We start from the raw sequence: 56,949 nt of genomic DNA on the forward strand, positions 1-56,949 counted from the left end.
TGACAACTAGTATGAAATCGGACATCCGAGCTTATTCAACCAAGCCAAAGAGCCTCCCGCGGCTGGGAGGCTCTTCGGCTTCTTTATTGGCTTAAAAGCTTTATTTAGAGGCTCGTTTGGCTTCCCAATCCTCTCCATATAGCTCCTTTAAGTGCTTGACGTGAGAGATTCCCCATTCGTTCAACGCTTCAAGGGCGCCGGACATCCCTTTGCCATAGTCCGAGACCCAGTATTCCACCTTGGGCGGAACCTGAAGATAAATCTTCCGATGGACGATATCATGGTATTCGAGTTCCCTAAGCTGCTGGGTCAGCATCTTTTTGGAGATGTCCGGAATGGCCTTCTGAAGCTCGCTGAACCTCATCGTTCCATTCGACAAGAGTTGCGAAAGAATAATCGGCTTCCACTTGCCGACGAGGATCTCGAGCACCGATTCGAAATTGCAATTCTCGGACATGTGGCGGAGTCGCCTCCTTTGCTATTGTACTTCTAGGTTACTTTTTGGAGACTATGTTTATTTGGAGTTACTACTTCCCAAGTTCATTTCTAGCCCTTATTATACACCTATGCACGAAAAGTAAGCAACTTAAGGAGAGGGTTTGGGCTATGAATATTGCATTGTGGATTGCGCAAGGGTTATTGGCGTTCATGTTTATTATGGCAGGCTTCATGAAGACGTTTAATCCAGCGAAGACGAAAGAGAGCATGCCTTGGGCGAAAGATTCTTCCACGGGATTCGTCGTCTTCGTCGGTTTGGCGGAGCTGCTCGGAGGTATCGGACTCATCCTGCCGGAAGCGATTGATGTTGCAACGGTACTGACTCCTATCGCGGCGGTCGGACTCGGCGTCATCATGATTTTGGCGGCCGGACATCACGCTAAGCGCAAAGAAAACCAAGCGATCGGGATGAACATCCTGCTGCTCGCCATCGCCGTCTTCGTGGCGATCGGCCGGTTCTAAGGGAAGCTTCTTCCTAGTTTGCGATGGGTGATAATTACAATTCGATTACAATTCGGATATTTTGCTGATTGCCTTGTCGTTGTTTGTTATAGTTTAAGGGAGTTATCCCATACAGGGTAACGATCTTGTAGCTTAGTTTCCGGTGAAACCGGAAAGCGGGGGAACCAATCTTCTGGGGCGAATCGGTCTGCAAGGACCGTAGGGGACCATCTAACCCGAGTCCGTCAGCTAACCTCGTCAGCTTTGGATGGGTCAATTATACGCGCAGCGGAGGAGATCCTCGGCTTGTCTTTTGACCCGTGCAGCGGGTCTTTTTTGCGTTCTGGCGCCTTCCGGCTCCTACCTGCAAGATCCGACGCGAGAAAGCCCGACAAGTTCAAAAAACAGCTAAAGGAGCGTGTCTATGCCTCAGCCGAAGTATTTGATGAACATTGACAGGATCGAACGGATTCCCGAGTCGGAGAGAGAGCAGCTCAAGCGAATTACCGAGAAATTCGTGTTCCGCGTAAACGATTACTACTTGGACTTGATCGACTGGAACGATCCTCACGATCCGATCCGCAAGCTCGTTATTCCGAATGCGGAGGAATTAGGGGAATACGGGCGCTGGGACGCATCCGACGAGGATACGAACTACGTCGTTCCCGGGTGCCAGCACAAGTACGGAACGACGGCGCTCTTGATCGTCTCCGAGGTATGCGGGGCGTATTGCCGCTACTGCTTCCGCAAGCGATTGTTCCGGAATGATGTGAAGGAAGCGGTCTCGGACATCGAGCCCGGGCTGCGATATATCGCTCAGCGCAAGGAGATCAACAACGTTCTCCTTACGGGCGGGGACAGCTTAATACTCGGAACGCCTAGGATTAGGATGATCCTAGAGCGCCTCAGGGAGATCGATCACGTGAAGATCATCCGGATGGGTTCCAAGATCCCGGTGTTCAATCCGATGAGGATCTATGAGGACGAGGAGCTTCTCGATGCGATTCGCACCTATTCGTCCCCCGAGAAGCGAATCTATGTCATGGCGCATATCAACCATCCCCGCGAGATCACGAAGGAAGCGGTCAAGGGGTTCGAAGCCCTGCATAACGCCGGCGCTATCGTCGTCAACCAAACCCCGGTTCTGCGCGGCATCAACGATGACCCGGCCGTGCTGGGAGAATTACTCGACAAGCTCTCGTGGGCGGGAGTGACGCCGTATTATTTCTTCGTGAACCGTCCCGTTGCGGGAAACAAGGCTTTCGTGCTGCCGTTGCGAGAAGTGTATGAGATCGTGGAGAAAGCGAAGGCGCTCACTTCGGGGCTAGGCAAGAGGGTTCGTCTCTCGATGAGCCATACTTCCGGCAAAATCGAGATCTTGGCAATCGACGGCGGTAAAGCCTACTTGAAATATCATCAATCGAGAGACAACCGGTACGGGATGTTCATGACGCTCGACTGCCCGGATGACGCCGCTTGGTTCGACGACCTGCCTGGCAGCGAGAAGTTCTGGACGAAGCCCGAGAAGAAGACGAACGCCGTGGCGTCCGTGAACGCGATGCCGGACATGCCGACCTCCAAGAAATTATCGACGGGCAGGCAAGCCGCTTCTCAGAAGGAATAGGCGAACAAGAGTTTACAAAGGAGTAGGTAACAATAGATAAGCCCCGCCAAGCCGTCATGCGTTCTAAAGGAACCGATTGGATTCCTGATTAGAAGAGGCGACGGCGAGGAGGGGCTTCGTTTTTCTTTATCGACAAGGCATTCGTTAACGAACATAGATCCCGCGAGCGTATTGGACGGGCGGTTCGACCTTGCGCGTTACGGCGCGAATGGCATGCAGCGCCCAATAAGGATCGTCCAGCATGCCGCGTCCGACGGCAACAAGGTCGGCGTCCCCGTTCGCCAGGACGGCTTCGGCGACCAGCGGATCCTCCAGGATGCCGACCGCGATGACGGGAACGTCGAGGGCCTGCTTGAAGGCTCGGGCGAACGGAACCTGGTAGCCGGCATGGCTGCCCGGCTTGCGGACGCCGTGAGGCGCTTCACCGCCGCTGGAGATATGGAACAGATCGACGCCGGCCGCTTGGTAGTTCTTCGCGATCCCGATCGAATGGTTCAGATCGTAGCCGCCGTCCATGTATTCTACCGCGGAGATTCGCAGGATCAGAGGCATGTCATCCGGCATTGCGCTGCGCGCTGCTTGGATGACTTCGACGCCGAAACGGGACAGCTCTCGGCCGTATTCGTCCGCGCGATTGTTGATGCCGGGGGAGTGGAATTGATGAATCAAGTAGCCGTGCGCGCCGTGAAGCTCGATCGCGTCATAGCCCGCTTCGACGGCCCGCCGGACGGCTGCCTTGAATTTGCCGACCATCTCGCGAACCTCTGCGGTCGAGAGTGCGCGGGGCGGGTTCTTGATTCCTTGCACCGGAATATCCGAGGCGCCGACCGGTTGTTCGGCATCCTCCGCTTTGCGGCCGGCATGGGCGATTTGCACCGCGATCTTGGCGCCGTGCCGGTGAACCTCATCGACGATCCTCCTGTGAGCGGGAATTTGGTCGTCCGACCAGAGCCCGAGGTCTCTCGAGGTGATCCGGCCGTCCGGCTCGACGTCCGTCATCTCGACGATGATAAGGCCGGTTCCGCCGACGGCTCTGGATGCGTAATGGACAAAGTGCCAATCGTTCGGAATGCCATCTAAAGCGTCGACGGAATATTGGCACATCGGAGGCATCACGATACGGTTTTTTAACGACAAGCCTTTAATCGTATATGGTTGATCCAAGTAGGACATTATTAGCAGCTCCTTCAATGGCATAGTACTTGCATGTAAGGATAATAGTAAAAGTTCCGGCAACGCGATTCAATAAAACATCTTGTTTTGATAGGAATAGAAGTAGTTACATATCTTGCTTTTTACATGGAAATACGAAACAATGAAAAGGCGGATATTGCAAGCGAGAAGGTGAAGGGATGCAAGCGACGGAAAGGGGAATCGTCCCGCAGTTAGTCTACATAGGCAAGGTTAGCGACAATCCGAATTGGAAGTTCCCGAGCCATCGGCACGAGAACGTCAGCGAGCTGATCTTCGTCGCCAGAGGGAGGGGAGTCATCAAGATCGACCGGCAGCTTCATGCCGTCGAAGCCGGCGATCTGCTTGTCTACAATCAAGGAGTGATCCACGAGGAATGCTCCTCGCCCGCTTGCCCTCTCGGCGTGTATTACTGCGGAGTTAAGGTTCCTTACGACGAGAAGTACGGCACCGACTTGATCTCGAGAGATGTCCTTCCGCAGATCCCGACTCATGAGGATTCGGAGAAACTCCAATCTTTGTTTGCCGCTCTTCATCAAGAATTCGTTCAAAGGAAGGATGGCTTCGAGATCGTCTGTTCCGGCCTTCTAACGGCGATAATCGCGCTGGTTCGCCGAATGTCCGAAGACCGGCCGCCGGCGTGCAAGAAGGATCCCGACACGTTGGCCGCGCGCATGAAGGAATACCTGGATCGGAATTATTTGAAGCATTTAGCGCTGAACGACATCGCGGAAGCCTTTCATATGAACGCCTATTATCTTGCGCATGTGTTCAAGGACAAATACGACGATTCGCCGATCAACTACATGCTTCGCAGGAGAATGGAGGAGGCGACGCGACTGCTCATGCATACCGACATGAAGGTCGTGGAGATCGCCGGCTTCCTGGGGTATGAGAACGCGAATTATTTCACCAATCTATTCCGCAAGACGATGGGGGAATCTCCGACCCAGTTCAAGAAGAAGGGGAAAAGGTAACGGGTAAAAGATGACGAGAAGCGGAGGTTTGCATAAGTGGGCAGCATGATGTGGCTTATCGTGGCCGTCGTCGTCGTCCTTCTGGCCGGTTTGGTCGTGACGGTGATGATCGGGCAATCCCAGAGCAACCGGGAAGAAGATTCCAGCTATTCGAAGAACAACGGAAGAAACTGGGCGAATTTGTCCTGGATCTACTTGATCGGAATGATCGTTGTCCTGGTCATCGTGTTCTGGCTGCTGAAGTAAGCGGGGAAGGATATAATGTCGATCATAGAAAGCTGCCGATAAATTTCATAGGATATAGATAAATTCGAATCGGGAGCTGACACACAATGACGACGCAAGAGAGCCGCCCCGCCCGGCAGCTTCTTCAATTCATGGAGCGAATCTACCGGTACGGAATGACCACGACGTCCGGCGGGAACTTATCCATTCGCGAGGAGAATGGGGATATCTGGATTACGCCGTCCGGCGTGGACAAAGGCGCCCTGACCGTCCAAGACATGGTGTGCGTGAGAGCGGACGGAACGGTGGAAGGCTCGCACCGTCCCTCGAGCGAGTTTCCCTTCCACCGGCTAATCTACGAGACGCGTCCCGACTTGAAGGCGATCGTACATGCGCATCCGCCCGCGCTCGTCTCCTTCAGCATCGTAAGGAGAATTCCGGATACGAGACTGCTGCCGAATGAACGCCGCATCTGCGGACGGATCGGAATGGCGCCGTACGCGCTGCCGGGCAGCGAGCAATTAGGGCGCAATATCGCCAAAGTGTTCGGCGAAGGCATCAATTCGGTCATGCTGGAGAACCACGGCGTCGTCGTCGGGGGGCGCGACTTGTTCGAAGCGTTCCAGGCGTTCGAGACGCTTGATTATTGTGCGCGCTTGGAGATCGAAGCGGCAAGGATCGGGAAGCCGACTCTGCTCACCGACGACGATTACGCCATCGTTCGGGAGAAGAGCGCAGCGTCGCTCCCCGTCTATAGAAGCGAAGGCATCGACGAAGAAGAGATGGAAGTTCGAAGGACGATGTGCGGTTACGTCCGAAGAGCTTATGATCAAGGGTTGTTCACGAGCACTCAAGGGACGTTCTCGCAGCGGCTTAACGAAACGGATTTTCTCATTACGCCTTACGGATGCGACCGCAAATACCTGGAGCCGGAAGATCTTGTTTGCATCCGCGGCGGCGCGAGCGAGGAAGGGAAGATTCCCAGCCAATCCGTACGCTTCCACCAAGCGGTCTACGGGCAGCAGAAGCACGTCGATTCGGTTATTCTCGCGCACCCGCCCTGTATCATGGCGTTCGCCGTCACCGATCTGCCGTTCGATTCCCGAACGATTCCGGAGAGCTATATCCTGCTCAGAGGCACGCCGAAGCTAAGCTTTGAATCGCTATACAACGAGCCCGAAGAGACGGCCGCGTTGTTTGTCCCGAGCACGCCGATCGCGATCGTGAAGAACAATTGCGTCGTCGTCGCGGGACAAGGCTTGCTGAATACATTCGATCGGCTGGAGGTCGCCGAATACAGCGCGAAGTCGATCCTGTCCGCCCGCGCGCTCGGCGAAGTGGTCCATATCGAAGACGCGGAGATCCGGGATTTGAAGGCTGCTTTTAAGCTGGCGGATTAGCCAATTATCGAATAATAGAGAAGACCGACCGGAACCCTCGTTCCAGTCGGTCTTTTTCGCGATGCGGACGCTACTCTTCTTAACTCTTTACAGGCTCATATCGACGAGTATCTTGATTTGGGTGCGGTCTTTAAGAAGCACCTCGAAGCCTTGATCGACGATATCGTTCAGGGCGATCTTGCCCGTAATGACTTCATTGCCGTTGATCACGCCGTTCGCCAGCAGCCGGATCACTTCCGGGAACAGGTTCGTGTAAGCATACGAGCCGGTAATGCGGCCTTCCGTCGTGACGATCGCGTTCGGGCTGAACGTTGCGGGCTTCTCCCAGATGCTGACGACCTTGAACTCGCCTCCCGGACGAATGGAGCTGGCGCCGGCCTCGAAGGTCGCTTGCACGCCCGCCGCGTCGAAGGCGACATCCGCTCCGCCGCCCGTAATCTCGCGGATGGCTTGAACCGCGTTCGTCTCGATCGGGTTCAGCGTATGGGTGGCTCCGAGCTCCGCGGCTTTGCGCCGGCGTTCTTCCGACACTTCCACGACGACGATGACGCTGGCTCCGGCTGCCTTGACGGATTGAAGCAGAAGAAGGCCGATCGGACCCGCGCCGAAGATCACGGCCGAATCCCCGAGTCTCAGTTGGCTCTGGCGAACGGCGTGAACGGCTACCGCCGTAGGCTCGACGAGCGCGCCCAGCTCCAGGCTCATTCCCTCGGGAAGCAAGAAGCAATTATTCTCCTTCACGACCGCGTACTCGGCGAAGCCGCCGGAGATCGTATAGCCGTAGCCTTCGCGCGCAACGCACAGGTTGGAGAAGCCTCGGCGGCAATTGACGCATTGCCCGCACGGAATAAGCGGCTCTACCGCGACCCGATCCCCGGCCTTCACTTTGGTTACTCCTTCTCCGACTTCGATGACCGTGCCGGTGAATTCATGACCGAGCACAGGCTGCTTCCGAATCGGATAGGTGCCTCCGACATACTCATGCATATCGCTGCCGCAGATGCCGGCGTAATTGACTTTGACAAGCACTTGGCCTGCCGCAAGAGCCGGTACTTCGGTTTCCTTCACTTGAATGTCTTTCGCTCCATAGATGTGTGCCGCTCTCATGCTGATCTCTCCTTCGCAATGTATTGAACACATGTTTTGAACAGATGTTCAACGCTACGTCCCTAGAATAGCACTTGATTGCTAGATTGTCAAAAAGACAAAGGAGGCAGACTTGCCAGAGAACTTGAAGCTATGGCGAATACAGACATGGATGGCAATAACGTAACGGACGACGGTTCGCTAGGTTTTTTCTATAGATACCCTTTACTAATTGGTCTAGTCAGAGCGACTGCTTCCTGCGCCACAACGGACTGACCAGACAAAGGCCGAAGACGGCCAGGTTCAGGGCGAACCCGATAAGGAAGACTAGCGAGGCGCCTTCCTGCTTCGTTACCCAGCCGGAGAAAGCAATGGCGAAGGGCATGCCCAGCTTGAAAATGGATCCTGTGATGCCGCTGATGCGTCCAATAAGATGATGCGGCGTGGACTCTTGGCGGAACGTCCAGATGCTGAGGGTACTGATCGTCTCGAACCAGCCGAATAGGAACAATCCAATGGCGAGCCAATAAACGGAATCCGCAAAATAAAACAGAAGCAGAACAAGCGAAGTCAGCAAGGTAGATAGCGCGATCAGCTTCCCCACAGAGAAATGGCGGCGCAAACGGCCGATGAGAAGACTGCCGACAAGTCCTCCGATTCCGGCGGCGGACAGGACGACTCCAAGCTCCAGGTTGCTTAATTCCAGTTCGTCCTTGGAGTAGAAGATAATCGTGGTATCCACCATCCCCGACGTCGAGTTCAAGAAGATAACGATGACCGACATCCAGAGCAGGAGTCGATTGCGAAGAAGCTCCGCCCAGCCGGCTCGAAGCTCCGTCCAGAAGCCTCTTTCCTCGAGGCGGGACGTGTTGGTGCCGTTATGGCGAATGAAGAGAAGGGTTGCGAACGCGCCGGCGAACGAGATCGCGGTGACGAGCAGCGCTTCATGGAGCTTCGGAAGCATGAGAATGAATCCGCTGATAGCCGGGCCCAAGATGCCGACAAGCGTCGTCACGAAGTTGTAGGAAGCATTCGCCGACGTCAATTGGCTGTTCGGAAGCGAATGCTTCACCATCGCTACTCTGGCGTTGTTATAGGCATACCCGAAGCCCATTAGCAGAAATCCGGCAACGTAGAACACGATCGGCCGGGGATGGCCGAACTCGATCGCGGCATAAAGGGCGGCAAGAATCATTCCTTGAAGGAGAATGGCGGCGAGAGACCATTTCTTCTTGTTGACGCGGTCCACAAGCACGCCGATAAACATCGCGAGCAGCAGATTCGGCAGGAATTCGATGCCCCGCATCGTCGACATGATCACGGACGATCTTGTCATGTCGTACAGGATGAGCGGAAGCGCCAGCTCGTAGATTTTGTTGCCGAGGGCCATGACGGCACCCGTCCCCAGCAGGATCAGGAAGGCAGGGCTGCGCCATACGGAAGGGGCGGGCGGCGTCGATCCCTCGTTCTTGGCGGCGGTTGACAGGGTGGATGTAGCCATTGCGATAAGTTCACTCCTCTTTACGGTTCAAGCGAGACCCATTATACTGACGGAAAAGTAGAACAAAAAGCGAAAGATGAACCGAGTGATTTCGCCTTTTACGAGGGAGGAGCAGACATGGAGCTCGAGGACTATTACCTGCAATTAAGAACTCGATTCCCGGATCGTCCCCAAGGCCAAGAGCTGCCGATTACGTTGGACGAGCTCTCCTTCGCTCTGGACTGCACCCGCCGCAATGCGCAGCTGTTGATCCTGAAGATGATCGACAGGAACTTTCTCGAATGGCAGCCGGGCCGAGGAAGGGGCAACCGATCGCGGCTTACATTCCTTCAGGACAAGGACGAGCTTATTCTGCATAGGGCCGAGAAGCTGGCGAAGGAAGGCGATGTGAATGCCGCGCTTCAATTCCTGGAACGGCATGCGGACGAACGGCTGACTTCCGAATTCCAACGCTGGCTGTTCGGCCAATTCGGCTTTCATAAGCGCCCCAATGAGGAGGACGTGCTTCGTTTTCCTTTTTACCGGCCGATCCCCGATCTGGATCCCATGAACGTCATTCGAAGAACGGAAGCCCATATGATACGGCAGATTCTCGATACGCTGGTCGTCTATGACGAAGCGGAGAAGCGGGTGAAGCCCGGGCTTGCGCATCATTGGGAGCATAACAAGGCGAGAACGGAATGGACCTTCTATTTGCGCAAGGGGGTTCGCTTCCATCACGGGAAGCGGATGAACGCCGAAGATGTGAAGTACACGTTCGAGAGAATCCGCGCTGACAAGCCGGGGGATTGGTTCTTGGCTAACATCGAAGGCATCGAACTCCTCGGATCGACGAGCCTGCGGTTTCGGCTTCGGGAGCCGAACACCCTGTTCCTGTCCTTTCTCTCGGCGGAGCGATTCTCGATCGTGCCGGACGATTTGGAGCAGATCGCCGCCAGGCAGGACATCAAGCGGCTGCCGATCGGGACGGGACCGTTCCGAATCACGGACAATACGGACTCGCTCCTCGTCCTTCAGGCGAACGACTTCTATTATGGGGGCCGACCCTATCTGGATCGGGTGGAGACTTGGGTGTGGGAGGATTATAAGAAGTCTTCGGTTATGGCGAGCGATCCGGCGGAGAGGATGCAGGTGTTGTATTTCGATGCGCTGGCCAGGCAGCGGGCCGAGCGCGTCCTCTACCGCGCGGAAGCCGGCAGCACGTATTTGTCCTTCAACCTGATTAAGGAAGGTCCGCTTCAGGATTCGCGCTTACGGGCCGCGGTTCATTGGGCGCTGAATCGGGAAGAGATGATCGGGGAGCTTGGCGGGAGACGGATGAAGATCTCCTCGGGATTCGATCCTCTGAACGACGACGAGGCCTATGGACTTGGCGATCAAGCGAAGGCAAGAGAGCTTCTGAAGGCATCCGAATACCGCGGAGAGGTCCTGCGGCTCTATACGTATGCGCTCTCCTCGAACGAGCAGGACGCCGAATGGATCCGGGAACGCCTAAGCCGAATAGGATTGAACGTCGATCCGGTCGTCCTGCCGATTCGCGAATTGTCGCAAGCCGACGCCATCGCGGAAGCCGATATGATCTTGGCGGGCGAAGTATTGGGAGTCGAGCCTTCCGTTACGCTGATCGATATGTATCGTTCGAGCGAAGGGTACATACGGAATCATCTGGACGAACCGTCCAAGGAAGAGGTGGACGCCGAGTTGTCCGCGGCGCTTCGCGAGACGGATTCAGAGAGGAGAACGGAGCTTCTTCTCAGCATTGAAGAGAGCTTGCGCGGTCGGCATCTCGTCTTGTTCCTGTACCACAGCCACCAGACCGTTGGCTTCGATCCGGCTTTGAACGGAACTTCCTTGAACGCGTGGGGCAAGATCGACTACAAAGAGATCTGGTTGAAAGAGAACCCCTGACCGGAAGCCGATTCGGCATGAAAAAAAGCGGTATCGACGTGTGATTATCGGCAGGCGGATTACGGATTGCTCTAACGGCTCGTGGCTAACGGAAGTTTCAGACCTTAAGCGATCGAATAAGAGCGGTTATTGATTCTTACGGATATAAGCGACGCTTAAATGGGCAGTTAGCCTCGAGGAGAGGGGCAATACCCGTATAAGGGCCTGTCATTTCCGTTAAAATTTATAAGCCCTCCATTTTCCCCTGTAAAGGTCTCAGATTTCCGTTACAATTCTCAGGACACTGCCGCTGCCAATGGAATAAAGAGTCGAAAGCGGTGGAATACTAAAACGACATGCGTACACAAATTTGTCAAATTTACTTCATGTTTTCTTCATGTGCATGAGGGAGATCGATGATATTATTTGTATCAAGCAGTAAATAAGAATGATTATTGACTGCTAACCGTTCTCAATAGAAAAATCATTTAGGAGGAAACCAACAATGTCTCTGATTGGAACTCAAGTACTACCGTTCAAAGCGCAAGCATACCAAAACGGCAACTTCATCGAAGTAACCGAAGAAAACTTCAAGGGCAAGTGGAGCGTTGTCTGCTTCTATCCTGCTGACTTTACGTTTGTCTGCCCGACCGAGCTGGGCGACCTGCAAGATCAATATGAAACGCTGAAGTCCCTGGGCGTAGAAGTCTATTCCGTATCCACGGACACTCACTTCACTCATAAGGCTTGGCACGACAGCTCCGAGACGATCGGCAAGATCAAGTACATCATGATCGGCGACCCTACGCACACGATCTCCCGCAACTTCGACGTTCTGATCGAAGCGGACGGCCTGGCTGACCGCGGAACGTTCATCATCGACCCTGACGGCGTGATCCAGACGATCGAGATCAATGCAGGCGGCATCGGCCGCGACGCGAGCGCACTGGTCAACAAGATCAAGGCTGCCCAATACGTTCGCAACAATCCAGGCGAAGTTTGCCCGGCCAAGTGGCAAGAAGGCGGCGCTACGCTGAAGCCAAGCCTCGATCTTGTCGGCAAGATCTAAGGAGGGCGAACAAGGTGTTGGATTCTGATATCAAGCAACAATTGGACCAATACCTTCAGCTCCTTGAGGGAGACCTGCTGATCAAGGTTAGCGCAGGTTCCGATGCAGGATCGAAGGACATGCTGGCTTTCTTGGACGAGCTGGCCGGCATGTCCTCCCGTATTAAGCTAGAGAACGCTGAGCTTGCCAGAACTCCGAGCTTCAGCGTGAATCGGGCGGGAGACCCGGATTCCGGCATTGTCTTCGCAGGCATTCCTCTTGGGCACGAGTTCACCTCGCTGGTTCTGGCCTTGCTTCAGGTCAGCGGTAGAGCTCCGAAGGTAGAGCAAAGCGTCATCGATCAAATCAAGAACATCAAAGGCACTTATGCATTCGAGATTTATGTCAGCTTGACCTGCCACAATTGTCCGGACGTCGTCCAAGCCCTGAATACGATGAGCGTGCTTAATCCGGGGATCACCAATACGATGATCGACGGAGCCGTATTCAAGGAAGAGGTCGAGAGCAAGGACATCATGGCGGTTCCTTCCGTCTGGCTGAACGGCGAATTTTTCGGCGGCGGACGGATGTCCATCGAGGAGATCGTATCCAAGCTGGCAGACTCTCCCGATCCTTCAGAATTTTCGAACAAAGAGCCGTATGACGTCCTTGTCATCGGCGGCGGACCTTCCGGCGCCAGCTCCGCGATCTACGCGGCGCGCAAGGGCATTCGCACCGGGTTGGTGGCGGAACGCTTCGGCGGGCAAATCATGGATACCGTCGGCATCGAGAACTTCATCAGCGTCAAGTATACCGAGGGCGCGAAGCTCGCGGCGAGCTTGGAAGAGCACGTCAAAGAGTATAATGTCGACGTCATGAAGCTTCAGCGCGCGGTTCGCCTGGAGAAGAAGGACCTGATCGAAGTGGAACTGGAGAACGGCGGCGTCTTGAAGAGCAAAACCGTCATCCTGTCGACCGGCGCCCGTTGGCGCAATGTCGGGGTTCCCGGCGAAGCCGAGTTCAAGAACAAAGGCGTCGCTTATTGTCCTCACTGCGACGGTCCGCTCTTCGCGGGCAAGCGCGTCGCCGTCATTGGCGGAGGCAACTCCGGCATCGAAGCGGCGATCGACCTCGCGGGCATCGTCAGCCATGTGACCGTCATCGAATTCGGCACGGAGCTCAAGGCGGATTCGGTTCTCCAGGATCGTCTGTACAGCCTTCCTAACGTTACGGTCTACAAGAACGCGCAGACGACCGAGATTACCGGTACCGACAAGGTGAACGGCATTACCTTCGTTGACCGCGACTCTAAGGAAGAGACGCATGTCGAGCTCGAGGGCGTCTTCGTGCAGATCGGTCTCGTCCCGAACACGGAATGGCTTGCCGATACGCTGGAGCGCACCCGTATGGGCGAGATCGTCGTCGACCGTCATGGCGCGACGAGCCTTCCCGGCGTCTTCGCGGCGGGCGATTGCACCAACAGCGCGTACAAGCAAATTATTATTTCGATGGGTTCCGGCGCTACCGCGGCACTCGGCGCGTTCGATTACCTTATTCGGAATTGATCATAGCAAGCTAGTCAGACAAGCCACCCGATCGGGTGGCTTTATGCATTTTGCACGACACGGAAGGCTATTCTGTTCCGCGGCGGACGGACATATAACCTGTATATAGGGAGATTGTCCTCAAGCCAGTTGCGGAGGGAATTATGAAGAACCTTCAGCTTCAAATAACGGGCATGACATGCGCGGCGTGTTCGTCCCGAATCGAGAAAGCGCTGCTCCGGGTAGAGGGCGTAAAAGAGGCAACGGTCAGTCTTGCCACCTCGAGCGCCGTCGTCCAATGGGAGAATCCCGACCTGAACGAGAGCCAGATCGTCGATCGCATCCATAAACTCGGCTATGGAGCCGAACCCCTGCGTCCGCGCGACGGCGATCCTCTCCAATTGGAGACGCGCCAATACCGGCGGCGATTCATCGCTTCCGCGATTCTCTCCGTACCTTTGTTGATCGCGATGCTCGGGCATTTCTCCGACGCTATCAGCCGCGTGACGCCGCCAATATTCTCGAATCCGGTCTACCAGATGATCGCGGCGGCCGTTCTGCTGCTTTATTCCGGTTATCCGTTCTATCTGGGAGCTTATCATGCGTTAAAGCAAGGCATGCCGAACATGGACGTCCTGATCGCCATGAGCACCGCCGTTGCCTTCTTCTACAGCCAATATCAAGCGCTGCAGCGGCTGGGTGCGCATTCGGCTCACGGACATCCCGCCCTTTACTTCGATTCGATCGCCATGATTCTCGTTGCCGTTACGCTCGGGAAGTGGATGGAGTCCATCGCCAAGGGGAATGCCGCCCGCAGTTTATCTTCCCTGCGGCAGCTGCGTTCGGAGACGGTCCGGGCCATCCGGCGCAATGCCATCGTCACGATTCCCGTCGGGGAGCTGGCGCCGGGCGAACGGTTCGCCGTCGATGCGCCGGAATGGATTCCGACGGACGGCGTCATCGTTAGCGGCTCCGCGGAGGTCGACGAGTCTCTCTTGACCGGAGAAGGCTTGTTCGTCGCGAGGAAGGCCGGAGAGAAACTTTATGCGGGAACGCGCGTGGCAAGCGGCAGCGTGGTGCTGCGTTCGGATTCGAACGGAGAAGAGACCCGTCTGTCCCGAATGATCGCGGTCGTCGAGAAAGCGCAGCATGCGAAGCCTGCTATCGAGAGAAGGGTGGACCGCGTCGCCGCGTACTTCGTGCCGACGATCCTTGCGTTAGCCGTATTGACATTCATCGGATGGACGCTCCATGCGACGGCGATTCAAGCCATGGATCGCGCGATGGCCGTTCTGCTGGTCGCTTGTCCATGCGCGCTGGGCTTGGCAACCCCGATCTCCATGCTGATCGGCTCCAGCCTTGCTCTTCGAAACGGAATCGTCGTCAAAGAAGCGAGCACGCTCGAGACGTTAAGCCGCGCCAACGTCTTTATGTTCGACAAGACGGGGACGCTGACCCGAGGGCAGCCGGAATTGTCCGACCTGACCTCGGTGGACATCCCGCAGTCCAAGCTTCTCCGGCTGGCGGCCTCTCTGGAACAAGCTTCCGATCATCCTTTTGCCCGCGCCATCGTCAAGGAAGCGATGGCACGCCGCTTGCTTCTGGCCTCGCCAAGAGAATCGAAGGAACTGCCCGGCAGAGGAATCGAGGGTATTGTGGAAGGGCGCCGATTGCTGCTGGGACGAGCGAGCTGGTTGAAGGAGAGAGGAGTCGAGCTCCCGTCATCCGTTCAGGAAGAGAAGGGAGAGGAGCCCGCTTCGGAACAGTGGTTGGCCGTAGACGGCAAGTGGGCGGGGCTGCTGCGGTTCCGGGATCCGATCCGAGACGACGCGCTCGCGACGGTTCGGGACTTGGAGCCATACGGAGAGATTTGGGTCGCGTCCGGCGATCGGGAGAACGCCGCGCGCGCGATCGCGTCCCGCTTGGGCATCCCGAACGTGAAGGCGGAGCTGCTTCCGGAGCAGAAGCTGGAGCTGCTGCAATCCTTGCAGCGCAAAGGACGACGGGTCGTCATGGTCGGCGACGGGGTCAACGATACCGCGGCGCTTGCCGCTGCGGATGTCGGAATCTCGATGGCAGGCGGCAACGAGGCCGCGTTTCAGGCGGGCGACGTCGTGATCGCCGGCGGTCGTTTGTCCCGAGTGAGCGACGGTTATCGTCTCGCCCGGCTGACGATGCGCAATGTGAAGCAGAACCTGCTGCTTGCCATCGTCTACAACGCGGTGATGATCCCGTTAGCCGTCTCGGGAATTCTCGACCCGCGTCTGGCCTGCCTCAGCATGGCGTCCAGCTCGCTGCTCGTCGTCGGCAATTCGCTGCGGCTTCGCCGCATTCGGATGGGTTCCGGCGAAAGCGAGAGGCGCCTATGATAACCAACGAGCTGGCAATCGCCGTGCTGGCCGGGTTAACGGGGGCGCCTCATTGCATCATCATGTGCGGCGGGATCGGAGCCTCCATCGCCATGGAAGCCAAGAGGAGCGCGGTCGTTTCCCTGCTCCTGTACCACAGCGGCCGCATTCTGACGTACGCTTTGACCGGCGCCGTCATGGGAGCGGCGGGCTCGTTCCTCAATCTCGCCGGCAGCTTCGTGGGGCTGCAGGGAGCCGCCAGCATCGCCGGCGGAATCTTCATCCTGCTGTGGGTCTGGAGAAAATACGCGCTTCCGCTGCAAGCGATCCGGCTTCCCGGTCACGAGCGATTGAGACGGCTCGCGGCTTCCTCTACCGGAGCCGCTGAATTTCTAGCGATTTTCCTCACCGGCCTGCTGTTGGGGCTGCTTCCTTGCGGACTTACCTACGCGATGCAGATGAATGCCGCGGCGACAGGGCATTGGGGCGAGGGGTTCCTGATTATGCTGGCTTTCGGGCTTTCCACGTTTCCCGTCCTGTTCGCCTTCGCTCTGTTCGCCAAAGCGATCGGCCGTCGAACGAGGCGCGGTCTCCGTCAAGCCGGACAGATTCTGGCGACGATCATGGGCGTGCTGGCCGTCATGAAGGGTTTAAGCGCCAACGGCTGGATTCCTTCCATTCATCCTTGGCTGTGGTAATCGGAATTCCGGTTTAACGAACGACATATTCGTGCTGGAGCTTATAAGTCTCTTTGCCTACCTGAATGTTCGCTTCCGCTACCCAGCGTCCTCTCATGACGGGAAGCACGACGGCATCGTATTGTCCGTTCTCGCCGCCGGGCGCGATGCCGGCCGTGAAGATTCCGCAGAACATCTTGGGCATCCAGGTCTTGATCTGAAGCTTGTCGGCTTCGACCGGCAGGCCGTTCGAATCGGTGATCCGAACGAGAAAATGGCTCTCCTCCATAGGGGAGGAATGAGCCGTCAGAGTGACGATCTCCAATCGCAAGCTGCCGGTGTCCAGCGCGCTCTCCAGCGGAAGCGCGCTCGTGCGCTGCTGTCCGATCAGCCAGAATACGATTCCGAGAATGGCAGCGATCGACAAAGGCCAAGCAAGACGCCGAATCGGTCGTTTCACGTATGACCGCCTCCTTCGCTATCGGTGATGAATATGCGAAGATAAGCCTTCTTTATGTTAGCCCCTTAGGATCAACGGCTTTCGATTCGATGATTCTCCGCTTGGCGGGAGAACGTCCACTTGAGAACCGGGGGCGTGATCAGCGTCGTAACGATAACCATGATGATCACGGCCGTAAAATACTTCTCTTCGAGCAGGCTCGCCTCCAGTCCGGCGGCGGCGATGATCAGCGCCACCTCTCCCCGGGAGATCATGCCGGATCCGACGGCAAGAGCGGAGCGGGTGTCGAAGCCGGTCAGCTTGGCGCCTAATCCGCCCCCGATCAGCTTGGTTAGGATGGCGATAATCGTAATCGCGACAACGAAGCCGATCTGAGAGCCTAGTCCTTCGAAGGTGACGTTAAGCCCGATGCTTGCAAAAAAGACGGGAACAAAAATGCCGTAGGCGATCGGTTCGAGCTTGTGCTCCACATCGTGAACGAGAGGAGTCTGCGAGATCGCGATTCCGGCGGCGAAGGCGCCAATGATGCCGGCCATGCCCATCGATTCCGCGAAATAAGCGAACCCGAAGCAGATGACGAGGGCGAAGCCGATGGCGGCCTCGGTCACGCGAAGGCTGCCGAGCCTCTTCATCAGGGGAGGTACAAGCAGCCAACCGGCCAGCAGCACGGCGACGAAGAAGATCGCCTTTTTGCCGATGAGAAGGCCCAAGGAAATGTCGCTTCCCGTCCCCAGAACGCTCATCATTACCGCCAGCAGGATGACGACAAGGACATCGTCGACGACGGCGGCCCCCAAGATCGTCGTTCCTTCGCGAGACCCCAGCTTATTCATCTCCTTCAAGACTTGAACCGAGATGCTGACGGAAGTCGCGCAGAAGAGGATGCCGAAGAACAAGGCGTACTTCTGCTCGAAGCCGAATAGGACGGCAGCCGAATAGCCTCCGACGAAGGGAAGAAGGATCCCTCCGATCGCGACGGCGAAGGCAGGCTTCCAATTGCGCTTAAGCTGATCCAGGTCCGTCTCCAGCCCCGCAAGGAACATAAGCAGCAGGACGCCGATCTCCGAGAAATAGTGGAGGAAGGATTCGTCCGCATGAAGAACCCCGAGTACGGCCGGTCCGAGCACGATCCCGGCGATGATCTCTCCTAGTACGGCAGGCTGCCCGATTCGGACCGACAAATGACCGGCGATTTTGGTAGCTGCGATAATGATGCCCAAATAAAGAATGAATTCCATGCGATGACCTCCTTCATGATGACTAGAATGTCCTAATGCCTAAAAAAAACAAAGAGGAGCCCTTGGTGACAGGCTCCTCCGCAAAACAGTTCATTCCGTATTCGATTATGAATTCCATATGAGTATACAGAATACGATTCGCCGGCGCAAGAACAATCGATAAAGAAAAACGCCAGGTCTGGCTCAGAGATGAGCGGACTTGGCGTACTTTTTCTTGAAGACCGCTTCGAGGCCGCCCGCTACCAGGTGGAAGCCGACGATCAGCACGATATAAGAAGCGAGGGGGATAAACAGCATCCATTGGTTCGCATAGAAGCTCGTCCTTGCTTGCCCGATCAAGCCGCTCCATTCGTTCGTTCGGCTGTGGAACTCGGCGGGATCGAAGTACATGGTCGTGCCGCCTACGAAGATATTGAAGATGGCCAGCTGCCCGAACAGCGACAAGACAAGGATGACCTCCTGGACGATAAGGATGAGGAAGCTCTCCTTCAGATGGGGGAACAGGTGCGATCGGATGATTTTCCAATTGCCCGCCCCGAGAGAATGAGAGGCCAGGACGAATTGGCGATCCCGAATGACCCTTGTCTTGTCCTTGGTCACCGCGATGACGGAAGGAATTCCGACCAAGGTCAGGACGACTCCCAACAGGATCGACATCAATAGAGGAGAGAGTCCCGGATTCATCGTGATTCCCGCCATCGCGAACCAAGCGATCAGGAAGATCGGGATGCCGTTCAGGATGCCGAGAGAAGCTCCTTTGCGAATGGGTTTGTTGGGGTTCTTCCCATAATAGCCGGTCAGCATGCCGAGCAGGCCGCCGACGAATACTCGCGCGACCGCGATCGCCAAGGAGACGAAGATCGTATATTTCGCTCCGTAAAGCAGCTTCGTCATGAGATCGTAGCCGTTCTTATCGGTCCCGAACGGATATTCCGCGCCTGGAGCCGCGGGCGGCGAGACGATCGTTCCTTTGCCGTTCTCATCCACGATATATTCCGTCTTCAGCTGGTCCTGCAAGCTATGAGGGGCGAAGTAGCCGCCGAACAATGCCGCGAGAACCATAAAACCCGTTAGGACGAGTCCCGTAATCAATGTTTTATTCATCGAATGAACACCTTCTCCCATCCGCGCAGGAACAGTCTTAGAACGCCATACACGATCGCGTATACCGCGATAAGCGCCAGCAAGCTGTTGACGACCAGATTGAATTGATAGCCGCCATGGGCGAAGGTATCGGAATAGATCAGCTTGGTGACGCCATGCAGGTTGAACAAGTACTCGACGATGAACAGGTTGCCCATCAGGATGCCGAGCAGCTTGTGAAGATCCGCCTTGATGAAGGGAAGAACGTTAGGCAGCGCGTGGAAAAAGACGATGTACGTCTTGCCCAGGCCGCGAGCCTTCGCGAAGCTGATATAATCTTCCGTCAGAGTCATCTTCATCTGCTGCGAGACGGTGCGGATCATATAATTGGCGGGGAGGATGACCATGGAGATCAGAGGAAGCATGATCGCCGATTGGTCGGTCGAGAGACTCGCGACCCGGAAAAGAACGACCCCCGTCTGGGTAGCGATATATACGATGATGAATTGAAGGAGCAGAATCACGACGAAGTCCGGCAGAGCGCCGACCAGCTCGACGATTCGCTTCAGCCACTCGGCGCGCGACATGCCGAGATAGACGCCGGCAAGAATGCCGATCGCGGTTCCGAGCAGCGCGCCTATCGCTACGTAGAAGAGGGACACGTCGAAATAACTCCAGATTTGGTTCCAGAAAGAATGTTCGGTCCTGCCGGATAAGAAGCGGAACGTATCGCCCGTCCCGATCCCGGCGAAATATTCCTTGATGCTCGATAGACCGCCCGAAACGTTCAGATGAAGAGAGTCTCCGTTCTCTCCAAGCTGAATCAGGATCGGGAGTAGGGCGATGACGAAGATGAAGGCCAATGCGCCAGGCACCGCCATCGCCAGTTTTGCGGCTTTTCCCATGCTCCGACACGACTCCCTCTGCGCTTTTTCCGCTTTGAATATATCTATCTAGTATACCTTCGATGGTATTAAATGACTATCGGTTTAAACTATTTTTTAAGTGCGTTAGCAGGGGGAGAGGACCGCAAAGAAAAAAGAAAAGCCCGCGGAATGCGAGCTCGTTGCTCTTTCAACTTCACTATTTCTAGACTCCGTTCTAACGTTTGTTTATCGGCTTGCCTTGCGCTGCATTCGTTACGGACTCCCATGCCTCCCAAGCAGTTAAACGATTGGCATAGGCTTCCCGCGCCAAAGGCAAGACCCCCGCGCCGACCGCAAACCGCAGAGGCGGTTCCTCGGCATCTACAATATGAAGAATCGCATTTGCCGTCGCCTGCGGATCGCCGCGTTCTGCGGTCGATAATCGACCGAACACCTGATTTCGAAGATCGGCGTAGACTTCCATTCCCGGTGATGTCTTCATGGACAAGGGACTTCCAAAATCGGTTGCAAAGGCGCCGGGCTCAATCAGCGTGACCTTGATGCCGAAGCCGTTAACCTCTTGCGCGAGGCTATCGTGCAGGGCTTCGACCGCCCATTTGGAAGCGCAATAGAAGCCGATGAGCGGCGCCGCCACAATGCCCATGGCGCTTGAGACGCCGAGAATGTGCCCGTTGCCCTGCATTCGTAGTAGAGGCAGGGCAGCTTGTATGACCCGAAGCGTACCGAAGTAGTTGGCGTCAAACAGGTCGCGGACGTCGGATTCGTCAGCCTCCTCCGTCGTACCGACGAGCGTGTAACCGGCATTGTTCAGGACGACATCCAGCCTGCCGAAATGAGCATGAGCCTGTCGAACGACCTTCTCGACCTGACGGGGATCCGTTACGTCGAGCGCTAAGGGAAGAACGGCGTCTCCAAATCGTTCCTTAAGCTCGGAGATGCTTTCCGGTGTGCGGGCGGTCGCGGCGACCTTGTCACCACGAGAGAGAGCGGCCTCGGCCCAAATGCGCCCGAATCCGCGAGAGGCTCCAGTAATGAACCAGACTTTGTTTTTGTTTTCCATCGTTTCATTCTCCTCCTATGCCATTCCTGAGTGCGTTTTTTTGCTTCTTTTATTTTTTTCGTTCTTCTGTAATGTTACGACCTATCCGCTTGATACGGAATTTCAAATAGGTTAGCATGGTGTTAACTATTGGTTTATGCAGAAGGATGTGCCTATTCGAATGAATGAACAACTGAAGACGTTTGTTCAAGTTGCGGAGTCCGGAAGCTTCTCTAAGGCAGCCGAAAAGCTATTTATTTCATCAACAGCCGTGATGAAGCAAATGAATATGTTGGAGAAGCAAGCCGGAGTCCCTCTATTAATCCGTACCAACCACGGCGTCAGGCTCACAGAGGCAGGAGCAGCCTTTATCAAAGATGCGGAATTTATGCTGCAGTATTTTCAAGAAGCTCTGATTCGCATGCGTCAGGCCGCACAGGCCGACCGGCATCTTGTTCGTGTAGGCACTTCCATCCTTAACCCTTGTAAGACTTTGCTTGAATTGTGGAATGAAATTAGCGATCGATACCCGCATTTCGGAATAAACATCGTTCATTTCGAAGATGACGCGCATACTCTCCCAACAACGTTCCGTACAATCGGACAATCGTTCGATATCCTTGCAGGGCCATTTCTTACCGATCGCTTCAAGGATTACTACCGTATGCTTGAATTGGGGAGTTACCGTTTATGCTTTGCCGTATCTCGGCATCATAGGCTGGCTTCTAAAAAAACACTATTTATCGAAGATTTGTATGGGGAAAGAGTAGCATTGGTGAACGGAGGGAAAAGCGCGGTCATTCAAGACATACGTGATTTCCTGATAAAGAGTCATCCTCAAATACGAATAAAAGATGTTCCGCGGCTCTTTGATCTTGATGTGTTTAATCGCTGCGAGGAAAGTAATACGGTTATGCTAACCTTGGAGGCGTGGGCGGATGTTCATCCATCCTTGGTGACGATCCCTAGCGAATTGGATTTCTTCGTTCCATACGGTCTGTTATATCCATTGCACCCATCCGAGGAAGTCAAACAATTCATAGAGATCATAAAAGAATGGCAGGGTGATGGTTTACCGAATTTAGTGATTTCGAATCGCAGCTAGAGCTAGAACATCTTACCGATCAATACAGAGGCAGCCGATACATACGTTCGGCTGCCTTTTAATCATGCTAAAGGGAAACGATAGCTCAAGTATTAGTTGATCTGCACCAGAATCTTCGCTTGGCTTTTGTCTTTGACGAGCAGCTCCAAGCCGTCCTCAATAATCTGATCGAGTTGAATCTTCTTCGTGATCACTTTGGCGACTTCCAGCTTGCCGTCCGCGATAAGCGCGATAATCTCGGGGAAAATATGGCGGTAAGCCAGGATGGAAGTCACGTTGGCTTCCTTGCCCATCAGCTCGAGCATGTTGATCTGGGCCGGCTGAGCGAAGGCTGCGATGACCATCACCTCGCCGCCTCTCTTAACGGACGACAAGGCGGAAGAGAAGGTAGGCTGCACGCCTGCCGCCTCATACGCCACGTGAACGCCCCCGCCGGCGAGAATGATCTCCGTCGCGTTCTGCTTCAGGCTGTTGATCGGGATGGCTCCCAGCTTCTCGGCCAGGGCAAGACGCTCGTCCGAGACGTCGACGGCGTAAATCTTGGAAGCGCCCGCGGATTTCGCGCCGAGGATCGTCAGCAGACCGATCGGGCCGACGCCGTAAACGGCGGCGGAGTCGCCGACCTTGAGCTTGCTCTGGCGAACGGCGTGCATGGCTACCGCCGTCGGCTCGACAAGGGCGCCTTCTTCGAAGCTTACGTTATCCGGAAGCTTGTGAACCATGTAAGGCTCGACAAGGACATATTCCGCGAATCCGCCGTTGTCGTTCAGACCGACGAATCCCATTCTCGCGCATTGATTATAACGTCCCGAACGGCAGCTCTCGCATTCGCCGCAATAAATAATCGGTTCGATCGCGACGCGGTCTCCCGCTTGGTAACCGGCGACGCCTTCGCCAACTTCTTCGATCACGCCGGCGAATTCATGGCCCAGCGTGAGAGGGGCTTGCATGCCGGAGATCGGATGCGGCGTTCCCGTCTGGACGCCGATCCCGTGATGATAAGCGTGAAGATCGCTTCCGCAGATCCCCGCGTATTTCACTTTGACTTTGATTTTGCCCGGCTTGATCTCCGGAATCGGAACTTCCTCTAGACGTACGTCTTTGACCGCATGGTAAACGGCTGCTTTCATTCGAGTCATCTCCTAACTGGATGAATGAGTGCGATAGATCGTTTTCCATTCGATTATACCGCTCCAGTGGGATTAGCAGTATTTAAGGTTTATAATGTGGGTATAAGCTGCCGTAATATCCAATGGAGGAGAAACTCATGAATATCGAACAGCTCGAATATATCGTGGAGATCGCCAAGACGGGCTCCCTGTCGGCGGCATCCGCATCTCTGCACGTGACGCAATCCGCCTTGTCCCAGTCCGTCTCCCGCTTGGAGGAAGAGCTCGGAGTCAAGATTTTCCAACGCACGCACGCCGGAGCGCATGCGACGGAAGAAGGGAGGAGGGTGCTGGACAAAGCGTTGGATGCGCTCCACGCCATCGACGAATTGAAAGACAGCGCGCTTAATGACCGCAACCTGATTCAAGGAGAGCTCGATGTGGCCTCCTTCCCGGGCGTCATGTCGCTGTTAGTCAAAGCGGTCTCATCCATCAAGCAGGATTACCCCTTGCTTAAGGTGAATGTAGAAGAGAGCGATTCGCGGTCGATATTGGAGGCGATCCGTTCGAATCGAATCGGTCTCGGTTTGATCGCGATGTACACCAAGGATATCGAGAAGCTGTCGGGGCTAGCGTTCGAACCGATCGTACAGGGGAAGCTCGTGATCTGCGCGAATAAGAACTCTCCGATCGCCCAGCACGCGGCCGTCCATCCCAAAGAGCTGCTGAAGTACGAGTTCGCGCTATATCGGGATAACTTCCTAGAGGACTTCTTGATCGACTACAAATCGACCTATGGCGAATTGTCCATTCTATTCTCCACCAACAACGGGGAAGCGATTCAGACGGCTCTTAACGAGAACCTCGCGGTCACGATCGGCCATGACTTCTCCTTCTACGGCAGCAGCCGCCTGTTAGGGGAGCCATTCGTGCTGGTCGATATTGCCCCCTATGCGCAGCAGCCGATGCAGGTCGGCTGGGTCAAGTCGGAGAAGAAACAGATGCCCTCGCTGTACCAGCTCTGCGTAAACAAGTTTAAGCACGAATTCGATCGCAATCGAATTTAAGGAGGAGTTCCCATGTCTCGAATCATTCGGATTCCGGCGTTCGCCCTTTCTCTTCTGTTCGCGGTCTTCGCCGCCGCTTGCCAAAGCGAGGAAGCATCCACCAAATCGAACTGGAAAGCCGCGCCCGCTTTCGAATTGGAGTCGATCAGCGGGGAAGGCGAAACCTTCTCGTCCAGCTGGATCGGAGATCCGGGCAAGGTTGCCGTCATGAATAACGCTTTTCGCGCCGGCGAGACGCAGAAATACATGTGGCTGTTCTGGGGAGAAGAAGAGGAGCTTGTCGGCCAAACCTTCAAGATCGTCGCCAATAGCGAGCGTGGAGACAGCGAGACGATCTTCGAAGGCAAGCTGGGAGGAGAGAATTTCGGCGCGACGGCGTCCAGTCCCTCCGGGCTGTCGATCGGGTCCAAAGGTCTCTGGAAGCTCGACGCGTATGTAGGAGATCGGTTGCATGGGAGTTTTGTAGTGGAAGTCATATAGCCGATCGATGACGCAAGGAATTCGCCGGAATCTAAACATCGAATCTTGGTCGAGAATAAGGAGAAGGAGCCCGCGGCGACGCGAGGCTCCTTCTTATTGTTCACGCGATTTCGGCTGATCGTCTACGTCGTCTTTCCAGACAACCTTCTCGCCGTAATTTTTGCCCCAATCGTACATGCTGCGCAGCACGGGCATCAGGCTCTCGCCGTATTCGGTCATGGAATATTCCACGCGAGGAGGGACTTCGGGATAGAGCTTGCGGCTGACCAGCTTGTCTTCTTCCAATTCGCGAAGCTGATTGGCGAGCATCTTCTGCGTTATGTTCGGAATCAGCTTGCGAAGCTCGCTGAATCGTTTGGTTCCCTCGAGACCGAGGTGCCACAGGATAATGAGCTTCCACTTGCCGCCGATAACGGCCAGGGTCAGCTCCTTCTCGCAGTTGATCTCCTTCAAGTTGATGCGGTTCTTGACTTCCAACGCCATTCGCCATTCCTCCTCAGAAGCAGTTTCCTAATGATAGTTAGTATACATTAGAAACTAATCCGAAGCAAAATAGCGAGCCGCAGCCGGAAGTCCGATCATGAATCGATGGCGCAAAGATTATTCGAGGTTGGCGTGTTTGCCGAACATGGTATCGCCGCGCAGCTGCTTGAGCTCCATGAGCTTGAGCACGACGGCGTCGTAGAAGAGCAGCAGGCCTTGTTCGAACAGAGAGCCCATCGGTTGAATCGTTGCCGCGGACTCGGAACTCGATTCTTTGACCGCAGCGGGCAAAACCGCAAGGTCATCTGCCAATCGGGCAAGCGCCGATTCCGGATTTACGGTTACGAGAAGGACAGCCGAGCCGATTCGTTTTGCTTTCTCGGCCATCCCGACCAAGCTCCCGGTTCCGCCCGAACCGGAACCGAGGACAAGGGTGTCCGATTCGGCGATTCCGGGCGTAATCGTCTCGCCGACGACATAGGCCGTCATTCCAAGATGCATAAGACGCATCGCGAATGCCTTGCCCATCAGGCCGGATCTTCCCGCGCCTGCGACAAAAACGCTCTTTGCTCCCAGAATCCTCTGAGCGAACGAATCCACCGAATTCGCATGGCCTTCGTTGGCTGCCATTAGCTTGTCCAATTCGCGGACGATGATCGATGTCTTCGGTTCGGGGTTCGTCGACATGAATTAGCCCTTGATCATGCGCTGCATTTGCGAAGCGACGTCGGCCTTGTCTTCGGCACCGGTGATGCCGCCGCCTACGATAACCAGGTCCGGCTTAGCGGCGATCGCTTCCTGAAGCGTATGGAGCTTGATGCCGCCGGCAACCGCCGTCTTGGCTTGGCGAACGACGGATTTGATCGTCTGCAGCTCTTCGAAGGAGTTCTTGCCTGCCGCTTGCAGGTCATATCCCGTATGCACGCAAATATAGTCGACGCCCAGAGCGTCGATCTCTTGCGCGCGAGTTGCGATGTCCTTGACGTTGATCATGTCGACCATGATCTTCTTGTTCTGCTTCTTGGCTTCGGCTACGGCGCCTTTGATCGTGGAATCGTCGGTAGCTCCCAGGACCGTAATGATGTCGGCGCCCGCCTCCGCGGCTTTCATGATCTCATAGCCGCCGGCGTCCATGATCTTCAAGTCGGCGAGAATGCTTAGGGAAGGGAACGCTTCTTTGAGTGCCTTAACCGCATGAAGCCCTTCGTTAATGATGATCGGAGTTCCAATCTCTACGATATCGACATAAGGCTCGACTTCCTTGACGAGCTCGATTGCTTCCGGGATGTTGACAAGATCCAATGCAAGTTGCAGTTCCATGATGATCGCTCCTTATATCTGTTAGTTAAGATGGCAAGGATGATCATACCCGGCTTCCGCGGGAAGCGGAAGTACGCACTTGGCCGTGAGTTGGTTACGCCGGGGTAACTTTTGGCTTGTAAAGGGCGTTAGACCCGAAGAACCCGGTACGCTTCCAATCGTGTCGCGCATATGATACAATTCATCTAATTGATGTAAAGGGAGGTGAGGTAGGTGAATCTCGCCATGGTCAACGATCGTCTTAGCCAGCTTCATTTGGAAATGACTGGCATCGCTCCGAAATCTCTCGCGAACGGGATCCGTCTGTCCATTTTTGCTAATACGATAAAACCATTCGCGAGAAGACGCCTGCCTTGACCGCCACGGATCAACGACATCCTGGAAGGGCTGCGGCTTGTTGCCGCAGCTCTTTTTTTTGCGCGCGGGGCAGGGTCTTCCTTAAACAGGAGGCTCTTGCCATGATGATGATAAATGCACAACAGATTAGAAAATACCACGCGGCGAACTTGATCTTGGACGAGGTAACTTTCCAGCTTCATGAAGGGGAGAAAGCCGCTCTGATCGGGCGGAACGGCAGCGGGAAGTCGACCCTGCTTCGCCTCTTGTCCGGACACGAACCCATTGACGGAGGCGCCTTGTCGATAAAGAAGGATCTGCGCATCGGTTACTTGCCGCAGATCCCGGCGGAGTTCGAGCAGATGACCGTCTATGAAGTACTCGCCCACGGGTTCAAAGAGCTGATCCAGCTCAAGCAGGAGATGACGGAGCTGGAGATTCGGATGGCCAGTCCGGAAGCCGCCGACAATCCGCAGCTGTTAAACCGAATTCTCCAGAAGTATACGGATGTTCAAGGGCGATTCGAAAGCGGCGGCGGATACGAGATGGAGACGGCGATCGATCAAGCGGCGAACGGCCTTCGCATCGACCGCGAGAAGGACGGGCGACGTTTCGGTAGCTTGTCCGGCGGCGAGAAGTCGCGGGTGATCCTCGCTTCCCAGCTGGTAACCCGCCCCGATCTGCTGCTTCTTGACGAACCGACGAACCATCTGGACCTGAAGGGGATCGAATGGCTCGAGAATTTTCTGCAGCGTTACGACGGCTCCTGCCTGATTGTCTCCCACGACCGGTATTTCCTGGATGCCGTGAGCACCCGGACGATCGAGTTGGAGGATGGGGAAGCCCAGCTGTACCAAACGAATTACAGCGGTTACTTGAAGGAGAAGGAAGAGAGGCTTCTTCAGCAATTCGCGCTGTATCAGGAACAGCAGAAGAAAATCAAGCAGATGTGGGAAACGATCCGAAGGCTGGAGGAATGGGGTAGGAACGGAGACAACGAGAAGTTCTTCAAGAAGGCGGCTTCGATCCGCAAGGCGATCGAGCGGATGGAGAAGGTCAAGCGGCCTGTCATGGAGCGGAGAACGGCCGACTTCGGAATCTCTCCCCTGGATCGTTCCGGCAAGCAAGTCATCGAGTTCGAAGGCTTGACCAAACGGTTCGCCGACCGCGTTCTCTTAAGCGGCGTTGACGGCAGCTTGTTCTATGGGGAGAAGGTCGCGCTGCTTGGCGACAACGGCTCCGGCAAGACGACTTTCCTCAAGCTGGTGCTGGGAGAGCTCGAGCCGGATGAAGGGAGGATCAAGCTAGGCTCCCGCCTGGAGCTTGGCTATCTGGCTCAGCAGGAGCCGATCCCGGATCCCGCGCTTACGGTTCTCGAGTACTTCCGTACCGAGGGACGTATCGAAGAAGGGGAAGCCCGGCATGTCCTTGCTCAATATTTGTTCTATGGGGCCGACGTGTTTAAGCCGCTTCGGTCGCTATCCGGAGGGGAGTGGTCGCGACTGAGACTTGCCTTGCTTGTCCGCTGCAAACCGAATCTTCTGCTTCTAGACGAACCCACGAACCATCTGGATATGGCTTCGCGCGAAGCGTTGGAGGAAGCTCTCGAGGAGTATCCGGGGACCATCCTCGCGATCTCCCACGACCGTTACTTCATCAATCGTCTTGCGAAGCGGGTTTGGGAGCTGCAGGAAGGAAGCTTGACTTCCTACATTGGCAATTACGACTACTACAAAGAAAAGCGGCCCAAGCCGGCCCAGCAGGCGAACACAATAGAGACCGCTGGCAGGAAGGAGCCGCAGCCAAGGACCCAAAGACCGAACGAGATTACCCGGTCTATCGATGAACTAAACATTACGAAGCTTGAAGCGGAAATCAGGTCGCTCGAGGAAAAGCTCCGGCAAGCAGACGAAGCTCTAGCCAAGATTAGCGAATCAGGCGATACAGCCGAGTTGGAATCGAGCTGGAAGGGAAAAGAAGAACTTCAAGCCAAGCTGGATGAACGGTTGGACCGGTGGCTGGAGCTCCAAGAATAAGGAATCGCGTTACGTGAAGAATCCGACCGACATGCCGTTCCACCTTCTTGACAGCGGAGGCGGAACGGCATTGCAGCAATGAATCAGCCAATTACTCGCCGCGCTTAATAATCAAAGCTGATATTCTATGGGAGTAAATGAGAGTAAGCTGTTCGCACATGAAATTTGTTGAATACTTAAAGTTCGATTGGATCCAATACTTGATTACGCCAAGGGTAGCGTGAACCACATAGCTAGCGTAGATCTCGTATTCCACCTCCGATGGATCTTGTTCCAACTGGAGTTGAATGTCCTCAAACAAGATTTTTCGTATTTCATATTCCAAACGGTCATAGAGGTCTGGTATTTTCTGAATAAGGTCGAGAGCCTTGAATAGATTCCGGTGATTCTCGATATGCTCGAAGAGCAGTTTCGTCGATGGAACGATGCCATCAAGAATCACTCGATCTACATTCTTATATGGATCCCGAAGCGCCTGGCGGATGCCTTCAAGCGCGTCCGTGAACAAATCTTCGATGATCTCATGCTTGTCCTTGTAATGGATATAGAAAGTTCCCCGGTTTAAATCAGCTCGGTCTGCGATTTCACTAACTGTAATTTCCTGGACATTGTTATTCTCCAGAATGAGGTCGACGAGCGCATTTTTTAGGATCTTTCCCGTTTGCTGCTTGCGGGCCTGTCGTCGAGAACCAATCAACATTAACGCTCCTTTTGTTCAAGGATAAAACCAAATTAAACAGTTCATTCCGAGCTGTTCATTCATCAACACATTCGGTTTCCCTGATTATTGATTCACACTCAGTCCAAATTTATTATAGTTGGGCAAGAGTTCTTAACACAAATTTCGATAATATCAGGGAGGATGTTGAACGATGAGTACGATTCAGGAAAAGAGATTCGATGGACAAGTTGCGGTGGTAACCGGCGCCGGCGGCGGCATGGGAAGAGAGCATGCGAAGCTGCTGGGATCCCGCGGCGCTTCCGTTGTCGTAAACGATCTGTCCCAAGGAGCGGAAGAAACGGTCAAAATGATTGTCGACGCTGGCGGCAAGGCTGTCGTTAATCACGACGATGTCTCTACGGAAGCCGGCGGCGCTGCGATCGTGAATACCGCAATCGAGAAATTCGGCCGGATCGATATCCTCATAAGTAACGCCGGCATTATCAGCAACGTGCCATTCGCCAAGTTGACGGAGGCTCAATTCGATAAGGTCATGAAGGTTAACGCTTATGGCGCGTTCCATGTTACGAAAGCGGCATGGCCTCATTTTATTAAACAAAATTATGGACGTATCGTTCTCGTTACCTCATCTACCGCTTTTGTCGGTCAACCGAATATCAGCCAATATGCGGCTTCCAAGGGCGCGGTGCTCGGCATGGGCAAATCAATCTCCGAAGAAGCGCCAGCGTACGGCATCACGGTGAATATGCTTGCTCCTGGGGCATTCACGGCTATGGCCGGCGCGATGGAGGATGAGGAAGCGCGCAAGAGAATCGAAACGATGATGCCGGCATCTCTGGTCTCTCCGATTGTGGCTTGGCTGGCTCATAAAGATAACACCCTGAACGGCGAAGTCATCGAGGCCGTTTCCGGCCGCGCGGCGCTAAACTTCTTCGGATCTACCAAGGGTTATTGGAATAAAGAGCTGACGATCGAAGACTTGGATGCCAACAAGGATAAGATCATGGACAAGGAAGGATTCGGCACTCTGGTAAATACGCCTGCGATGACTAGCTGGTGGACGGAAAACACCGGCTGGGCGGCAGAATTCAATAAATAATATTTAAATAAATAATACAGCGATGCATATATGATGAAGGAGCCGTCCTCAAGTCTGAATCGACTTGGGGGCGGCTCCTTTGATTGCATTAGCTTTATTCCGAAACTTGCTGAGTTTGGTTATCCTCGAGAACTCGGCGAGCCGTCACGAAGGTTTTGTCCCAGACGCTGCCTTCGAAGTTCGAGACGGTAACGCCGATTCCGACGCGGTAGGTCTGCAAGAGCTGTCCGTTCCCGATATAGATGCTGACGTGATTGATGACGCCGTCCTTGTTCGTATCGGAGAAGACCAGGTCTCCCGGCTGCAGGTCCGACTTGGCTACTTTCGTGCCCACTTGAGCTTGCTGTCTCGAAGAACGGGGGAGATCGATGCCGTTCTGCTTGAAGACGTATTGAGTGTACGAGGAGCAATCGAACGAGTTCGTTTGTCCGCCCTTGGCTCCGAATTGATAATCCACGCCGAGGAATTGCTTGCCTGTCGCGATGACGTTATCCGCGATAGAGGCGCTCGCCGCGGCATCGGAGGGATTCGCGGTATCCGAAGTGGCGTTAGCCGATTCGTCATTAGCGGCGTTCGATGCGGCTGCGTTCGTTGCGGCAGCGGCCGATTGCGGAGTCAGCAGGGCGCTTCCGGACAGCAGAATGGCCAAGCTTAATCCGACTCCCATCGCCGTCTTGCCGAATCTATTCTGCTTTAGGTTATCCAATAGGTTGAGTTTATTATTCATGTTAGGATGTCCTCCCTTGGGATGTTTGTTCGATCGGGCGGTACGAAACCAGCATAACACACCGTTTCGAGCCATCACTTACCAAGGAACGCCGAAATCCCGCAATACCGGCTGCTTCGCCATCGATATGAGAAAACGATTAGAAAATCATCATGAAAGGACGGTTGACAAGAATCTCGCCGATATACGGACAGCCCGAGCCGTATACATATAGAACAAAGGAGGCGGTCGACATCGGGAGTTCAGTAGGCCAAAGCATTCGAAGAAAAGAAACGGCGGAGAAGGTGACGGGAGCGGCTAAATACGCGAACGACAACCCGGCCCCGGGTCTGCTGCACGCGAAGCTGGCCGTCAGCACGCATGCTCACGCTCGCATCCTATCGATCGATGTCTCGGAGGCCATGCGGATCCCGGGCGTATTGGCGGTCGTTACCGGGCAGGATTATCCGGTGTTGACCGGGTCGCCGTTAAGCGATCGGCCGCCACTTGCCTTGGATAAGGTGAGGTATGTGGGCGAACCTATCGCGCTGGTCGTCGCGGAATTGGAATCGATCGCGGAGATGGCGGCCTACCGGATCCAAGCGGAGTACGAGCCTCTGCCGGCGGTTTTCACGACCGAAGAGGCCCTTCGGCCAGGCGCGCCGGTTCTCCATGAGAGGATGAGCGAGTACGAGAAAGACGAGGAGGTCTATCCGGAGCCGGGCAAAAATATCGCGAACCGAACCAAAATCCGCAAAGGGAACATGGAGGAAGGGTGGAGCCAATGCCGGCATATCGTTGAGGTCCATATTCATATGCCTCAATCCGATCACGCATCGATGGAGGTGAGAAGCAGCACTGCCGAGATCAAGCCCGACGGCAAGGTATTCCTTCGAACCGCGAGCCAATCTCCATATGCCGTCAGAGGCGCCGTCAGCCAAGCCTTTCGCCTTCCGCTTCATCATGTCTTCGTTCATACGCCTCTCGTAGGGGGCGGTTACGGCGGGAAGGCCGCCATTCAGCTGGAGTTTCTTGCCTATATGGCATCTCGTTCCGTAGGCGGCAGAAGGGTGAGGATTACCAACTCCCGCGAGAAGGACATGATGTCTTCTCCGGTCCATATCGGGTTGGATTCCACGGTCAAGCTGGGCTGCACGGCGGATGGAAGACTGATGGCCGCCGACATCGAGCATCGATACAACTGCGGCGCTTATGCGGATAGGGGCCCCATTATGAGCCGGGCGGGAGCCGTGGATTGCACGGGGCCTTATCGGATCGATAACATGCGCTGCGATTCCTTATGCGTCTATACGAATCATCCCTACTGCACCTCTTTTCGCGGCTTCGCCCATTCGGAGCTGACTTTCGCGATGGAACGAGCGATGGATTCGCTGGCGAAGGAAGCGGGCTTGGATCCGTTGGAGTTTCGATTCCGCAACGCCATCGGACCCGGGGATACGACCCCTACGCAAACGCTTCTCACTAGGAGCACGGTAGGCGATCTGCCCAAGTGTATCGCTAAGTTAATGTCATTAAAGAACTGGCAGGGTTCCTCGTCTCCCCATAAGGACGGTCCGGTCGTCAAGGCAATCGGATACTCGTGCTTCTGGAAAAACTCGAGCACTCCCCTGAATGCCGGCGGAGGAGCGTCCCTTGTCTTCTACCCGGACGGGACCGTGAATCTTCAATGCGGCGCGGTCGAGATCGGTCAAGGCACGCGCACCTCGCTGACCCAGATCGCGGCCGAACGGCTCCGCATGGATGTCGGCTTGATTCATATCTCGACGGATATCGATACCGAGAAGGATCCTTACTTCTGGAAGACCGTCGCCAGCCGCAGTACCTTTCTGGTCGGCAACGCCGTTCTAAGAGCAGCGGACGACGCGATAGAACAACTCAAGAGGCTGGGGTCGCTCGTTCTGCAAGGCTTGCCGGAAGATCTGGATGTCGGCTATGGGAGAGTCTTCCTGAAGGCGCGCCCCGACATCTCGATTCCAATCGCCCGGCTTGCCGAAGGAGTTGCTCTCCCGAACGGACGAACGGTCGGAGGCGGTGCGATCATCGGCCGCGGAAGCTACACGATGCAGAATCTAACGCCTTTGGATCCGGAGACGGGAAGAGGGGTACCCGGACCGGAATGGACGGTCGGCGTTCAAGCGGTCGAAGTGGAGTATCATCCGATCGACTGTACTTATCGGCTGTTAAGGGCGGCGACGGTCATCGATGCCGGCAAGGTAATCAACCCGGCGCTGGCTCGGGCGCAGGTGACCGGCGGGATGAGCATGGGTCTTGGGCTCGGCAGCCGCGAAACGTTCTATTTCGATTCCAACGGGGTCTTGCTTAGCCCTCAATTCCGCAGCTACAAGCTCATTCGATATGGAGAGCAGCCGCAATACGACGTGGAGTTCGTCGAAACGCCTCATCTTGAAGCGCCTTACGGATTAAGGGGAATCGGCGAGCATGGCATCATCGGGATGCCTGCCGCATTGGCGAATGGATTGAGCAGAGCCGCGGGAGTCGAACTGAATCGGCTTCCTCTGACGCCGGAGCGAATCTGGAGGACGGTCCATGATCCCTTTTGACTTGGAGTACTACGTCCCTGCCGATGTCTCGGAAGCATACGATTGGTTCCGGAAGCTTCAGGAGCAAGGGAAGGACCCGGTCTATTACTCCGGAGGAACGGAGATCTTGACGTTCGCTCGCCTCAATCGCGTTCGTACGGGCGCCGTTATCGACCTTAAGGCGATTCCGGACTGCCGTTCCCTGCAGATGAGCGGCCAACTGCTCGAGATCGGCTCTTGCGTCTCGTTATCGGACTTGTGCGCGGCCAACCCGTTCCCGCTTCTTAGCTTGGCCGCGAGGGGGGTTGCCGATCAAACCTCTCGCAACAAAATCACATTCGGAGGCAACATCTGCGGCCGGATCATCTATCGGGAAGCCGTGCTGCCGCTGCTGCTGACCGACAGCGCGGTCGTCCTCGCAGGGGAGAACGGGATGCGCGCGGTTTCCATCCATGAAGTATTCGAAGGTCGCTTAAAGCTTCGGAAAGGCGAATTTCTCGTCAAGACTTTGACCGATATCCGCTTTTTGCCGTTGCCGTACTACCATGAGAAGCGCCGCAAGATCGGCCATGTCGGTTACCCGATCGTAACCGTCGCCGCGCTTAAGAAAGACGGCAAGCTCCGCATGGCCTTCAGCGGCGTCTGCGCCTTCCCCTTCCGATCGGACCCGATGGAACAAGTCTTGAATGACTCCTCGATCCCGCCCCATAAGAGGATTGAGGAAGCGATCGGCAGGCTGCCGGGCCCCGTTCTCGACGATATCGAAAGCTCCGCGCCGTATCGGAGATTCCTGCTCGCGCGAACGATGGCCGATGCGATCCAATCCTTGGAAAGCAGGTGAACGATGAGAGAGCCGATGCCTGCCGCCGACTCCGTAGAAATGGAAGTCAACGGCGAGAAGCGCAGGGTGAATGTTCGAGCCTCGTCTCTGCTCCTTCATACTCTTCGGAATATGCTCGGCCTTACGGGCTGCAAACCGGGCTGCGAGAACGGGGATTGCGGAGCATGCACGGTATTGGTGGAAGGCTTGCCCATGAAATCCTGTCTCATGCTTACCGCGGAGGCGAACGGCAGGAAGGTCACTACGATCGAAGGGTTGGCGAATTCCCCGGCAACCTATGCATTCGCCAAGAACCAAGCGTTCCAATGCGGCTATTGCACGCCCGGCTTTATCGTGAATTGCGAAGGCTTGAGGAACGCTTACCCTCAAGCGGATCTAGAAACCGTGCGCCTATGGCTCGAATCGAATATCTGCAGATGCACGTCCTACGAGGAGATTCATGCAGCCGTACAAGAGATGCTTGCCGGTTATCGCCGCACGCCTTAGTGAACGGGCTTGTTCAATTGTTGAATCAGTTGCTCGATAGACCAACACAGGACGACCAGATATTGATCGTTCTGCAAGCGTGCGGGGATTCGTTGCCGGAGGCCGACGGGCAAGGAAGACGCGGCAACGGTTACCGGCAGGTTCCCTTCGGTTTGCCACTTCCGCACCAGATCGGCTACTCCCGTCAGCTGACTCGACCATTCGCGCTGCTGATCCGTCGAGAAAGTGCCGCTGCCCGACCAATCGGAGAACGCTTGGATCATATCGCCGAGCTTGACATACGCCGCACGAAGCCGGAGCATCCCATCCTTCATTTGCTCCACGGCCTGACGTTTCTTACCGGCTAAAGCATGGAACTTCAGGCTTTGCTCCGCGTTCTCCAACTCGGCGGTCGTTCGATGCATCTCTTGAAACAAGGTCTTCGATCGATTCTGCAGGATGGCCAGAGCCTGCTGCGGGCAGCCGTTCTGAACCCATTGAGCCGTTTCATGAAAGCTTGCGGTCAATTGGCCCATAAAATAACGAAGCTTCTTGCGCGCTTGATTGACGGTATCGGGAGGGAGTATCAGCGCGTGAATAGCGGTGGCGGCAATCGTACCGATTAAGGTATCGCGGATCCGATCGGACCAATAAGTCGGCATCCGGCTGTGAAAGAACAAAACAAGCAGGATGCTAAGACCGACTTGCGTCATCAGAACTTGATCCCACTTCAGCCAGGAGGCCAAGAGGGTTCCCGCCAGCAGCAGGAGAGCGAGGCTCCAACCGTTTAGCGCCAAATAAGGAGCGATCCATACGGTAAACAGCACGCCGGCGAAGGTACCGACCATTCGATGCCAGGCAAATCGGATGGATTGATCGATGGTCGATTGAATGCACAGAATGGCCGATAGAGGAGCCAAATAAGGGTGCTTCGACCCGGCCCACTCCGCGAGTTCCCATGATAATGCGGAAGTCAGAGGGATTTTCCAAACGATTCCGTTCGCTCTGAGCCATGTCATCCATTTGCTTGCCACGAAGTTCGCTCCATTCGCTTCGACTCGATTCCCCTAGTATGGGCAAGTGAGTCCGAATGACATTCTTCATTCCGATTTTGACAAAGATACGGGTTTGCGGTTATTATGGATACATTAAGTCTGTAATTAGGCGGGACATCATGAAGTATTCGAAAGCGACCAATTATGCCTTGCATACGATCCTCTACCTGATCGCTCACGCGCCGGACCGAGCGATCGGAGTTCAGCAGCTTGCCGGACATCAGAAGGTATCGCCGACATATCTGTCGAAGATCCTGACGAAGCTGGTTAAAGCGGGATTGATCGAGTCCGCATCGGGCGCCAACGGCGGTTATCGGTTGAAGGGCAAGATAGAAGACATCTCCGTGCTGGACATCATCCATGCGGTAGAAGGAACGGCTTCGTTGTTCGATTGCCACAACGACGACGATCGATGCGTCATCCGTCAAGCGATGAGAGCGGCCGAGGACGAGATGGAGGAATTCCTGAAGAACACCAAGATGGCCGATTTGGCGAAGAAAGCCGTAGCGGCCAAATAAGAAGAACGGGAATCCGTTTTTCTTCGCTCTAATTACAGACACTAAATATCTATAATATCTATGAAGAGGTGAATGGAATGATAGTAAACTATGATTGCGCCATCGTCGGCGGCGGGCCGGCAGGATTAAACGCAGCTCTGGTGCTAGGAAGAGCCAGGCAGAACGTCGCTTTATTCGATAACGGGCAGCCGCGCAACGCGGTGACGCAAGAATCGCACGGCTATTTGACCCGAGATGGCGTTACTCCTGCGGAATTCAGGCGGATCGCCTACGAGGAGGTGTTGAAGTATCCTTCGGCGAAGCATTGGCCCGAGGAAGTAACCGACATCCGCAAGTCGGAGCAGGGGTTCGTCTTAACCGTCGGAGCCGGGGAACAAGTACAGGCGCGCAAGCTTATCTTGTCCGCCGGGCTTAAGGAGAAACTTCCGGATATCGAGGGTCTTCGCGACTTCTATGGGAGAAGCGTATTCAATTGCCCTTTCTGCGACGGGTGGGAGCTGCGGGATCAACCGCTCGCGATCATCTCGGATCACCCGGCTGCTCTCCATAAGACCAAGCTTCTGCTTCATTGGACTCGGGATCTCGTTGTGTGCACCAACGGCGGCGACAACCTGACCGCCGAACAGGAGGAGCAGTTGGCGTCGAGAGGAATCGGGCTCGTGAAGACGCCGATCGCCGCTCTCGAAGGCCGGAACGGCAAACTCGAACTTATCCGCTTCACGGATGGGAAGGAGATCCTTCGGAGCGGCGGCTTCATCGATCCGATTCAGCTTCCTTACGTGAATTTCGAGGACTCGTTAGGCTACCGAACGGCCCGACACGGGGGAATCGTCGCCGACGAGATGGGCAGAACCTCGGTCCCCGGCCTCTTCGCCGCCGGAGATGCGGCTTACGTGATGCCTTCCCAACTGATCTATGCCGCTGCCTCCGGCAGCAAAGCCGCCATGTCGGTCATGGCTGAGTTAACGGAAGAGAACTGGAACAACCAATAGGAGAGAGGGGAGAATGCCGCGCTAACGCGGCATTTTTATTTTCCGAAGAATGAACTCCATAGAAATGCGCTTTATTTTCCAAGAATGACGCCTTATCGCTCCTATGGCCGAATGCTACGATATTATCGTCACTTTCTACCACTTGGGAGGATTCCATTCATGAGATGGCGTTGGATCATGATTGCGGTTTGTTTGGCGCTCGTCGGCTCGGGAGTGTTCTACTTCTTGGAAACGAACCGTCAGGAGAAACGAACGGAGGCGCCTCTGCCGACCTCTTCCGGTCTTCAGACTGCTAGGGCGCTGTCGGAAGCGCCCTCGCGACTAAAGAGTCATTTAAGTCCGAGTTATGAAGTTAATGTCATTAAAGATGTCGTTTATGCGAACAAGAAGAACGAGACGGAAGCCATAGAACCGTTGAAGCTCGATTTATATGTTCCTGAGACGCATGATAATGAGCCCAAGCCCGTGTTCGTCTTCATTCATGGCGGAGGGTACAAGGAAGGCAGCAAACGGGATGCGGCGGACTTCTCGACAGCGTTGGCCAAGAGAGGCTACGCCGTCGTCTCGATCGATTACCGGCTTAAGAAGGACCCCGACGCGAACCTGTATTTGACGTTGAACGACGACTATGAGGACATCTCCGATGCGATCGGCTGGGTCCGCGAGCATTCGAAGGAATACGGGTTAGATGTCGGGAAGCTTGCGATCGGCGGAGACTCTGCAGGCGGCCATCTCGCCATGAACTACGTGAATCAAGCGCTGAATAGCGATCCGGACAGCGTTCGATCCGTCTTCGCGATCGTGGATATTTACGGCGGTACGATGGATGAAGCCATCGACGGCAAGCTTCCGCCGGTGCTGATTATCCACGGGACGATCGACACCTTGATTCCGTATTCCCAGAGCGTTCAATTGACCCGCGACTTGGCGAACGCAGGAATTTATTCTAATTTCTTCACGATGGAAGGCGCCGGGCACGACTATAAGAACGATTTATACAAGGATATGGTGATCGATACGGCCGCAACCTTCCTGCAGAACGTTATTGACTTTAAGGGAGCAGATCGAGCGCCCAACGTGTCCAGCCTGTATGCGATCTCCGGCGATGCTTTCAAACTGAAGCTTCCAAGCGCATTTCAGCCTTCGGACGGAGGCAGTCGGGCCGCCGTATTCTTGCCGCCGGGTTGGACGCTCGAAGGGGCGGAAGAAGAGGCGATCACCGTCCGGATTCCCGCCGGTTTGGAGCGAGGCAGCAACAAAGTATTCGTGACCTCCGATCCCAGCAAGAATCCGGTTGACGGCTATGCGGTGAACGTAAATGTGATCGATCCGATCAAGGCAAGCTACGAGACATTCTTCGATCGGGCAGACGGCAAAGTCAAGACAGAACTTACGGTAAGGAATGAGACCTCTCAGCCGTTCAACGGAACCTTGCGCGTGCGCTACGCCGACCGGAACGGCAAGGAGAACGTGTTCGAAACGAAGGTCGAACAGCTGATGCCGAACATAAGCAAGGCATATACGATCAGCGATGCGTTGTCAGGAAAGAGGATTCTTGAAGCGACGACCGATAACGGAGTCTTAACCCAGCAAAGCGCAAGCAAGACGAACGCGCTTCTCGCCCGCCATGCCGGAACGCAAGGGAGTGTAGACGGCAAGCTGGACGAGTGGCAAGGGCAGACCCGATTCGAAGCGGATACCGTGAGAAACGATAATTGGGAAGGAGAGAAGGATCTCTCCGCCTTCGGTTATCTGAGCTGGGATGAAAGCAATCTCTATCTCGCCGTGGCTGTAACGGACGACGCGCAATCCCAGCCCGGAACCGGATTCGACATCTGGGCCGGAGACAGCATCCAATTCGCGATCGGAGCCGCGGACGAGACGGGAGACGCTCCCGGCTCATACAATGAGGCGGGAATCGCGCTGGGGGATGCAGGGCAGGTGCTGCGATGGAGATGGATCGCTACCCTGGGTCTCGCGGCCGACGGCTCCTTCGCTCCGAATGCCACTGTCTCGCGCCAAGAAGGAGAGACGATCTATGAGGCGGCGATTCCGTGGGAGGAGCTGGGCATCGATTCAAGCCGGGCGGCGAACGGTCTAAAGCTCAAGTTCTCGCTGCTCGTGAACGACAACGACGGAGGCGGGCGCAAAGGCTGGGTCGAATACAACGGAGGTATTGGCACCGCTAAGGATATACATGAGTTCGGCGACGTATTCTTAACTTCTTAATTCAGAACCTCTACTCCTGCTACTTGGCTTCAATTTGTGGGGTGAAGATGCGGAAGATGACATCTCCCTCCCAAAATTAATTCTCTAACGAAATGACAGAGGTCGTCGCAAAGTCGGTTGACTTTTGGGACAGCCTCTTTTTTTGCATGGAGCGCAAAATTAATAATTTGATAAGAAACGGTTCATTGCCCATTTATGAACGCGTTGTAAGGTAAAGGAGAGGAATCTCTAAATGGCTAAAGAGCGGAGCGATAGGGATGAAGCCGGAAGCCAAAGATCGCTGCCGATCGTTCACGGGTGCTCGTAATGGCCGGCGCTTACGGCGTTCAATCGGTCGTTTTGTTGCTTCTATTGATGGGGAAATGGTACGATCGGTCTGGCAGCCGACGGTTTCTCATCGGCGGATTCGGTCCTTTCGTCATGCCGATAAGCGTTAATCGGAAACAAGAATTGTCCTTAAGCTGCGAAGAATTGAGGAATCGGCGTGTCCATTCGCATTAAGTTAATCCTGTCTTACTTGGCGATGCTGATCGTCCCTATGATCCTGCTGGTGTTGACGGCTGCGCTGCTGGTTCTCGTCTTCCAAGGCGATCTGCAGAATGTACGCAATATTTACGAGACCAAGATCGAGAGCTTCGAGGAGAGCGACTATCACTGGCTGCTGAAGCACTCCGTCGAACAGAACCCCGCGCTGCTCGCCGACCGCGATTTTCTTAATGAGATCGCTTCGGAGCTTTCTGCCAGGGAGACCTATGTCTATGTGAAGTCGGGAGATCAAGTGCTGTACGAATCGGCGGCTATCCAGACGAAGGCCGAGCTGCTCTCGTCGCTTGTCCCGTTCAAGCGCGAGGGAGAACGCTATTTCTCCAAGACCAAAGCCTACTCCAATAACGAATATTATCATTATGTCCGGTACGATCTTTTGAACGGGAACAAAGAGCCCGTCTCGTTCTACCTCATCAAGAAAGTAGATCCGTTCGTTTATTTCGCGAAGAAATATTCGCCTTATCTTCTTGTGGCATTTGTCGTCATCTTGATCCTAACGAATGCATGGCTGACGTATTACATGTCCAAACACCTCATTCGGCCGCTTCTTGCGCTTCGCCGATCCGCGGTGCAGTTCACGCAAGGCAACCTGAATACGCCGGTCCCGGTGTCGGGGAAGGACGAGATCGGCCAACTGGGTACGGCGTTCGAGGAGATGCGGACGCGGCTCAATCATTCCTTCGAGGTGCAGGCTCAATACGAGACGAACCGCAAGGAGCTGATCGCGAGCATCTCGCATGACCTGAAGACGCCGATTACGTCCATCCGAGGTTACGTGGACGGCTTGCTCGAGGGCATAGCGGATTCCCCGGAGAAGACGGAGAAATACATGAAGACGATCTCCTCCAAGGCAGCCGAGATGGATAAGCTTATCGACGAGCTCTTCCTCTTCTCCAAGCTGGACTTGCATCGATTGCCCTTCGCTTTCGAAACGGTTAACGTTCAGGCGTTCTTAAGCGATTGGGCGGAGGAGCTGGCATTCGAATTGGAAAAGAAGGATGTTGCGCTTACGGAAGATTGGCAGATAGACAAGACAACGAGCGTAAACGTGGACAGGGATTCGTTCCGGCGGGTTCTGTCCAACGTCATCCAGAACAGCTTAAAGTTCATGGATAAGCCGAACAAGGAGATACGGCTTGCGGCTTCGACGGTTGACGGCGAATTGAGACTGTCCGTTGCCGACAACGGCCACGGCATTCCGGAGAGCGCGCTTCCGTTCGTCTTCGATCGATTCTACCGGGCGGAACAATCCCGGAACATGGACACCGGAGGAAGCGGCCTCGGTCTAGCGATCGCCAAGCGCATCGTCTCCGAGCACGGCGGAACGATAAGCGCCCACAGCAAAGAAGGTATCGGCACGGAGATTGTCATAAAACTGCCGATCGCGAAAGGAGGTGTCGCCGGCCATGAAGAAGAAAGCGATCTTGATCGTGGAAGACGATAAGGCGATCGCGGAATTGCAGAGGGATTACCTGGAAGCGAGCGGCTATCGAACCGAGATCGCCGACAACGGCGAGAAGGGGCTTGAGCAAGCTCTGAGCGGCCAATTCGATCTGGTCGTGCTGGACGTGATGCTTCCGAGACTCAACGGGTTCGAAGTGTGCAAGCAAATCCGCGAGGAAGCCGACATTCCCGTGCTGATGATTACCGCGAGCCGAGAGGACATCGACGTCATTCGGGGCCTGGATCTGGGAGCGGACGACTATATGACCAAGCCGTTCAAGCCGGCCGAGATGGTAGCGCGGATCAAAGCGCACCTGTCCCGGTATGAGCGATTAAAAGGCGTGCCTTCGGAGAATCGGGAATTGGAGATCCGAGGCCTTCGCATCGATCCGGAAGCCCGCCAGGTATACGTACAGGATGAAGAAGTCATGCTGACGGTAAAAGAATTCGATCTGCTGCATTTTCTTGCGGTTCACCCGAACCGCGTGTTCAGCAAGGATCATCTCTTCGAACGGATCTGGGGAATCGACGCGCTTGGGGACACGCAGACGGTGACCGTTCATGTTCGGAAGCTGAGGGAGAAGATAGAGAAAGACCCCTCCAATCCGATCTACATCGAGACCGTCTGGGGGGCCGGGTATCGCATGAAGGCTTAAGCTTTCGGCGAGAGGAATTTGATCTTGGACGTCGCCCGGCGGTAGAATCGGATGATTCCGTCCGGGATAAAGTCGAGCTTGCCGTTCGTGCGGTAGACCAGATAGCTGACGATTCCGGAAAGCGCGAGGCCGCCGACGATGTCGGCCGGATAGTGGACTCCGACATAGACGCGAGCGATTCCCGTCAAGCATGCCATGGCAAGCAGCACGCTTCCCAAACGCCGGTTCGCGTACCAGACGCTGAAGGCTATCGCGAACGCGAGAGTCGCATGATCGCTCGGGAACGAGGAATCCGCGGAATGCGGGATCAGCTGCGTGACGGCATGGGAGACGAATGGCCGGGGATGATCGACGACCGGAGAGACGACGTATTTGCCGAGGAACAAAGAAATGGCGGCTGAGAGGCCGGCATAGAACACGAGCCGTTGCTGGCGAGCCCTTGCGCCGATCCATAGCGCAGCCATGACGGCGAGAAGAATCCATACGATATCCTGCGCCATGAATTCCATGAAGTCGTCCACCGTATCGGACCGGCCGGCGAATTGGTTTAAGAAGTGAAAGAGGGTAAAGTTCATATGGCAAGATCTCCTTTGCTTATGGTCTAATCGACTATAGCCCCTCTTTCTTAACTATTTATTAATCCATCCGACGATTAGGGCGGATTAAGAATCATTTAATCTTTCGCAAGGGAGCAGGACATCATTGACGATATTGCATAACGTTCCTCTGATAGCCGCCGTTGTCGCGATCGTAACCGCTCAATGCGCGAAGGTGCCTCTTCGCTATTTGACCGGAAGAAGATGGGAGGCATCCCTTGCCCTGAGCACAGGCGGGATGCCGAGCTCCCATTCCGCTGCGGTCACTTCGCTCGCCACCGTCGTCGGAATCGAAGAGGGCTGGTCTTCGTCCGTCTTCGCCGTGGCCGCGGTGGTCAGCGCCATTACGATGTACGACGCCGCCGGCATCCGGAGACATGCGGGGTTTCACGCTTCCTTGCTCAACAGGGTGGTCCGGTCGGTGCGCGCTATGCAGCCGCAATCGAAGACGGACCTGCATCACGGCGAAGAGCTCAAAGAGCTGCTCGGGCATCGGCCGATCGAGGTGTTCGGCGGAGCCGTGTGGGGGATCGGCATCGGTCTGCTCACGCATTATCTCTATAACGGTTAGCTCGCGGCGAACGCGGGCTTTTCTACTTTCTCTTCTTCTAATCTCTGATATAATTAAAAGCGCATCGATTTTCATTACGTTCGGCAACGGGGTGTCTTCGTGAAGATTGGCTTTTTCGATTCTGGGGTAGGCGGGCTTACGGTGCTGGATCAGGCTTTGAAGCTGCTGCCTCATGAAGATTACATATTCTATGCGGATACGGACCATGTTCCTTATGGCGAGAAGCCGAAGGATCTGGTTAAGCAGTACGTCACCGAAGCGGTCGACTTCATCGCCGGCCAAGGAGTAAAGGCGATCGTCATCGCTTGCAACACGGCTACCAGTATCGTCATCGACGACCTGCGGGCAAGTTACGACTTCCCGATCCTGGGCATCGAGCCGGCCGTGAAGCCGGCCGTTCTCGCGCTCGACAAGGAGAAGAAGAAGGTTCTCGTGCTGGCGACGCGCCTGACCTTGCAAGAAGAGAAATATAAGAAGCTGGTGAAGAGCCTAGACAGCGACAATCGCGTCGTGAGCCTGCCGCTTCCCGGACTTGTCGAACTGGCGGAAGCGCTGGACTTCAAGGATGAAGACGTGCTGCCGTACTTGCGAGAGCAATTACAAAGCATCGATATCCGCGAAGTAGGAACCGTCGTGCTGGGCTGCACGCATTTTCCATTCTTCCGAACCGCCCTTCGCCAGATCTTCGGCCATGACGTCGGCTTGATTGACGGAAGCATCGGCACCGCCAAACAACTGAAGCGGCTGCTAGGCGACCGCTTGGAGGACGGCAGCGGTACGATAGCATTCTACGAATCGGGACGGCCTGTCCTGGAGGAAGCCCGTTTAAGTAAATATCGGCTCCTGCTGAATCGCCTGGAAACAGCCGAATCTCCCGTATAAGTCCGTTGATTGGCCCCTTCATCTGCAGCCCGAATTCGGGAATGGAGATGTGCCCTTTGTGAGAAGCTAATTCAAACAAAGTACGCACATTCTGGCAGAGAAGGGGCCTTGTTCATGTCACAGCTTCACTTGCTTCCGCAGTTCCCTCAATCCTACTGGACGGCGACGGCCGAGATCCCGGAATTCCCTTCGCTCACAAGCGATCATTCGGCCGACGTCGTCATCGTGGGGGGCGGGATGACCGGCATTACCGCCGGCTATCTCCTGGCTCAAGAAGGACAGAAAGTCATCCTTCTGGAGGCGGGCCGAATTCTTAATGGCACCACCGGCCATACGACGGCGAAGATCACCGTTCAGCATGGCCTGATTTATGACGAGCTGATTCAGCACTTTGGCGAAGATAAGGCCCGATTGTACTATGAAGCGAATCGGGATGCCTTGGATTTCATCCGAAAAATCGCAGAGTCGGAGAAAATAGCCTGCGAATTAGCGGAAGAGAGTGCTTACGTCTATGCGTCATCCGAACAATCCGCCAAGAAGCTGGAGACGGAACGTACCGCTTACGAGAGGCTTGGCATACCCGGAGAGCTGCGGGAGACAGCCGACCTTCCGTTTGCGGTTACGGCCGCATTGGCGGTGCCGAATCAGTCTCGTTTTCACCCGATCCCCTATTTAACGACATTAATTAACCACATGATCGAAGCGGGCTCCGAGATATACGAACATACGACAGCCAAGAAAGTCGAAGAGGGAGAGCGTCCGGTCGTCGTCACGGGATCCGGGCATCGAATCGATTGCCGTTACGTGATCTCCGCTTCGCATTTTCCTTTCCTGAATTGGAAGGGGCTATATTTCACCCGCCTGCATGCGGAGAGATCCTATGTGCTTGCCGTTCGGGTGGCGCAGGAATACCGCGGAGGAATGTATATCAGCGCCGATACCCCCACCCGGTCGATTCGTCTTGCGAACGAGGGCAAGGATCCGTTGCTGCTCATTGGCGGAGACGGACATAAGGCAGGGGAGAGCTCTTGCACGTTCAGTCACTATGAAGCGCTACAATCGTTCGCCGAGTCCTTCTTCGAAGTGAAAGAGATTGCCTACCGATGGTCTACTCAAGACTTGGTGACCTTGGACAAGGTTCCTTACATAGGAAGGATAAATTCGAATAGCGACAATATTCTCGTGGCTACCGGATACCGCAAATGGGGAATGACGAATAGCACCGCGGCTGCCCATATGCTGAAGAACATCGTTCTGGGAATCGACGATCCTTACCTGCAGGCATTCGATTCCTCCCGGTTCCATTCGGATCCGGATATCAAATCTCTGATCACGAACAACCTGGATGTGGCTAAGAATCTTATCTCCGGGAAGATGGAGATGGTGTATCGCACTCCGGACGAAGTGGGGACGAACGAGGGCTCCGTCGTTCGCGTGAACGGCAAGCGCGCGGGAGCGTATCGCGACCCCGAAGGCAAGCTTCATCTCGTCGACACGACCTGCACGCATATGGGTTGCGAGACGCACTGGAACGAGGCAGATCGGACTTGGGATTGCCCTTGCCACGGATCGAGATTCTCTTATACGGGAGAGGTGGTCGAGGGACCGGCCAAGAAGCCGTTAAAACAAGTGGAGATGTCAGAATAAGGTCCAGTTCCCCGACCGTCTGGCATGCGATTCCGCCTTGTTCAGCAGGAGGATGGCGAGCGGAATCAGTAGAATAATTAATGCCATTAATGATCCTAGTGAGATCCACCAACGTTCCGAAATCGAATCGGAGATGGCTTCTCTAATCGTAAACAAGGAATAAGTGACAGGGAAAAGAATCGCCAGAAGCTTCCCCCATGCGGGGAGAGCGGACGTTGGTATTCGCACGCCCCCAAACAGCTCCATCGGAGCTTGAAACAGGTAATACGAATAAATGGTCAACGCGATCAAAACGGTATCGGAGCGCTGTCTGCCTGAGCTATCAGCACGGCACAGGCGAGGCGTTGAAAAACCTGTACTAGTTTGAGGAGTCAAAAGCGAAAAAACGTGCCTAAACAAGCGGCAGAAGAGGGGGGCCTAGGTGGCCTCCTTTTTGATTGGTGTCTAAATAATAGTAAAAATGGTAGAATAGGGAATCGATCTGTTCAGGAGGGTTTTTGGTGAGCAAACGCAGATGTGCACTTCTTTTGGCGGTTTTGTGCTTATCCTTTTCGCTGTTTCATCGTTCGCCGCATGCCCGCGCGGCAAATACCGCGCTTACGCTAACCGTTGACGGCGTAAAGCTGTCCAGCACGGCGGCCGCCCCTGAAGTGATGGACGGCCATACGATGGTGCCGCTGCGGGTGGTGGGCGAAACGATCGGCGCCAACGTAAGCTGGGCAAACGGCGTGGTCACGATTACGCAGGGCGAGACCAAGGTCGTGCTGACCCCTGGCCAAAAGGTTGCCGAAGTAAACGGCAAAGCCGTCTCTTTGGAAACAAGCGCCTACGTCAAAGGCGGCCGCGTCATGGTGCCGTTGCGCTTTGTCGGCGAGACGCTGGGCTGCGACGTCGGCTTTGCGGGCGGGACGGTCACGGTGAACACGCCACCTTTTGCGATCGGCGGTGCGGCCATTGCGCTTGTGAAAAATGAAATTCGCTTCGACGATATCATCTTGAATACCGAGCTGCGGGGCAATCCGTTCATCAAGACGATGTATGACTTACTGGAGAGCAACAAAGGGGATTCCGCCGTCATGTCGGATCCGTTAACCTACGCGATGTCGGATATATACGATTTTGTGGACGAAAGAGGAACGAGCGTCCAGCGTTACGAACTGTACGTGGAAAGCTTTTCGATCGGCTATTCGTTAATTCATGATGTTACCGCCGATCAGTGGTTTACCTATGCGGACGCAAACCCCACCAAGTGGCTTTGGCTTGAGGAGTTGAAACATGCCGACGTATACGGCTTCCGAACCGTTGTCCCTAAAGGAGGGGTCACTTCATGAAAATAAGCTCGGTTCTGCTTCTCTTTCTGATCGCAGCAAGTGTGGCGACACCAGCACACGCAGCAGGTAACGAATTGAAGCTGGTAGTGGACGGCGTGACGCTGCCAACCACCGTGGCGCCCGAGGTTAAAGACGGCCATACGATGGTGCCGCTGCGGGTGGTGGGCGAAACGATCGGTGCCGATGTCAACTGGGCCAACGGCGTGGTGACCATTACGCAGGGCGAGACCAAGGTCGTGCTGACCCCTGGCCAAAAGGGGGCTAAAGTGAACGGCAAAGCTGTTACTTTGGAAACAATCGCCTACGTCAAAGAGGGCCGCGTCCTGGTGCCGCTGCGCTTTGTCGGCGAGACGCTGGGCTGCGACGTCGGCTTTGCGTACGGATCGGTCACCGTCAAAACGGCGCCGTTTGCGATCGGCGGGACGAACGTGGCTGTCATGCGGGAAGAGCATTACAATCGCTACTACTACTTTATCAGCGAACTGCGGGGCAATTATTTCACTAGCACGACGTACTGGATTTTTGAGAGCGGCAAACAAGAAGCCATTGAAGCGCCCGCCCAATATACCTCTGATTTGTCAGACGTTCCCGCAGGAACGTACAAACGCGTCGCGGTATATGACTTTCTAGATGCAAATGGAAAAAGCCTCAAGCGCTACGAAGGGTATGTCTTGGGAGAGGGCGACCGTTATGTGATTTATGACGCGACGGAAAACCAGTGGTACACCTTGGTGGAAGCTAGCAGTGATCTGTGGGATAAGATGCAAAATGCGGCCTTGGATTATGGCTTTTGGAGGGACGTCGATGGGGGGCTAAATCAGTTTCCTAAGGGGGAGGCTGTCCGTTGACCATGTGGGATCCGTATCTTCCGAAATATTAATAGAGACTTAAGAAATAGTTAATTCCTTCCCTATAGCATACAAGTATGCCTAATCGAGGCCATGCAAACAGGGGGGAAGGAATAGGATGGATGTTTATCCTAACAAGCGAAATTCATGGCTAAGCAAAGTGCCGGAAGTGACGATTTTCTTCTGGATCATCAAAGTCTTATGCACAACGGTGGGAGAGACTTTCTCGGATTACCTAAGCGTTAATGTCGGGCTAGGGCTGCCTCTTACCACGGGCATAATGGGGATTGCATTCGTTCTCGTCTTGTTTCTTCAGTTCAAGGCGTCGAGATACATCCCCTTCCTGTATTGGCTGACCGTCGTTCTGATCAGCGTGTTCGGAACGCTCGTCACCGACAACCTGACGGACGGCATCGGAGTGCCGCTTGAGACCAGCACGATCGTGTTCGCCATCCTCTTGGGAGTAACGTTACTGGTCTGGTTCCTCTACGAGAGAACTCTGTCCATTCACTCCATCTACACGAGGAGAAGAGAGGCTTTCTACTGGCTGACCATCCTATTCACGTTCGCGCTCGGAACGGCCGTCGGCGACTTGTATTCCGAACAGCTAGGCCTTGGTTATCTCAACACGGGAATCCTTGTCGTCGCGATTATCGCCGTCGTCTTCCTAGCCTGGAAGTTCGTTAAACTTAACGAGATTCTAGCGTTCTGGACTGTCTACATTCTGACACGTCCGCTTGGAGCCTCGCTTGGCGATTATCTCTCGCAGTCCAAGCTTAACGGCGGATTGGGGTTAGGCGCTACTCTCACCAGCGTGATCTTCCTGATCGCCATTCTGGCGATTATCGCCTATCTGGCCGTAAGCAAGATCGATTTGCTATCGACAAAAGAAGGGACGGCAGCGCCGATACGCGTGGCGGGCAACCGGAATGCCGTACTGACGCAAACCTTGCTAGTCGTGTGCCTCTTCCTCGTTGCCTGCGTCGGCGGATACGAATGGCGCAGTAATCGCATTGCATCTCAACCGGTTTCTTCCCAGGCCACGTTATCCGGTCAGCTGACCGCTTTTATTCAGCTTGAGGAAGAAATGGTTAACCTCGTTAATAATCATGATGCGGCTTCGGCGAAGCCCCAAGCGGACCAATTGGAGCGAGATTGGGACAAAGCGGAACCGACACTTCGGAAGATCGACCGCAAGACCTGGACCGATATCGACGGTACGATCGACGGCGTATTGGCTGCGGTTCGTTCGAAGAAACCCGATGAAGGCAAGTGCCGGAACGTTCTGGCCGATTCGCTGAATGTCTTGAATGCCGCCAACCAATAGGTAACAAGCAAAAGAGCCCAACTCACGTTATGTTGAATGACAGAGATATTGAAAGACCACCTCCAATAAATGCGTGGATATAAGATGTGACACAGAATCGATGTCAAAAAGCACAGCAGAATTATTCGGCTGTGCTTTTTGTTTCATTTTTAGCGAGGTATCGCTAAGCTGTCTTCTATGGTCATGCCGTTAAAAAAATGATTTCCCTCCAAACTAAAAGGATCTATTGAACTAACGTTCCCCGTTAGCGTAATGATTCACTGTGGTACGGCTCACCGTATCATCATAAAGGCGAAAATAAAAGGCACCTTGAGAGGTGCCCATACTGCACTATAAATTAATTCCTTTTATACAACCATTCTTTTTCTAAAATGCTCATTTCCCACAGATTCCAAAATTCGTTGTCAACTTTTCGTGCTTCTCGAAGTAGTCCTTCTTTTACAAACCCAGCCTTCTCGTAACAAGCAATCGCGGGAAGATTAAAATCAAATACTCCGAGGCTGACTCTGTGTAATTTCAATTGTCCGAAAGCGATATTTAAAACCTTCTGTACCATTAATTGCCCAATGCCATGTCCTTTCAGGTTTCTTTCCCCAACTAAGACCTTACCTAATCTCCCCGAATTGTTTATTCGATCAATCGTTAAATTGATATGCCCAATAACCTCTTCATTTTCTTCAAGTACCACCCTATAAATTAGCGTGTCGCTACGAATATAATTCTCTAATTGTTGTTCTGTTAAAGGGTAGCTAAACGTTCTTCCTCCCCATTGAAGCATAAATTTCGGCGAATCAATCCAATCGATTAGTTGCTTAAAGTCGATACGTTCGAAGTGTTCAAGTTTGATCACAACAATCCTACCTTCCTCAATGGTATTGACCCGTAACATGTTCATTCGTATCTTGCAGCATCTTGGCAAACACCACGATCTGCCCCGCATGATATCCATAGTGTGCCGACACCTGTATAAGCAGACGGCCGATTACTCTTGTATCATAGGTTTCGTCGGCAGGGGCATCCACTCGGTGCATTCGGTTCCAATCATCGCGGTCATAGCGAATGATGACCTCCCGAAACAAATCATCGTTCGATAAAGCAGATAAAACTTCTTCCGATTCGGAACGGGTTTTCCGCATTAGGCTAATCAGCTCTTCTTTTGATGTTCCCCCATCCGTCGTAAATTCGCGAGTACGCTCCCGGATGAACGGCTTGTTTCCGATAGCGCTCACAAAATTCTGATATTCGTTGCCTGCCAAGTGCAAGATGAGATTCCCGATGCTGTTCATGGATTCCTTCATTCTTGTCCAAATGAGTTCATCGCTTAGCTGATTCAAGCTCTTCTCGATTCGGTCAAGCTGCTTGTTCATATCTTCCATTATGTAATTGGTCAGTTCAATCAAAGGAATCCCTCCAACTTGGATGGCGATATCCGACTCCGGCGGTACGATGGTTACATAGAGCGTGCCAGGACGACCGACTGCATCACCTTGTCCTATAATTAGGCGAGTCTTTTCTTTGCTATGACTAGCTCCCTTTTATCTAATAAGTCACGATGATCATCGTTTTTTCCCTCCCATATGCAGTATCATAATCGCAAACGAATAGAACAGTTGGCTCGAGACAGAACAGATGGACGGGATATCCGATAAACTATTCATAAGCAAAGGGAGGGGTTCGCGGTGAAGACACGATCGGTCGATGACCAATCCGACAAGTTTTATGCCCAAGTTTATCATTAGCAAGACAGATTCGTCCACGTCAAAGAGAAGTCCGGCTACTAACACAAGAGAAAATTAAAACTCCACCTTTGCTAACGATGCAACGTCGGAGGACTTCTTTGCGTCTAATGACTAAGAGGTGGATAAATGTTGAGAAAATGGTACTCGATAGCAATCGTAATAGCCGTAATTACGTTGGCAGCGTGCAGCAAGCAGTCAACGAACGAGCCGGGAACGACTTCGGCTCCGGCGGTGCAACCGACCGCGCCGGCTAGCGTAGAGCCGACTGAACAGCCTGCAAGTTCGCCTTCCGCATCGCCAAACGAGACTGCACCGGCATCGCCTAATGCCTCGTCAACCCCTGCTCCGGTGGTCAAAAGCGCATCTTACGGTTTCGACCAAATCGCTCCTTTTCCTTATGACGTCAATTCCTACTCTCTAAATCAGATCGTATACGAATCGGATTCCGAAATTATCGTCGCAAGCTATGACGGTAATATGAAACTGGTCCGATACGAAGTGGGAAGTAATGTCGTCTCTTCAAAATGGGAAGGGACTTGGAGCGATTTCGTGAGCATGTACAACGCCGAATCCGCACCTTCCGAAGACGGAAGAGGCCGAAACATCACGTTCCAGGTCAACGATAAAACCGCTTCTTTTTTCGTGAAATCAAACGAAGCCATCGACGGCGAATACGTTAGCCCCGACGGCAAATGGAGCGTATACACGAAGGATTTCGACAAGCGAGACGGGATTTGGGGGAAGGATCGGGCGACGGGGCAAACGTATCATTGGACGCGTGGCAAAGCCGATTCAGATCCGCTCTGGTATCCGGATAGCACTAAGTTCCTATATTTCGCGGACACCGGCAAGGAATATTCGCAACCTGGCTACGGCAACGCAGTGGTATTAACCGAGTTTGACGTTGCAACGCAAAAATCTAAAAGGCTCCCTTTTGAAGCAGGTTTGCTCGGCAGAAGCGAATGGATAATACCAGGCGTTTCGCTAACGTTAATCAAATCTGCTAACGAAGAAGCTTGGCAAACGGAAATCGTTCATTTGCAAACGAAACTCGACGTGACGTTTTTTGGTGCGTTAACGGGGATCGTCACCCGTAGTTATAATTTTTCCACTTATGTATATAACCCGGTTCAACATCAATTTCTCACTTCCCAGCTAGGGCATTTTCAGTTGTACGATGAGAAGGGGAAGCTTGTATCGGAAGTGCCGTGGTTAAAAGGATATGATTCGGATTCGTCGCCTAATCCGGCATTCAACGGCCATAACGGCGAAATCGAGCCTTATTACAAAGTCGGTTTTGAATATGGCCCGCATGATTTTCGTATTTCTCCGGATGGCACTCATATCGCTTATCAGTCAGGATTTATCGTGGGCTCCAGTGAGGGGGGCAAATTGGTCATAAGTAACGCCGATACGACTGAACCGATCATGCGTACGACGGAAAAACTATTCATTAACGAAATCCTGTGGACGCCTTCCTCCAAGCGGGTCCTCGTTATTTTCAAGAATTCCGAGGTTGGAGACCCCTTTATCGGGTGGCTGGACATAGATCGCGCCAAGTAATAGACTGGCTTGAACTTAGCCAAGTTTGTTTGGAACCCGCTGACCATTATTGGCTGAGCTTAGCACGCTGGCTATGCGCACAAGTGAAAAGCTCCCAAGAGGGAGCTTTTTTTGACTCACACTGTTCCTAAGTAGACATTGCTTAGCTTGCCTACCTGATAATAGGGATACTCAAGTTTCTGTTGCACCTGAAGTGCGGTGTCTGTATTTACGAGCCATTCGACCATATAGAGTCCCAGATCGATAGATGCAGTTACACCACCTCCGGTGACGATATTTCCGTCCCGGACCACACGTGCCTCTAAAACTTCTGCACAATATGGAGCTAACAAATCGTATGCAGCTGAGTTCGTGGTTGCTTTTTTACCCTCTAGGAATCCGGCCGCTCCCCAAAGAAGTGCTCCTGTGCAGACCGACACCTTGTAGCGCGCGGATTCTGCAGTCTGGATCCAACCCATGAAGGCATCGTCAAATCGAAGCTTTCTGGTTGAGAAGCCACCAGGTAGAAACACAAGATCAAACTCACCTAGATTCGGCAGTACCAAGTCGGCCTTCATTTTCAGTCCACGGTCATCCGTTACTTCCTCCTTGTCCGCACAAAACTTCCACGATACGTTTTCTTTCGCTTTCAGGATAGCCATCCAGGTCACAGCTTCATAAAATCCAACTAAGTCCATACTGGTCATACCGTCGAATAATACAAACGCCATTCTCATCGCCGCCACCATACCTTTCATCCCTTAGAAAATTAACAGATAAATTTGGAATTTACAACTAAATTCATTGCGCTATTCTGCCATTCACAAGAACGATGCTCCCCAGGACCAGCAAAATCCCGAGAACGAGGTTCAGCGTCACATGCTCATTCATGAACAGAACGCTGATCAAGATCGATACGACGGGAATCAGGAATGTAAAGGAGGCGACCTTCGAGGCTTCGCCCGACGCGTTGAGCTTAAAGTAGACGAACCAGCCGGCGGCGATGACGAAGACGGAGATAAACAGCGTATCGGCAATGAAAGGCAGCTTCCACTCAATCGACGACCACTTCTCCGCGAACGATCCGCCGGCAAGCATAACCAGTCCGCCGATCGTGATCTGCATGGCCGTCATCCACAGGATGTCGAGCTTCGCGGACGTTTTTTTCGTATAAATCGTTCCTAACGCCCAGGACAGAGCGCTCAAAAGCGCCAGCACGATGCCGATCCCGGATAAGCCGCTCTCCAAGCCGCCAATGCTCATGGATGCCACGCCGCCGAATCCGAGGATCAAGCCGAGCAGCTTCAGGGAATGCATTCCTTCTCCCAGCCACAGCCAGGCGAAGAAGCCGACCAGCACGGGCTGAAGGAAGACGATCGCCGAGAATATGCCGGCAGGCATGTAGCCAAGGCCGATCGTTTGGAATCCATAATAACAAACGATGCTAAGCAGGGACGAGATCGCGTAGGTTACCCAGTTCTCCTTGAAGCGCAGCTCCCGCCAGCGAGGAAGCGCTATGGCGATTAACAGCAGTCCGCCGATAAGGGTGCGCAGGCCGGCGAACAACACGGGAGGGGTAAATTCCAACGCATATTTGGACAGGGGCCAATTGACTCCCCACATGAGGACGAGAAAGGTCAAATACAAGATCGTTCGGTTGCGAGACAAGCCAGGCATTCGAAACACTCCTTCGTAAGCATTCTCGAATTATAGCATGTTTCGCGCCGAAACAAAGCTCGATAGATCCTTGCCAATATCGCATATTGCTCCGAATTCAACGGTCTGCTAAGATAAACTCAACTTATTAAAGAGATTTAATAAGTAAAATGGACTATCTATGGACTACTTATAGACTAGAAAGGCGTTGATCCCCATGACGAATCCGTATACTTCGCCCAAAGAAATGAGAAAGCTGATCCTTCAGCGAATTCGCGCCGCTCTTCTGATGATGGGGAGCGCCACGAAGGCCGAGCTTAGCCAGCGTCTGGGCATCAGCTTTCCGACAGTCAGCAAGTTTCTCGCGCAGATGGAGCAGGACGGGGAGATTCGCTACGACGGAGAAGACGACTCCAACGGAGGCCGCAAGGCGAAGAGATATTCCTACAACCCGGATTACATGCTGGGGCTAGCCATCTTCGTCGAGAAGAACGAGACGATCTATACCGTCTTCGACAGCCTCGGGGATATTCAAGAGCAGGAGAGGAAGCCTAGCGTGCTGAATCAAGAGGCGGAATCGCTGGACGAGCTCATCGAAGCTTTGATCGAGAAATACCCGAAGCTTCGTTCCATTGCGATCGGAGTGCCAGGCGCGGTCAACAACGGCAGGATCTTCCACATACCGCCTTATCCGAGCTTGGCCGATTACGATCTGCAGGAAGCCTTGGAATCCAAGTTCCAGATTCCGGTCGTCGTCGAGAACGATATGAACGCCTCCGTGCTCGGCTATGCCTCGAGGATGGAGCTGGAGAACGAATCGCTCGTTTATTTGTACTTCGGCCAGAACGGCCCGGGTTCCGGCATCATGATCAATGGGGACGTCGTGCGGGGAAGCACCTTCTTCTCGGGCGAAATCTCGTACATTCCGCAATACGACAATCGATCGTTCAAGGAAGCGCTGCAACGAGGGGATCGGTATCGGAAAATCGTTCTGACGGAGGAGGAGCAGATCGATGCGGTTGCCCGCTTGATCGCCACGTTCGCCGCCATTACCAACCCGCGCGCGGTCGTCTTCTGCGACGATGAAGTTGATGATGAGCTTCTGGCCAGAATCGCGGAGAGAAGCGGCAATTATATTCCTCAAGATCACCTTCCGGTGCTGATGATGAGCGATTGGCGGCAAGATTATTTGAGCGGCTTGCAGCAGCTCGCTCTGAATCTAATGATTACGGAGAGCGAGGTTTAACGAGCAGGCCCGGCGGCAAAGGAAAGTGCTTTGTAAGATTAACGGCGGATCGGACGGTTCCTCTTTTTTTTAATTGTTAAATCCCTATCGAAATGGTATGATATGTTAAAACCATTAAGGGAGTGAACCGTATGAGCAAGCCTCTATTAGTCATCGTAGGCGCCGGTCCGGGCGTTAGCTCGGCAGTCGCCAGAAGATTCGGAACGGAAGGATTTAAGGTTGCCCTCGTCTCGCGCAATCAAGCATCGCTGGATAAGCTGTCAAGCGAACTAAGCAGGCAGGGAATCGAAACCTTCTCCGTTCCGGCTGACGCTTCGAAGGCGGAATCGATCGCCGAAGCCTTCCGAACCATTCGAGAGCAACATGGCGAGCCTGATGTGCTGCTCTACAATGCGGCCGTCATCTCCCAGACCTCCGTATCCGCTCTGACGGAAGAGAATCTGTTGGACGACTTCAAGGTGAATGTCGTCGGCGCGCTCTCCAGCGTCAAGCAGGTGATCCCAGCGTTCGTTAAGAGGGAGGAGGGAACCATCCTCATCACGGGCGGGGGATTCGCGCTCTATCCGAGCGCCGAATATGCTTCCTTGTCCTTAGGCAAAGCGGCCGTTCGTTCTCTTGCCTTCTCGTTAGCCCAAGAACTGAAGCCCCATAACGTCTACGTCGGAACGGTTACGATCGGAG

The 56,949-nt window shown here is 54.3% G+C and carries 53 protein-coding genes and 1 riboswitch (1 of these 54 cut by a window edge); of the genes, 32 read left to right on the forward strand and 21 right to left on the reverse strand.

The genetic code is table 11. The features are described from left to right. Positions 1-100: 100 nt before the first annotated feature. The gene (locus tag ELR57_RS10685; RefSeq protein WP_126959060.1) at positions 101-457 is read right to left on the reverse strand and encodes a winged helix-turn-helix transcriptional regulator; all 357 of its coding nucleotides are present in this window, start codon (positions 455-457) and stop codon (positions 101-103) included. A 149-nt stretch (positions 458-606) separates the two neighbouring features. On the opposite strand from ELR57_RS10685, the gene ELR57_RS10690 reads away from it, so the two are divergent. Next, a complete protein-coding gene (locus tag ELR57_RS10690; protein ID WP_126959061.1) occupies positions 607-960 on the forward strand; it encodes a DoxX family protein in 354 nt (117 codons plus the stop codon). A 119-nt stretch (positions 961-1,079) separates the two neighbouring features. Beyond that, a riboswitch (cyclic di-AMP (ydaO/yuaA leader) is annotated at positions 1,080-1,218 on the forward strand. 145 nt (positions 1,219-1,363) lie between these two features. Continuing rightward, positions 1,364-2,563 (forward strand): KamA family radical SAM protein, encoded by a 1,200-nt coding sequence (locus ELR57_RS10695; protein WP_126959062.1) that lies wholly within the window; start codon positions 1,364-1,366, stop codon positions 2,561-2,563. 144 nt (positions 2,564-2,707) lie between these two features. On the opposite strand, the gene ELR57_RS10700 is transcribed toward ELR57_RS10695, so the two are convergent. Further along, positions 2,708-3,736, reverse strand: coding sequence for an NADH:flavin oxidoreductase/NADH oxidase (locus ELR57_RS10700; protein ID WP_126959063.1), 1,029 nt, complete (start codon positions 3,734-3,736; stop codon positions 2,708-2,710). Positions 3,737-3,915: 179 nt separating this feature from the next. Here ELR57_RS10700 and ELR57_RS10705 point away from each other — a divergent pair, with 179 nt between their 5' ends. From ELR57_RS10705 to ELR57_RS10715, 3 genes are all read left to right on the forward strand, one after another. Beyond that, positions 3,916-4,731, forward strand: coding sequence for an AraC family transcriptional regulator (locus tag ELR57_RS10705; RefSeq protein ID WP_126959064.1), 816 nt, complete (start codon positions 3,916-3,918; stop codon positions 4,729-4,731). 36 nt (positions 4,732-4,767) lie between these two features. After that, a complete protein-coding gene (locus tag ELR57_RS10710) occupies positions 4,768-4,977 on the forward strand; it encodes a hypothetical protein (RefSeq protein ID WP_126959065.1) in 210 nt (69 codons plus the stop codon). Between the two features lie 86 nt (positions 4,978-5,063). After that, positions 5,064-6,356, forward strand: a complete 1,293-nt coding sequence (locus tag ELR57_RS10715; protein WP_126959066.1) for a class II aldolase/adducin family protein — start codon at positions 5,064-5,066, stop codon at positions 6,354-6,356. A gap of 87 nt (positions 6,357-6,443) precedes the next feature. On the opposite strand, the gene ELR57_RS10720 is transcribed toward ELR57_RS10715, so the two are convergent. After that, positions 6,444-7,463, reverse strand: a complete 1,020-nt coding sequence (locus tag ELR57_RS10720) for a 2,3-butanediol dehydrogenase (protein WP_126959067.1) — start codon at positions 7,461-7,463, stop codon at positions 6,444-6,446. Between the two features lie 220 nt (positions 7,464-7,683). Further along, entirely contained in the window at positions 7,684-8,943 is a 1,260-nt protein-coding gene (locus tag ELR57_RS10725) for an MFS transporter (protein WP_126959068.1), read from the reverse strand. Between the two features lie 117 nt (positions 8,944-9,060). Here ELR57_RS10725 and ELR57_RS10730 point away from each other — a divergent pair, with 117 nt between their 5' ends. The 5 genes from ELR57_RS10730 (at position 9,061) to ELR57_RS10750 (ending at position 16,468) form a co-directional block, all read left to right on the forward strand. Further along, positions 9,061-10,851, forward strand: a complete 1,791-nt coding sequence (locus tag ELR57_RS10730) for an SgrR family transcriptional regulator (protein WP_126959069.1) — start codon at positions 9,061-9,063, stop codon at positions 10,849-10,851. Positions 10,852-11,335: 484 nt separating this feature from the next. Further along, positions 11,336-11,899, forward strand: coding sequence for an alkyl hydroperoxide reductase subunit C (gene ahpC, locus ELR57_RS10735; RefSeq protein ID WP_126959070.1), 564 nt, complete (start codon positions 11,336-11,338; stop codon positions 11,897-11,899). 14 nt (positions 11,900-11,913) lie between these two features. Beyond that, positions 11,914-13,443 (forward strand): alkyl hydroperoxide reductase subunit F, encoded by a 1,530-nt coding sequence (gene ahpF, locus ELR57_RS10740; RefSeq protein ID WP_126959071.1) that lies wholly within the window; start codon positions 11,914-11,916, stop codon positions 13,441-13,443. Between the two features lie 143 nt (positions 13,444-13,586). Continuing rightward, the gene (locus ELR57_RS10745) at positions 13,587-15,791 is read left to right on the forward strand and encodes a heavy metal translocating P-type ATPase (RefSeq protein WP_126959072.1); all 2,205 of its coding nucleotides are present in this window, start codon (positions 13,587-13,589) and stop codon (positions 15,789-15,791) included. Then, positions 15,788-16,468: a sulfite exporter TauE/SafE family protein gene (locus ELR57_RS10750; RefSeq protein ID WP_126959073.1), complete on the forward strand. Its 681-nt coding sequence runs from the start codon at positions 15,788-15,790 to the stop codon at positions 16,466-16,468. Before ELR57_RS10745 ends, ELR57_RS10750 begins: the two co-directional genes overlap by 4 nt. A gap of 13 nt (positions 16,469-16,481) precedes the next feature. Here ELR57_RS10750 and ELR57_RS10755 read toward each other — a convergent pair whose 3' ends face one another. The 5 genes from ELR57_RS10755 to ELR57_RS10775 form a co-directional block, all read right to left on the reverse strand. Beyond that, complete coding sequence (locus ELR57_RS10755) at positions 16,482-16,907, reverse strand: FixH family protein (RefSeq protein ID WP_126959074.1); 426 nt, start codon at positions 16,905-16,907, stop codon at positions 16,482-16,484. 71 nt (positions 16,908-16,978) lie between these two features. Continuing rightward, positions 16,979-18,145: a cation:proton antiporter gene (locus ELR57_RS10760; RefSeq protein WP_126959075.1), complete on the reverse strand. Its 1,167-nt coding sequence runs from the start codon at positions 18,143-18,145 to the stop codon at positions 16,979-16,981. 183 nt (positions 18,146-18,328) lie between these two features. Then, positions 18,329-19,249, reverse strand: a complete 921-nt coding sequence (locus ELR57_RS10765) for an ABC transporter permease (protein ID WP_158629995.1) — start codon at positions 19,247-19,249, stop codon at positions 18,329-18,331. Then, positions 19,246-20,133, reverse strand: a complete 888-nt coding sequence (locus ELR57_RS10770) for an ABC transporter permease subunit (protein ID WP_126959077.1) — start codon at positions 20,131-20,133, stop codon at positions 19,246-19,248. Before ELR57_RS10770 ends, ELR57_RS10765 begins: the two co-directional genes overlap by 4 nt. Before the next feature lie 196 nt (positions 20,134-20,329). Beyond that, entirely contained in the window at positions 20,330-21,175 is an 846-nt protein-coding gene (locus ELR57_RS10775; protein ID WP_126959078.1) for an SDR family NAD(P)-dependent oxidoreductase, read from the reverse strand. 160 nt (positions 21,176-21,335) lie between these two features. Here ELR57_RS10775 and ELR57_RS10780 point away from each other — a divergent pair, with 160 nt between their 5' ends. Next, positions 21,336-22,259, forward strand: a complete 924-nt coding sequence (locus ELR57_RS10780) for a LysR family transcriptional regulator (RefSeq protein ID WP_126959079.1) — start codon at positions 21,336-21,338, stop codon at positions 22,257-22,259. A gap of 92 nt (positions 22,260-22,351) precedes the next feature. On the opposite strand, the gene ELR57_RS10785 is transcribed toward ELR57_RS10780, so the two are convergent. After that, the gene (locus tag ELR57_RS10785; protein ID WP_126959080.1) at positions 22,352-23,389 is read right to left on the reverse strand and encodes a 2,3-butanediol dehydrogenase; all 1,038 of its coding nucleotides are present in this window, start codon (positions 23,387-23,389) and stop codon (positions 22,352-22,354) included. Positions 23,390-23,526: 137 nt separating this feature from the next. On the opposite strand from ELR57_RS10785, the gene ELR57_RS10790 reads away from it, so the two are divergent. Next, positions 23,527-24,435 carry a LysR family transcriptional regulator gene (locus tag ELR57_RS10790; protein ID WP_158629996.1) on the forward strand — a complete coding sequence of 303 codons (909 nt, stop codon included), beginning with the start codon at positions 23,527-23,529 and terminating at the stop codon, positions 24,433-24,435. A 12-nt stretch (positions 24,436-24,447) separates the two neighbouring features. Beyond that, positions 24,448-24,915 (forward strand): hypothetical protein, encoded by a 468-nt coding sequence (locus ELR57_RS10795; RefSeq protein WP_126959082.1) that lies wholly within the window; start codon positions 24,448-24,450, stop codon positions 24,913-24,915. A gap of 93 nt (positions 24,916-25,008) precedes the next feature. On the opposite strand, the gene ELR57_RS10800 is transcribed toward ELR57_RS10795, so the two are convergent. The 3 genes from ELR57_RS10800 to hxlA form a co-directional block, all read right to left on the reverse strand. Continuing rightward, positions 25,009-25,398 (reverse strand): winged helix-turn-helix transcriptional regulator, encoded by a 390-nt coding sequence (locus ELR57_RS10800; RefSeq protein ID WP_126959083.1) that lies wholly within the window; start codon positions 25,396-25,398, stop codon positions 25,009-25,011. 117 nt (positions 25,399-25,515) lie between these two features. Beyond that, entirely contained in the window at positions 25,516-26,085 is a 570-nt protein-coding gene (gene hxlB, locus ELR57_RS10805) for a 6-phospho-3-hexuloisomerase (protein ID WP_126959084.1), read from the reverse strand. Positions 26,086-26,088: 3 nt separating this feature from the next. Further along, a complete protein-coding gene (gene hxlA, locus ELR57_RS10810) occupies positions 26,089-26,718 on the reverse strand; it encodes a 3-hexulose-6-phosphate synthase (protein ID WP_126959085.1) in 630 nt (209 codons plus the stop codon). A gap of 458 nt (positions 26,719-27,176) precedes the next feature. Here hxlA and abc-f point away from each other — a divergent pair, with 458 nt between their 5' ends. Continuing rightward, a complete protein-coding gene (gene abc-f / locus ELR57_RS10815; RefSeq protein ID WP_126959086.1) occupies positions 27,177-29,090 on the forward strand; it encodes a ribosomal protection-like ABC-F family protein in 1,914 nt (637 codons plus the stop codon). Between the two features lie 91 nt (positions 29,091-29,181). Here the strand turns inward: abc-f and ELR57_RS10820 are convergent, their stop codons facing one another. Then, positions 29,182-29,787: a TetR/AcrR family transcriptional regulator gene (locus tag ELR57_RS10820; RefSeq protein WP_158629997.1), complete on the reverse strand. Its 606-nt coding sequence runs from the start codon at positions 29,785-29,787 to the stop codon at positions 29,182-29,184. Positions 29,788-29,962: 175 nt separating this feature from the next. On the opposite strand from ELR57_RS10820, the gene ELR57_RS10825 reads away from it, so the two are divergent. Continuing rightward, the gene (locus ELR57_RS10825) at positions 29,963-30,871 is read left to right on the forward strand and encodes an SDR family NAD(P)-dependent oxidoreductase (RefSeq protein ID WP_126959088.1); all 909 of its coding nucleotides are present in this window, start codon (positions 29,963-29,965) and stop codon (positions 30,869-30,871) included. Positions 30,872-30,965: 94 nt separating this feature from the next. On the opposite strand, the gene ELR57_RS10830 is transcribed toward ELR57_RS10825, so the two are convergent. Further along, positions 30,966-31,598 carry a C40 family peptidase gene (locus ELR57_RS10830; protein ID WP_192896561.1) on the reverse strand — a complete coding sequence of 211 codons (633 nt, stop codon included), beginning with the start codon at positions 31,596-31,598 and terminating at the stop codon, positions 30,966-30,968. Positions 31,599-31,750: 152 nt separating this feature from the next. Here ELR57_RS10830 and ELR57_RS10835 point away from each other — a divergent pair, with 152 nt between their 5' ends. Genes ELR57_RS10835 through ELR57_RS10845 form a run of 3 tightly spaced genes read left to right on the forward strand, consistent with a single transcriptional unit; the run spans position 31,751 to position 35,465 of the window. After that, positions 31,751-34,159: a xanthine dehydrogenase family protein molybdopterin-binding subunit gene (locus ELR57_RS10835; protein WP_126959089.1), complete on the forward strand. Its 2,409-nt coding sequence runs from the start codon at positions 31,751-31,753 to the stop codon at positions 34,157-34,159. Further along, complete coding sequence (locus ELR57_RS10840) at positions 34,146-34,979, forward strand: FAD binding domain-containing protein (protein ID WP_126959090.1); 834 nt, start codon at positions 34,146-34,148, stop codon at positions 34,977-34,979. The genes ELR57_RS10835 and ELR57_RS10840 overlap by 14 nt, the downstream gene beginning before the upstream one ends. Positions 34,980-34,982: 3 nt before the next feature. Beyond that, positions 34,983-35,465, forward strand: coding sequence for a (2Fe-2S)-binding protein (locus ELR57_RS10845; protein ID WP_238162481.1), 483 nt, complete (start codon positions 34,983-34,985; stop codon positions 35,463-35,465). Here the strand turns inward: ELR57_RS10845 and ELR57_RS10850 are convergent. Further along, positions 35,462-36,478, reverse strand: a complete 1,017-nt coding sequence (locus tag ELR57_RS10850; protein ID WP_126959091.1) for an FUSC family protein — start codon at positions 36,476-36,478, stop codon at positions 35,462-35,464. The genes ELR57_RS10845 and ELR57_RS10850 overlap by 4 nt on opposite strands. Before the next feature lie 140 nt (positions 36,479-36,618). Between ELR57_RS10850 and ELR57_RS10855 the strand changes: the two genes are divergently transcribed. The 5 genes from ELR57_RS10855 to ELR57_RS10875 all read left to right on the forward strand — a co-directional run bounded on the left by ELR57_RS10855 (position 36,619) and on the right by ELR57_RS10875 (position 42,883). Next, positions 36,619-37,017: an RrF2 family transcriptional regulator gene (locus tag ELR57_RS10855; RefSeq protein WP_126959092.1), complete on the forward strand. Its 399-nt coding sequence runs from the start codon at positions 36,619-36,621 to the stop codon at positions 37,015-37,017. Positions 37,018-37,094: 77 nt separating this feature from the next. Beyond that, entirely contained in the window at positions 37,095-38,009 is a 915-nt protein-coding gene (locus tag ELR57_RS10860) for an NAD(P)/FAD-dependent oxidoreductase (protein WP_126959093.1), read from the forward strand. A gap of 159 nt (positions 38,010-38,168) precedes the next feature. After that, positions 38,169-40,238, forward strand: coding sequence for an alpha/beta hydrolase fold domain-containing protein (locus tag ELR57_RS10865; RefSeq protein WP_158629998.1), 2,070 nt, complete (start codon positions 38,169-38,171; stop codon positions 40,236-40,238). Positions 40,239-40,722: 484 nt separating this feature from the next. After that, positions 40,723-42,228: a sensor histidine kinase gene (locus tag ELR57_RS10870; protein WP_126959095.1), complete on the forward strand. Its 1,506-nt coding sequence runs from the start codon at positions 40,723-40,725 to the stop codon at positions 42,226-42,228. Then, on the forward strand, positions 42,191-42,883 hold the full coding sequence (locus tag ELR57_RS10875) for a response regulator transcription factor (protein WP_126959096.1): 693 nt from the start codon (positions 42,191-42,193) through the stop codon (positions 42,881-42,883). The genes ELR57_RS10870 and ELR57_RS10875 overlap by 38 nt, the downstream gene beginning before the upstream one ends. Here ELR57_RS10875 and ELR57_RS10880 read toward each other — a convergent pair. Further along, positions 42,880-43,458: an undecaprenyl-diphosphatase gene (locus ELR57_RS10880; protein ID WP_126959097.1), complete on the reverse strand. Its 579-nt coding sequence runs from the start codon at positions 43,456-43,458 to the stop codon at positions 42,880-42,882. The genes ELR57_RS10875 and ELR57_RS10880 overlap by 4 nt on opposite strands. Before the next feature lie 127 nt (positions 43,459-43,585). Between ELR57_RS10880 and ELR57_RS10885 the strand changes: the two genes are divergently transcribed. The 6 genes from ELR57_RS10885 to ELR57_RS10910 all read left to right on the forward strand — a co-directional run bounded on the left by ELR57_RS10885 (position 43,586) and on the right by ELR57_RS10910 (position 50,085). Then, a complete protein-coding gene (locus ELR57_RS10885) occupies positions 43,586-44,050 on the forward strand; it encodes a divergent PAP2 family protein (RefSeq protein ID WP_126959098.1) in 465 nt (154 codons plus the stop codon). A 99-nt stretch (positions 44,051-44,149) separates the two neighbouring features. Then, positions 44,150-44,932 carry a glutamate racemase gene (gene murI / locus ELR57_RS10890; protein WP_126959099.1) on the forward strand — a complete coding sequence of 261 codons (783 nt, stop codon included), beginning with the start codon at positions 44,150-44,152 and terminating at the stop codon, positions 44,930-44,932. 114 nt (positions 44,933-45,046) lie between these two features. Next, positions 45,047-46,579 (forward strand): FAD-dependent oxidoreductase, encoded by a 1,533-nt coding sequence (locus tag ELR57_RS10895; protein WP_126959100.1) that lies wholly within the window; start codon positions 45,047-45,049, stop codon positions 46,577-46,579. Positions 46,580-47,079: 500 nt separating this feature from the next. Continuing rightward, the gene (locus tag ELR57_RS10900) at positions 47,080-47,910 is read left to right on the forward strand and encodes a copper amine oxidase N-terminal domain-containing protein (protein WP_126959101.1); all 831 of its coding nucleotides are present in this window, start codon (positions 47,080-47,082) and stop codon (positions 47,908-47,910) included. Then, the gene (locus ELR57_RS10905; RefSeq protein ID WP_126959102.1) at positions 47,907-48,758 is read left to right on the forward strand and encodes a copper amine oxidase N-terminal domain-containing protein; all 852 of its coding nucleotides are present in this window, start codon (positions 47,907-47,909) and stop codon (positions 48,756-48,758) included. Before ELR57_RS10900 ends, ELR57_RS10905 begins: the two co-directional genes overlap by 4 nt. Before the next feature lie 118 nt (positions 48,759-48,876). After that, on the forward strand, positions 48,877-50,085 hold the full coding sequence (locus ELR57_RS10910; protein WP_126959103.1) for a COG4705 family protein: 1,209 nt from the start codon (positions 48,877-48,879) through the stop codon (positions 50,083-50,085). A 337-nt stretch (positions 50,086-50,422) separates the two neighbouring features. Here ELR57_RS10910 and ELR57_RS10915 read toward each other — a convergent pair whose 3' ends face one another. Together ELR57_RS10915 and ELR57_RS10920 are read right to left on the reverse strand one after the other, a co-directional pair. Next, positions 50,423-50,935: a GNAT family N-acetyltransferase gene (locus ELR57_RS10915; protein ID WP_126959104.1), complete on the reverse strand. Its 513-nt coding sequence runs from the start codon at positions 50,933-50,935 to the stop codon at positions 50,423-50,425. A gap of 16 nt (positions 50,936-50,951) precedes the next feature. After that, positions 50,952-51,485 (reverse strand): DUF1572 family protein, encoded by a 534-nt coding sequence (locus tag ELR57_RS10920; protein WP_126959105.1) that lies wholly within the window; start codon positions 51,483-51,485, stop codon positions 50,952-50,954. A gap of 465 nt (positions 51,486-51,950) precedes the next feature. Between ELR57_RS10920 and ELR57_RS10930 the strand changes: the two genes are divergently transcribed. After that, positions 51,951-53,387 carry a hypothetical protein gene (locus ELR57_RS10930; protein ID WP_126959106.1) on the forward strand — a complete coding sequence of 479 codons (1,437 nt, stop codon included), beginning with the start codon at positions 51,951-51,953 and terminating at the stop codon, positions 53,385-53,387. A gap of 116 nt (positions 53,388-53,503) precedes the next feature. On the opposite strand, the gene ELR57_RS10935 is transcribed toward ELR57_RS10930, so the two are convergent. Next, positions 53,504-54,103, reverse strand: coding sequence for a DJ-1/PfpI family protein (locus tag ELR57_RS10935; RefSeq protein WP_126959382.1), 600 nt, complete (start codon positions 54,101-54,103; stop codon positions 53,504-53,506). Between the two features lie 64 nt (positions 54,104-54,167). Beyond that, positions 54,168-55,043: a DMT family transporter gene (locus ELR57_RS10940; protein ID WP_126959107.1), complete on the reverse strand. Its 876-nt coding sequence runs from the start codon at positions 55,041-55,043 to the stop codon at positions 54,168-54,170. 196 nt (positions 55,044-55,239) lie between these two features. Here ELR57_RS10940 and ELR57_RS10945 point away from each other — a divergent pair, with 196 nt between their 5' ends. Both ELR57_RS10945 and ELR57_RS10950 read left to right on the forward strand, forming a co-directional pair. After that, positions 55,240-56,268: an ROK family transcriptional regulator gene (locus ELR57_RS10945; RefSeq protein ID WP_126959108.1), complete on the forward strand. Its 1,029-nt coding sequence runs from the start codon at positions 55,240-55,242 to the stop codon at positions 56,266-56,268. Positions 56,269-56,399: 131 nt separating this feature from the next. Further along, on the forward strand, positions 56,400-56,949 hold the 5' portion of the coding sequence (locus ELR57_RS10950) for an SDR family NAD(P)-dependent oxidoreductase (protein ID WP_126959109.1). The gene runs 107 nt beyond the window's last position; the window shows 550 of its 657 coding nt (coding positions 1-550); its start codon is at positions 56,400-56,402; its stop codon lies beyond the right edge, outside the window.

The organism is Cohnella sp. AR92, assembly GCF_003990975.1.
Lineage (GTDB): Bacteria > Bacillota > Bacilli > Paenibacillales > Paenibacillaceae > Cohnella.

What these genes read in the sequence shown, in the direction of transcription:
- ELR57_RS10685 (WP_126959060.1), bottom strand. Translation starts at nt 457, where the DNA reads ATGTCCGAGAATTGCAATTTCGAATCGGTGCTCGAGATCCTCGTCGGC.
- ELR57_RS10690 (WP_126959061.1), top strand. Translation starts at nt 607, where the DNA reads ATGAATATTGCATTGTGGATTGCGCAAGGGTTATTGGCGTTCATGTTT.
- ELR57_RS10695 (WP_126959062.1), top strand. Translation starts at nt 1,364, where the DNA reads ATGCCTCAGCCGAAGTATTTGATGAACATTGACAGGATCGAACGGATT.
- ELR57_RS10700 (WP_126959063.1), bottom strand. Translation starts at nt 3,736, where the DNA reads ATGTCCTACTTGGATCAACCATATACGATTAAAGGCTTGTCGTTAAAA.
- ELR57_RS10705 (WP_126959064.1), top strand. Translation starts at nt 3,916, where the DNA reads ATGCAAGCGACGGAAAGGGGAATCGTCCCGCAGTTAGTCTACATAGGC.
- ELR57_RS10715 (WP_126959066.1), top strand. Translation starts at nt 5,064, where the DNA reads ATGACGACGCAAGAGAGCCGCCCCGCCCGGCAGCTTCTTCAATTCATG.
- ELR57_RS10720 (WP_126959067.1), bottom strand. Translation starts at nt 7,463, where the DNA reads ATGAGAGCGGCACACATCTATGGAGCGAAAGACATTCAAGTGAAGGAA.
- ELR57_RS10725 (WP_126959068.1), bottom strand. Translation starts at nt 8,943, where the DNA reads ATGGCTACATCCACCCTGTCAACCGCCGCCAAGAACGAGGGATCGACG.
- ELR57_RS10730 (WP_126959069.1), top strand. Translation starts at nt 9,061, where the DNA reads ATGGAGCTCGAGGACTATTACCTGCAATTAAGAACTCGATTCCCGGAT.
- ahpC (WP_126959070.1), top strand. Translation starts at nt 11,336, where the DNA reads ATGTCTCTGATTGGAACTCAAGTACTACCGTTCAAAGCGCAAGCATAC.
- ELR57_RS10745 (WP_126959072.1), top strand. Translation starts at nt 13,587, where the DNA reads ATGAAGAACCTTCAGCTTCAAATAACGGGCATGACATGCGCGGCGTGT.
- ELR57_RS10750 (WP_126959073.1), top strand. Translation starts at nt 15,788, where the DNA reads ATGATAACCAACGAGCTGGCAATCGCCGTGCTGGCCGGGTTAACGGGG.
- ELR57_RS10760 (WP_126959075.1), bottom strand. Translation starts at nt 18,145, where the DNA reads ATGGAATTCATTCTTTATTTGGGCATCATTATCGCAGCTACCAAAATC.
- ELR57_RS10765 (WP_158629995.1), bottom strand. Translation starts at nt 19,249, where the DNA reads ATGAATAAAACATTGATTACGGGACTCGTCCTAACGGGTTTTATGGTT.
- ELR57_RS10770 (WP_126959077.1), bottom strand. Translation starts at nt 20,133, where the DNA reads ATGGGAAAAGCCGCAAAACTGGCGATGGCGGTGCCTGGCGCATTGGCC.
- ELR57_RS10775 (WP_126959078.1), bottom strand. Translation starts at nt 21,175, where the DNA reads ATGGAAAACAAAAACAAAGTCTGGTTCATTACTGGAGCCTCTCGCGGA.
- ELR57_RS10780 (WP_126959079.1), top strand. Translation starts at nt 21,336, where the DNA reads ATGAATGAACAACTGAAGACGTTTGTTCAAGTTGCGGAGTCCGGAAGC.
- ELR57_RS10785 (WP_126959080.1), bottom strand. Translation starts at nt 23,389, where the DNA reads ATGAAAGCAGCCGTTTACCATGCGGTCAAAGACGTACGTCTAGAGGAA.
- ELR57_RS10790 (WP_158629996.1), top strand. Translation starts at nt 23,527, where the DNA reads ATGAATATCGAACAGCTCGAATATATCGTGGAGATCGCCAAGACGGGC.
- ELR57_RS10795 (WP_126959082.1), top strand. Translation starts at nt 24,448, where the DNA reads ATGTCTCGAATCATTCGGATTCCGGCGTTCGCCCTTTCTCTTCTGTTC.
- ELR57_RS10800 (WP_126959083.1), bottom strand. Translation starts at nt 25,398, where the DNA reads ATGGCGTTGGAAGTCAAGAACCGCATCAACTTGAAGGAGATCAACTGC.
- hxlB (WP_126959084.1), bottom strand. Translation starts at nt 26,085, where the DNA reads ATGTCGACGAACCCCGAACCGAAGACATCGATCATCGTCCGCGAATTG.
- hxlA (WP_126959085.1), bottom strand. Translation starts at nt 26,718, where the DNA reads ATGGAACTGCAACTTGCATTGGATCTTGTCAACATCCCGGAAGCAATC.
- abc-f (WP_126959086.1), top strand. Translation starts at nt 27,177, where the DNA reads ATGATGATGATAAATGCACAACAGATTAGAAAATACCACGCGGCGAAC.
- ELR57_RS10825 (WP_126959088.1), top strand. Translation starts at nt 29,963, where the DNA reads ATGAGTACGATTCAGGAAAAGAGATTCGATGGACAAGTTGCGGTGGTA.
- ELR57_RS10830 (WP_192896561.1), bottom strand. Translation starts at nt 31,598, where the DNA reads ATGAATAATAAACTCAACCTATTGGATAACCTAAAGCAGAATAGATTC.
- ELR57_RS10835 (WP_126959089.1), top strand. Translation starts at nt 31,751, where the DNA reads ATGAAAGGACGGTTGACAAGAATCTCGCCGATATACGGACAGCCCGAG.
- ELR57_RS10840 (WP_126959090.1), top strand. Translation starts at nt 34,146, where the DNA reads ATGATCCCTTTTGACTTGGAGTACTACGTCCCTGCCGATGTCTCGGAA.
- ELR57_RS10845 (WP_238162481.1), top strand. Translation starts at nt 34,983, where the DNA reads ATGAGAGAGCCGATGCCTGCCGCCGACTCCGTAGAAATGGAAGTCAAC.
- ELR57_RS10855 (WP_126959092.1), top strand. Translation starts at nt 36,619, where the DNA reads ATGAAGTATTCGAAAGCGACCAATTATGCCTTGCATACGATCCTCTAC.
- ELR57_RS10860 (WP_126959093.1), top strand. Translation starts at nt 37,095, where the DNA reads ATGATAGTAAACTATGATTGCGCCATCGTCGGCGGCGGGCCGGCAGGA.
- ELR57_RS10865 (WP_158629998.1), top strand. Translation starts at nt 38,169, where the DNA reads ATGAGATGGCGTTGGATCATGATTGCGGTTTGTTTGGCGCTCGTCGGC.
- ELR57_RS10875 (WP_126959096.1), top strand. Translation starts at nt 42,191, where the DNA reads ATGAAGAAGAAAGCGATCTTGATCGTGGAAGACGATAAGGCGATCGCG.
- ELR57_RS10880 (WP_126959097.1), bottom strand. Translation starts at nt 43,458, where the DNA reads ATGAACTTTACCCTCTTTCACTTCTTAAACCAATTCGCCGGCCGGTCC.
- ELR57_RS10895 (WP_126959100.1), top strand. Translation starts at nt 45,047, where the DNA reads ATGTCACAGCTTCACTTGCTTCCGCAGTTCCCTCAATCCTACTGGACG.
- ELR57_RS10905 (WP_126959102.1), top strand. Translation starts at nt 47,907, where the DNA reads ATGAAAATAAGCTCGGTTCTGCTTCTCTTTCTGATCGCAGCAAGTGTG.
- ELR57_RS10910 (WP_126959103.1), top strand. Translation starts at nt 48,877, where the DNA reads ATGGATGTTTATCCTAACAAGCGAAATTCATGGCTAAGCAAAGTGCCG.
- ELR57_RS10930 (WP_126959106.1), top strand. Translation starts at nt 51,951, where the DNA reads ATGTTGAGAAAATGGTACTCGATAGCAATCGTAATAGCCGTAATTACG.
- ELR57_RS10935 (WP_126959382.1), bottom strand. Translation starts at nt 54,103, where the DNA reads ATGAGAATGGCGTTTGTATTATTCGACGGTATGACCAGTATGGACTTA.
- ELR57_RS10940 (WP_126959107.1), bottom strand. Translation starts at nt 55,043, where the DNA reads ATGCCTGGCTTGTCTCGCAACCGAACGATCTTGTATTTGACCTTTCTC.
- ELR57_RS10945 (WP_126959108.1), top strand. Translation starts at nt 55,240, where the DNA reads ATGACGAATCCGTATACTTCGCCCAAAGAAATGAGAAAGCTGATCCTT.